The 54,886-nt window shown below is 63.0% G+C and carries 56 protein-coding genes, 3 tRNA genes and 2 pseudogenes (1 of these 61 cut by a window edge); 29 read left to right on the top strand and 32 right to left on the bottom strand.

From position 1 onward, the window contains the following. Positions 1 to 247 carry the final stretch of a bifunctional diguanylate cyclase/phosphodiesterase gene (locus tag NKH35_RS18910; RefSeq protein ID WP_352915802.1) on the top strand. Its footprint begins 2,375 nt before the window's first position, so only the last 247 of its 2,622 coding nucleotides appear in the window; its start codon lies off the left edge, out of view; its stop codon occupies positions 245 to 247. A 45-nt stretch (positions 248 to 292) separates the two neighbouring features. Here the strand turns inward: NKH35_RS18910 and NKH35_RS18905 are convergent, their stop codons facing one another. After that, positions 293 to 1,915: an ABC-F family ATP-binding cassette domain-containing protein gene (locus NKH35_RS18905; RefSeq protein ID WP_023705196.1), complete on the bottom strand. Its 1,623-nt coding sequence runs from the start codon at positions 1,913 to 1,915 to the stop codon at positions 293 to 295. A 226-nt stretch (positions 1,916 to 2,141) separates the two neighbouring features. Between NKH35_RS18905 and NKH35_RS18900 the strand changes: the two genes are divergently transcribed. Continuing rightward, positions 2,142 to 2,456, top strand: a complete 315-nt coding sequence (locus NKH35_RS18900) for an EthD family reductase (RefSeq protein WP_023705197.1) — start codon at positions 2,142 to 2,144, stop codon at positions 2,454 to 2,456. A 52-nt stretch (positions 2,457 to 2,508) separates the two neighbouring features. Here NKH35_RS18900 and NKH35_RS18895 read toward each other — a convergent pair whose 3' ends face one another. Then, positions 2,509 to 3,252 carry a 2OG-Fe(II) oxygenase gene (locus tag NKH35_RS18895; RefSeq protein WP_023705198.1) on the bottom strand — a complete coding sequence of 248 codons (744 nt, stop codon included), beginning with the start codon at positions 3,250 to 3,252 and terminating at the stop codon, positions 2,509 to 2,511. Between the two features lie 65 nt (positions 3,253 to 3,317). Between NKH35_RS18895 and NKH35_RS18890 the strand changes: the two genes are divergently transcribed. Then, entirely contained in the window at positions 3,318 to 3,776 is a 459-nt protein-coding gene (locus NKH35_RS18890) for a hypothetical protein (protein WP_050586866.1), read from the top strand. A 46-nt stretch (positions 3,777 to 3,822) separates the two neighbouring features. Here NKH35_RS18890 and NKH35_RS18885 read toward each other — a convergent pair whose 3' ends face one another. Then, the gene (locus NKH35_RS18885; protein WP_023695530.1) at positions 3,823 to 4,362 is read right to left on the bottom strand and encodes a carboxymuconolactone decarboxylase family protein; all 540 of its coding nucleotides are present in this window, start codon (positions 4,360 to 4,362) and stop codon (positions 3,823 to 3,825) included. Positions 4,363 to 4,407: 45 nt separating this feature from the next. Beyond that, on the bottom strand, positions 4,408 to 4,830 hold the full coding sequence (locus tag NKH35_RS18880) for an OsmC family protein (protein ID WP_023670326.1): 423 nt from the start codon (positions 4,828 to 4,830) through the stop codon (positions 4,408 to 4,410). Between the two features lie 200 nt (positions 4,831 to 5,030). On the opposite strand from NKH35_RS18880, the gene NKH35_RS18875 reads away from it, so the two are divergent. The 8 genes from NKH35_RS18875 to NKH35_RS18840 all read left to right on the top strand — a co-directional run bounded on the left by NKH35_RS18875 (position 5,031) and on the right by NKH35_RS18840 (position 12,143). Continuing rightward, on the top strand, positions 5,031 to 5,756 hold the full coding sequence (locus tag NKH35_RS18875) for a 3-keto-5-aminohexanoate cleavage protein (RefSeq protein WP_023743846.1): 726 nt from the start codon (positions 5,031 to 5,033) through the stop codon (positions 5,754 to 5,756). A 172-nt stretch (positions 5,757 to 5,928) separates the two neighbouring features. Then, positions 5,929 to 6,972 carry an acyltransferase family protein gene (locus tag NKH35_RS18870; protein ID WP_352723791.1) on the top strand — a complete coding sequence of 348 codons (1,044 nt, stop codon included), beginning with the start codon at positions 5,929 to 5,931 and terminating at the stop codon, positions 6,970 to 6,972. A 318-nt stretch (positions 6,973 to 7,290) separates the two neighbouring features. Then, a complete protein-coding gene (locus tag NKH35_RS18865; RefSeq protein ID WP_023670324.1) occupies positions 7,291 to 7,800 on the top strand; it encodes an Lrp/AsnC family transcriptional regulator in 510 nt (169 codons plus the stop codon). Then, the gene (locus tag NKH35_RS18860; protein WP_023695533.1) at positions 7,797 to 8,960 is read left to right on the top strand and encodes a saccharopine dehydrogenase family protein; all 1,164 of its coding nucleotides are present in this window, start codon (positions 7,797 to 7,799) and stop codon (positions 8,958 to 8,960) included. Before NKH35_RS18865 ends, NKH35_RS18860 begins: the two co-directional genes overlap by 4 nt. A gap of 109 nt (positions 8,961 to 9,069) precedes the next feature. Then, a complete protein-coding gene (locus NKH35_RS18855; protein ID WP_023670322.1) occupies positions 9,070 to 9,858 on the top strand; it encodes an ABC transporter substrate-binding protein in 789 nt (262 codons plus the stop codon). A 136-nt stretch (positions 9,859 to 9,994) separates the two neighbouring features. Then, positions 9,995 to 10,672, top strand: a complete 678-nt coding sequence (locus NKH35_RS18850; protein ID WP_352915798.1) for an amino acid ABC transporter permease — start codon at positions 9,995 to 9,997, stop codon at positions 10,670 to 10,672. Beyond that, a complete protein-coding gene (locus tag NKH35_RS18845) occupies positions 10,669 to 11,343 on the top strand; it encodes an amino acid ABC transporter permease (protein ID WP_023684787.1) in 675 nt (224 codons plus the stop codon). The genes NKH35_RS18850 and NKH35_RS18845 overlap by 4 nt, the downstream gene beginning before the upstream one ends. A gap of 26 nt (positions 11,344 to 11,369) precedes the next feature. Further along, positions 11,370 to 12,143, top strand: coding sequence for an amino acid ABC transporter ATP-binding protein (locus NKH35_RS18840; protein WP_502882091.1), 774 nt, complete (start codon positions 11,370 to 11,372; stop codon positions 12,141 to 12,143). Between the two features lie 208 nt (positions 12,144 to 12,351). On the opposite strand, the gene NKH35_RS18835 is transcribed toward NKH35_RS18840, so the two are convergent. The 9 genes from NKH35_RS18835 to NKH35_RS18795 form a co-directional block, all read right to left on the bottom strand. After that, on the bottom strand, positions 12,352 to 13,419 hold the full coding sequence (locus tag NKH35_RS18835) for a cyclic nucleotide-gated potassium channel (protein ID WP_352497192.1): 1,068 nt from the start codon (positions 13,417 to 13,419) through the stop codon (positions 12,352 to 12,354). 144 nt (positions 13,420 to 13,563) lie between these two features. Further along, positions 13,564 to 14,634: an adenylate/guanylate cyclase domain-containing protein gene (locus NKH35_RS18830; RefSeq protein WP_023693905.1), complete on the bottom strand. Its 1,071-nt coding sequence runs from the start codon at positions 14,632 to 14,634 to the stop codon at positions 13,564 to 13,566. A gap of 3 nt (positions 14,635 to 14,637) precedes the next feature. Further along, a complete protein-coding gene (locus NKH35_RS18825; protein WP_023670316.1) occupies positions 14,638 to 15,132 on the bottom strand; it encodes a Rab family GTPase in 495 nt (164 codons plus the stop codon). A gap of 11 nt (positions 15,133 to 15,143) precedes the next feature. Beyond that, entirely contained in the window at positions 15,144 to 17,822 is a 2,679-nt protein-coding gene (locus NKH35_RS18820) for an OmpA family protein (RefSeq protein ID WP_031204504.1), read from the bottom strand. 7 nt (positions 17,823 to 17,829) lie between these two features. Beyond that, positions 17,830 to 18,495, bottom strand: a complete 666-nt coding sequence (locus NKH35_RS18815; protein ID WP_023670314.1) for a hypothetical protein — start codon at positions 18,493 to 18,495, stop codon at positions 17,830 to 17,832. Positions 18,496 to 18,691: 196 nt separating this feature from the next. Then, entirely contained in the window at positions 18,692 to 19,093 is a 402-nt protein-coding gene (locus NKH35_RS18810) for a GFA family protein (protein WP_023715108.1), read from the bottom strand. Between the two features lie 21 nt (positions 19,094 to 19,114). Further along, the gene (locus NKH35_RS18805) at positions 19,115 to 20,173 is read right to left on the bottom strand and encodes a Gfo/Idh/MocA family protein (protein WP_023684783.1); all 1,059 of its coding nucleotides are present in this window, start codon (positions 20,171 to 20,173) and stop codon (positions 19,115 to 19,117) included. 103 nt (positions 20,174 to 20,276) lie between these two features. Next, a complete protein-coding gene (locus tag NKH35_RS18800) occupies positions 20,277 to 21,062 on the bottom strand; it encodes a ThuA domain-containing protein (protein ID WP_023733914.1) in 786 nt (261 codons plus the stop codon). Between the two features lie 181 nt (positions 21,063 to 21,243). Further along, positions 21,244 to 22,806, bottom strand: a complete 1,563-nt coding sequence (locus NKH35_RS18795; protein WP_084023746.1) for a DUF2778 domain-containing protein — start codon at positions 22,804 to 22,806, stop codon at positions 21,244 to 21,246. 482 nt (positions 22,807 to 23,288) lie between these two features. Between NKH35_RS18795 and NKH35_RS18790 the strand changes: the two genes are divergently transcribed. The 3 genes from NKH35_RS18790 to NKH35_RS18780 all read left to right on the top strand — a co-directional run bounded on the left by NKH35_RS18790 (position 23,289) and on the right by NKH35_RS18780 (position 24,792). After that, the gene (locus NKH35_RS18790; RefSeq protein ID WP_027048847.1) at positions 23,289 to 23,840 is read left to right on the top strand and encodes a cytochrome c; all 552 of its coding nucleotides are present in this window, start codon (positions 23,289 to 23,291) and stop codon (positions 23,838 to 23,840) included. A gap of 130 nt (positions 23,841 to 23,970) precedes the next feature. Next, positions 23,971 to 24,393, top strand: coding sequence for a hypothetical protein (locus tag NKH35_RS18785; protein ID WP_352915793.1), 423 nt, complete (start codon positions 23,971 to 23,973; stop codon positions 24,391 to 24,393). Between the two features lie 237 nt (positions 24,394 to 24,630). Then, entirely contained in the window at positions 24,631 to 24,792 is a 162-nt protein-coding gene (locus NKH35_RS18780) for an FCD domain-containing protein (protein ID WP_023752549.1), read from the top strand. 322 nt (positions 24,793 to 25,114) lie between these two features. Here NKH35_RS18780 and NKH35_RS18775 read toward each other — a convergent pair whose 3' ends face one another. Further along, the gene (locus NKH35_RS18775) at positions 25,115 to 26,047 is read right to left on the bottom strand and encodes a dimethylarginine dimethylaminohydrolase family protein (protein WP_023711883.1); all 933 of its coding nucleotides are present in this window, start codon (positions 26,045 to 26,047) and stop codon (positions 25,115 to 25,117) included. Between the two features lie 19 nt (positions 26,048 to 26,066). After that, entirely contained in the window at positions 26,067 to 27,668 is a 1,602-nt protein-coding gene (locus tag NKH35_RS18770; protein ID WP_352915791.1) for a zinc-binding metallopeptidase family protein, read from the bottom strand. An 83-nt stretch (positions 27,669 to 27,751) separates the two neighbouring features. Here NKH35_RS18770 and NKH35_RS18765 point away from each other — a divergent pair, with 83 nt between their 5' ends. From NKH35_RS18765 to NKH35_RS18740, 6 genes are all read left to right on the top strand, one after another. Further along, positions 27,752 to 28,648 carry a LysR substrate-binding domain-containing protein gene (locus NKH35_RS18765; RefSeq protein WP_023684774.1) on the top strand — a complete coding sequence of 299 codons (897 nt, stop codon included), beginning with the start codon at positions 27,752 to 27,754 and terminating at the stop codon, positions 28,646 to 28,648. Positions 28,649 to 28,751: 103 nt separating this feature from the next. After that, a complete protein-coding gene (locus tag NKH35_RS18760; protein WP_023670303.1) occupies positions 28,752 to 29,843 on the top strand; it encodes an ABC transporter ATP-binding protein in 1,092 nt (363 codons plus the stop codon). A gap of 83 nt (positions 29,844 to 29,926) precedes the next feature. Then, positions 29,927 to 31,042, top strand: coding sequence for an ABC transporter substrate-binding protein (locus NKH35_RS18755; protein ID WP_352915789.1), 1,116 nt, complete (start codon positions 29,927 to 29,929; stop codon positions 31,040 to 31,042). A gap of 21 nt (positions 31,043 to 31,063) precedes the next feature. Beyond that, entirely contained in the window at positions 31,064 to 31,897 is an 834-nt protein-coding gene (locus NKH35_RS18750; protein ID WP_352915787.1) for an ABC transporter permease, read from the top strand. Continuing rightward, positions 31,897 to 32,703 carry an ABC transporter permease gene (locus NKH35_RS18745; RefSeq protein WP_023689053.1) on the top strand — a complete coding sequence of 269 codons (807 nt, stop codon included), beginning with the start codon at positions 31,897 to 31,899 and terminating at the stop codon, positions 32,701 to 32,703. The genes NKH35_RS18750 and NKH35_RS18745 overlap by 1 nt, the downstream gene beginning before the upstream one ends. Positions 32,704 to 32,792: 89 nt before the next feature. Next, on the top strand, positions 32,793 to 33,425 hold the full coding sequence (locus NKH35_RS18740; RefSeq protein ID WP_023684770.1) for a LysE family translocator: 633 nt from the start codon (positions 32,793 to 32,795) through the stop codon (positions 33,423 to 33,425). 45 nt (positions 33,426 to 33,470) lie between these two features. Here the strand turns inward: NKH35_RS18740 and NKH35_RS18735 are convergent. Both NKH35_RS18735 and NKH35_RS18730 read right to left on the bottom strand, forming a co-directional pair. Then, positions 33,471 to 34,357 (bottom strand): annotated as a pseudogene (locus NKH35_RS18735) (alpha/beta fold hydrolase). After that, positions 34,357 to 34,692, bottom strand: coding sequence for an antibiotic biosynthesis monooxygenase family protein (locus tag NKH35_RS18730; protein WP_023738659.1), 336 nt, complete (start codon positions 34,690 to 34,692; stop codon positions 34,357 to 34,359). The pseudogene NKH35_RS18735 and the gene NKH35_RS18730 overlap by 1 nt, the downstream one beginning before the upstream one ends. 130 nt (positions 34,693 to 34,822) lie before the next feature. Here NKH35_RS18730 and NKH35_RS18725 point away from each other — a divergent pair. Beyond that, positions 34,823 to 34,896, top strand: a tRNA-Cys gene (locus NKH35_RS18725). A gap of 20 nt (positions 34,897 to 34,916) precedes the next feature. On the opposite strand, the gene NKH35_RS18720 is transcribed toward NKH35_RS18725, so the two are convergent. Both NKH35_RS18720 and NKH35_RS18715 read right to left on the bottom strand, forming a co-directional pair. Continuing rightward, positions 34,917 to 34,993: transfer RNA gene (locus NKH35_RS18720), tRNA-Arg, on the bottom strand. A 60-nt stretch (positions 34,994 to 35,053) separates the two neighbouring features. Further along, positions 35,054 to 35,359: an ETC complex I subunit gene (locus tag NKH35_RS18715; protein WP_023670294.1), complete on the bottom strand. Its 306-nt coding sequence runs from the start codon at positions 35,357 to 35,359 to the stop codon at positions 35,054 to 35,056. A 173-nt stretch (positions 35,360 to 35,532) separates the two neighbouring features. Between NKH35_RS18715 and NKH35_RS18710 the strand changes: the two genes are divergently transcribed. From NKH35_RS18710 to NKH35_RS18695, 4 genes are all read left to right on the top strand, one after another. Continuing rightward, positions 35,533 to 36,717 (top strand): flavin-containing monooxygenase, encoded by a 1,185-nt coding sequence (locus NKH35_RS18710; protein ID WP_352915786.1) that lies wholly within the window; start codon positions 35,533 to 35,535, stop codon positions 36,715 to 36,717. Between the two features lie 51 nt (positions 36,718 to 36,768). Further along, positions 36,769 to 36,845, top strand: a tRNA-Pro gene (locus tag NKH35_RS18705). A gap of 175 nt (positions 36,846 to 37,020) precedes the next feature. Next, positions 37,021 to 37,332, top strand: a complete 312-nt coding sequence (locus tag NKH35_RS18700) for a hypothetical protein (RefSeq protein ID WP_023670292.1) — start codon at positions 37,021 to 37,023, stop codon at positions 37,330 to 37,332. A 413-nt stretch (positions 37,333 to 37,745) separates the two neighbouring features. Next, a complete protein-coding gene (locus NKH35_RS18695; protein WP_023701878.1) occupies positions 37,746 to 38,006 on the top strand; it encodes a hypothetical protein in 261 nt (86 codons plus the stop codon). An 8-nt stretch (positions 38,007 to 38,014) separates the two neighbouring features. On the opposite strand, the gene NKH35_RS18690 is transcribed toward NKH35_RS18695, so the two are convergent. From NKH35_RS18690 to NKH35_RS18670, 5 genes and pseudogenes are all read right to left on the bottom strand, one after another. Then, positions 38,015 to 38,398, bottom strand: a complete 384-nt coding sequence (locus tag NKH35_RS18690) for a type II toxin-antitoxin system VapC family toxin (protein ID WP_023819147.1) — start codon at positions 38,396 to 38,398, stop codon at positions 38,015 to 38,017. Continuing rightward, positions 38,395 to 38,652, bottom strand: coding sequence for a type II toxin-antitoxin system Phd/YefM family antitoxin (locus NKH35_RS18685; protein ID WP_023711889.1), 258 nt, complete (start codon positions 38,650 to 38,652; stop codon positions 38,395 to 38,397). Before NKH35_RS18685 ends, NKH35_RS18690 begins: the two co-directional genes overlap by 4 nt. A gap of 320 nt (positions 38,653 to 38,972) precedes the next feature. Further along, positions 38,973 to 39,677, bottom strand: a complete 705-nt coding sequence (gene hdaA / locus NKH35_RS18680) for a DnaA regulatory inactivator HdaA (RefSeq protein WP_023711890.1) — start codon at positions 39,675 to 39,677, stop codon at positions 38,973 to 38,975. A 2-nt stretch (positions 39,678 to 39,679) separates the two neighbouring features. Further along, positions 39,680 to 40,873: an AI-2E family transporter gene (locus tag NKH35_RS18675; protein WP_352915783.1), complete on the bottom strand. Its 1,194-nt coding sequence runs from the start codon at positions 40,871 to 40,873 to the stop codon at positions 39,680 to 39,682. Beyond that, a pseudogene (locus NKH35_RS18670) lies at positions 40,845 to 41,398 on the bottom strand (CDP-alcohol phosphatidyltransferase family protein). Before NKH35_RS18670 ends, NKH35_RS18675 begins: the two are co-directional and overlap by 29 nt. A gap of 187 nt (positions 41,399 to 41,585) precedes the next feature. Here NKH35_RS18670 and purM point away from each other — a divergent pair. Genes purM through NKH35_RS18655 form a run of 3 tightly spaced genes read left to right on the top strand, consistent with a single transcriptional unit; the run spans position 41,586 to position 43,900 of the window. Next, on the top strand, positions 41,586 to 42,665 hold the full coding sequence (purM, locus tag NKH35_RS18665; RefSeq protein WP_023670283.1) for a phosphoribosylformylglycinamidine cyclo-ligase: 1,080 nt from the start codon (positions 41,586 to 41,588) through the stop codon (positions 42,663 to 42,665). Then, on the top strand, positions 42,662 to 43,369 hold the full coding sequence (gene purN, locus NKH35_RS18660; RefSeq protein ID WP_023689060.1) for a phosphoribosylglycinamide formyltransferase: 708 nt from the start codon (positions 42,662 to 42,664) through the stop codon (positions 43,367 to 43,369). Before purM ends, purN begins: the two co-directional genes overlap by 4 nt. 6 nt (positions 43,370 to 43,375) lie before the next feature. Beyond that, positions 43,376 to 43,900: a SixA phosphatase family protein gene (locus tag NKH35_RS18655; RefSeq protein WP_023715099.1), complete on the top strand. Its 525-nt coding sequence runs from the start codon at positions 43,376 to 43,378 to the stop codon at positions 43,898 to 43,900. A 193-nt stretch (positions 43,901 to 44,093) separates the two neighbouring features. On the opposite strand, the gene NKH35_RS18650 is transcribed toward NKH35_RS18655, so the two are convergent. The 6 genes from NKH35_RS18650 to NKH35_RS18625 form a co-directional block, all read right to left on the bottom strand. Beyond that, on the bottom strand, positions 44,094 to 44,327 hold the full coding sequence (locus tag NKH35_RS18650; protein ID WP_352915780.1) for a DUF680 domain-containing protein: 234 nt from the start codon (positions 44,325 to 44,327) through the stop codon (positions 44,094 to 44,096). A gap of 235 nt (positions 44,328 to 44,562) precedes the next feature. Next, positions 44,563 to 45,336 (bottom strand): 4-hydroxy-tetrahydrodipicolinate reductase, encoded by a 774-nt coding sequence (gene dapB, locus NKH35_RS18645; protein ID WP_352915778.1) that lies wholly within the window; start codon positions 45,334 to 45,336, stop codon positions 44,563 to 44,565. Positions 45,337 to 45,398: 62 nt separating this feature from the next. After that, the gene (gene speB, locus NKH35_RS18640) at positions 45,399 to 46,202 is read right to left on the bottom strand and encodes an agmatinase (protein WP_023684756.1); all 804 of its coding nucleotides are present in this window, start codon (positions 46,200 to 46,202) and stop codon (positions 45,399 to 45,401) included. Positions 46,203 to 46,298: 96 nt separating this feature from the next. Next, a complete protein-coding gene (locus NKH35_RS18635) occupies positions 46,299 to 47,471 on the bottom strand; it encodes an amidohydrolase (RefSeq protein ID WP_023743827.1) in 1,173 nt (390 codons plus the stop codon). Then, positions 47,464 to 48,711: a Zn-dependent hydrolase gene (locus tag NKH35_RS18630; RefSeq protein WP_352915775.1), complete on the bottom strand. Its 1,248-nt coding sequence runs from the start codon at positions 48,709 to 48,711 to the stop codon at positions 47,464 to 47,466. Before NKH35_RS18630 ends, NKH35_RS18635 begins: the two co-directional genes overlap by 8 nt. A gap of 2 nt (positions 48,712 to 48,713) precedes the next feature. After that, positions 48,714 to 49,916: a diaminopropionate ammonia-lyase gene (locus NKH35_RS18625; RefSeq protein ID WP_352915774.1), complete on the bottom strand. Its 1,203-nt coding sequence runs from the start codon at positions 49,914 to 49,916 to the stop codon at positions 48,714 to 48,716. A 103-nt stretch (positions 49,917 to 50,019) separates the two neighbouring features. Here NKH35_RS18625 and NKH35_RS18620 point away from each other — a divergent pair, with 103 nt between their 5' ends. Continuing rightward, on the top strand, positions 50,020 to 50,496 hold the full coding sequence (locus NKH35_RS18620) for an Lrp/AsnC family transcriptional regulator (protein ID WP_023689068.1): 477 nt from the start codon (positions 50,020 to 50,022) through the stop codon (positions 50,494 to 50,496). A gap of 58 nt (positions 50,497 to 50,554) precedes the next feature. Here NKH35_RS18620 and NKH35_RS18615 read toward each other — a convergent pair whose 3' ends face one another. Then, a complete protein-coding gene (locus NKH35_RS18615) occupies positions 50,555 to 52,663 on the bottom strand; it encodes a molybdopterin-containing oxidoreductase family protein (RefSeq protein ID WP_352915772.1) in 2,109 nt (702 codons plus the stop codon). 158 nt (positions 52,664 to 52,821) lie between these two features. Then, positions 52,822 to 54,699 (bottom strand): ABC-F family ATP-binding cassette domain-containing protein, encoded by a 1,878-nt coding sequence (locus NKH35_RS18610; RefSeq protein ID WP_352915769.1) that lies wholly within the window; start codon positions 54,697 to 54,699, stop codon positions 52,822 to 52,824. Positions 54,700 to 54,886 lie beyond the last annotated feature (187 nt).

Here is a 54,886-nt window from a genome sequence, read left to right as displayed (position 1 = left end):
CGACCGCCAGCTGGTCACCCCCATCACCAGCTCAACCGCACAGCGGCAGCTTGTGTCGTCCATCATCGACATCGGCAAGTCGCTCGGGATCGAAGTGATCGCCGAGGGCGTCGAGACGATGGAGCACGCGCGCATCCTGAAAGAGCTTGGCTGCGACATCCTGCAAGGCTTCCTGTTCGGCTACCCGATGGATGCCAAAGCCTTCAAGGCCTTCGCGCAGTCGCGCGAATGGCTGGCGGCGAGCTGACAAATCCTGGCTTTGCTGGACGCAAATGCGGACGCAGGACCTGCGTCAGGTCCGCAGCCCCGGCGCCTCGTGCCCGGTCCTCTCCACATATTCGGTATAGCCGCCGCCATAGGTGTGGATGCCTTCTGGCGTCAGTTCCAGCACGCGGTTGGAGAGTGCGGCCAGGAAATGGCGGTCGTGCGAGACGAACAGCATGGTGCCTTCGTATTGCGACAGCGCCGTGATCAGCATCTCCTTGGTCGCGATGTCGAGGTGGTTGGTCGGCTCGTCGAGCACCAGAAGATTGGGCGGATCGAACAGCATCAGCGCCATCACCAGGCGCGCCTTTTCGCCGCCTGACAGAACCCGGCATTTCTTCTCGATCTCGTCGCCGGAAAAGCCGAAGCAGCCGGCGAGTGCCCTGAGCGGCGCCTGGCCGGCTTGCGGAAACGCGTCCTCCAGCGTCTGGAACACGGTGCGTTCGCCCTCCAACACCTCCATGGCGTGCTGGGCGAAATAGCCCATTTTCACACTCGGCCCCCGAGCAACTGTGCCGGCATCCGGGTCAGACGCGCCGGCCACCAGCTTCAGCAGTGTCGACTTGCCGGCGCCGTTGACGCCCATGATGCACCAGCGCTCGCGGCGGCGGACCTGGAAGTCCAGCCCCTCATAGATCGAGCGGCTGCCATAGCCCTTGTGGACGTTCTTCAGCGTCACGACATCCTCGCCGCAGCGCGGCGCCGGCTGAAAATCGAAATTCACGATCTGACGGCGCTTGGGCGGCTCGACACGATCGATCTTGTCGAGCTTCTTCACCCGGCTCTGCACCTGGGCGGCGTGTGACGCCCGCGCCTTGAAGCGCTCGATGAAAGCGATCTCCTTGGCCAGCATGGCCTGCTGGCGCTCGAACTGCGCCTGCTGCTGCTTGTCGGCGATCGCCCGCTGCTGCTGGTAGAATTCGTAATTGCCGGAATAGGCGGTGAGCGAACCGGCGTCGATCTCGACCACCTTGTTGACGATGCGGTTCATGAACTCGCGGTCGTGCGAGGTCATCAGCAGCGCGCCCTCATAACCTTTCAGGAACTGCTCCAGCCAGATCAGGCTTTCGAGATCGAGATGGTTGGACGGTTCGTCGAGCAGCATGACGTCGGGCCGCATCAACAGGATGCGGGCCAGCGCCACGCGCATCTTCCAGCCGCCGGACAGCTTGCCGACATCGCCATCCATCATTTCCTGGCTGAAGCCCAGGCCGTCCAGCACTTCGCGGGCGCGGCCATCGAGCGCATAGCCGTCGAGCTCTTCGAAACGATGCTGCGCCTCACCGTACTTCTCGATGACCTCCTCCATCCGGTCGGCCTGTTCGGGGTCGGCCATGGCCGCCTCGAGTTCGGCCATTTCGGCCGCCACGTCGCTGACCGGCCCGGCGCCGTTCATCACTTCGGCCACAGCACTATGGCCCGCCATGTCGCCGACATCCTGGCTGAAATAGCCGATGGTGACGCCGCGATCGACCTGCACCTGGCCCTCGTCGGGCTGCTCCTGGCCGGTGATCATGCGAAACAGCGTCGTCTTGCCGGCGCCGTTCGGCCCGACAAGGCCGACCTTCTCGCCCTTCTGTAGCGAGGCCGAGGCCTCGATGAAGACAAGCTGGCGGCCGTTCTGCTTGCTGATGCTTTCAAGACGGATCATGAGGCGGTCCGGGGGAGTTGGTGCAAAGTTGAGGGATTTGCCCGGGGCCATACGCGAATGAGCGCAAGGAGGAAAGAGGCAGAAGCGCCACAGATGGTGGCGAGGACCCGTCATCGCGCCCGAAACAAAAATCCAGCGATTGTCGAAAACCGCCCTCGCGGAACGACATTGGCACGGCGGCCTGCATGGCCCCCAAACAGCGACACCAACAGGCAGGAATATGACGATGGCCAAGATGCTCGTGATCTACAAAACCCCGGCTGATCCGGAGGCGTTCGACCGGCACTATTTCGAGGTTCATGTGCCGCTGGCCAAGAAGCTTCCCGGACTGCGGCGCTACGACATCAGCAGGCGGCCCATCATCAAGCGCTCGGCGGGCGAGATTCCGTATCTGGTCGGGACACTCTATTTCGACAGCCTCGCCGATATGCAGAGCGCATTTGCCACCGAAATCGGCATTGCCTGCGCCGCTGACCGGCGTATACTCGCCCCAGGAGACGATGACTTGACGATGCTCCTGTTCGACGTCGACCAAGTGTGAATCTTAGCCGATCTCGGAGTGGAACGAAGGAGCCGCGCCGAAGCGGACGACGTTACTTCGCGTCGTGGAAGATGATTCCCACCGTATGCCGCCGTCCCGAGCGCAGGCGGCTGACGCCGTGCCGGAGATTGACGCGGTAGTGCCCTTTCGTACCTTGCACCGGGCGATTGTGGACAGCAAAGATCACTGCATCGCCCCGGGTCAGCGGCACCACTTCGGCACGGCTTTGCATGCGCGGGCGCTGCTCGGTCAGCACGAATTCGCCGCCGGTGAAATCCTCGCCCGGCTGCGACAACAGGATCGCGACCTGCAGGGGAAAAGCGAGGTCGCCATAGAGATCCTGGTGGAGGCAGTTGAAGTCGCCGGGGCCATATTGGAGGAGAAGCGGCGTCGGCCGCGTTTGGCCGCCTTCGTGGCAAAGCTGGAGGAAGGCGGCGTGGTCATCGGGATAGCGCCGTGCCGCGCCCATGCGATCGTTCCAGTCGTTCGCGACGCCGGCCAGCCTGGGATAGAGCGCGGTGCGCAGGCCACCGACCAGATCCGGCAGCGGATAGCGGAAATAGCGGTACTCGCCCTTGCCGAAGCCATGGCGGGCCATCACCACATGGCTGCGGAAATGGTCCTCATGCGGATAGAGACCGGCGATCTCGGCGCACTCCTCGGGTGCAAGCAGCGCCGGCATGACGGCGCTGCCGTGGCTGTTCAGTTCGCCGATCAGAGCACTCCAGTCCTGCGCTGCGACGCGCGCTTCGGCCGAATGGGCTGCGCGTTTGGTGCTTATCGAATGGATGGTCATGGATGCCTCCTTTGCTTGCGGTCAAAGTGGGGCGAACGAGGCGCCTGGGCCACCCGATTCCTGCGATGAACATTGTCATCTGCTGCCGGCAGCGATTAACTGTGTACATGCATCTTTCGATCGAACCGCTAAATGGCGTCAAAGGGCTTCCTCTCGGATCGTCTAAGGCGACTGTCAGATCCTTCTTTTCAGGAGAGCTCAAGGTCTTTCGGCGGAGCCCAACCAGCGTTCCGGCCGACTATTGGCCGGACCTTGGAGTATTCGCCTATTACAAGGCCGATGGCGCACTCGAAGCGCTAGAATTCACCTCGCCTGCGATCTTGGAACTGGGTGGCGCGTCGCTGTTTCCGATTTCCATGGAGGTTGCGCTGAGGTTCTTGAGACAAACCGACCCCAATGTGAAGGTCGAGATCGATAGCGCGATTTCGAATGCTCTCGGCATCAGCATCTGGACAGCCATAGGAAAAGAAGCGGACTCCCAAGTGGAAACACTTTTGCTGTTTGGAGCCGGCTACTACGGCTGATCCTTCCGGGCGATATCCACTGCAGATCGACTGCGTATCGATCGCATCAGACCGGATCGGCACCCTTGCGGCGATACGCCTCCAACTCAGGGTCCAGATCGACCCTCACCGCGTTTGTGAACAGGCAGGTCGCCACCATGATGCCGGCGAAGGCGACGAGGTTGACCAGCAGTGTGTCGTCGTAGCTAGCCTTGAGTGCCGCCCAGACATCGTCGGGAACGGCGTTGGTATCGGCAGCGACTGCCTTGCCGAATTCGATCAGCAAAGCTTCTTCAGCGCTGGGCTCGATCGCCTCGGGATCAAGACCGCTGTCGATCAGCGCGCGGCGGAAGAAGGTAAGCGGTATCTCGGCGCGGCATCTCTCGGAGATCGCCAGCGACAACAGCCAGACAGCGCGGTCGTCGAGTGCGGGCTTGAGCAGATCGCGCAGGGTGAACCATTCGGCATAGATGCGGTGGGCCGCCGGTGAATGCAGCAGGATGCGCTTCATGTTGGTCATGCGTCCGCGCAGGCCAAGCTCCCTGTCGTGCTCGGCGCGGATGTCTTGCGATGCCGAGGCGTAGTCGATCGGCGGGATCATGGCCATGGGACGGTCCTTGGTTGGGTGGTAGCGAGGCATTCTGCGACACCCTCACCCAAGCGTCGTATGCAATTGCGGCGCGGCGCGCAGCGTGTTGGACACCGTGCAGATCGCTTCGGCGTCCTCGACGATCCGCTGCTTGGTCGCAGCGTCGAGATCGCCTGAGATGTCGAGCCTGATGTTGAGCCTTTCGACGCGCGACGGCTCGTCCTTGGCCTTCTCGCCGCTGACCTCGGCGCGCACCTCGCCAAGCGCGGCGGCAACCCCGAGGCGGGAGGCGGCGATGCGCGCACTCAGCACCATGCAGGCGGCGAGCGAGGCGTAGAGCAGGTCGAGCGGATTGAAGCCCGGCGCGCTGACGCCGGTGACGACATCGACTGCACCGCCGGTCGGAGTGGTGATGGAAGGCAAGCCGCCGGGCTGCAGCGTCGCCGTCGCGCCGGTGACGCGGGTTCTGACCTTCAACTCAGCCATCGCAAATCCTTCTGGCCGGCAGTCCGGCAAAGGGGTAAGGATCGCCCGTGGCGTGTCCTGTCCCGCTATATGGTATGTCCTGGGCCGATACCGCAACCTCCGCAGAAGCGGCACCCTGTCAGCAATCTTCACCACGCCCGTTCCCTCTCCGCCCTGCCCTGCGGTAGGCTCGCGCGATCCGCAACAGGATCGCGAGAGCCATGATCGTCCAGGCCTGCATCAATGGCGCGCGCGCCGCCGATTTTCACCCCACACTGCCGCTCGACTCCGACGCTATGGCGCGCGACGGGGCGGCTTCGATTGCCGCGGGCGCAGCTGAGCTGCATGTCCATGCCCGCAGCGCGGACCGCCGCGAGAGCCTTGCGCCGGCAGCGATGGATCCGACCATCGCAGGGCTGCGCCGTGCCTGCCCCGGTACGCTGATCGGCGTCTCCACCGGCGCCTGGATCGAGAATGACGATACAAGCACGCTGGTCGCCATCGCCGGCTGGCGCGAATTGCCGGACTATGCCTCGGTCAATCTCAGCGAGGCGGCCGCGCCTATCGTCATGGAGAGCCTGCGGCAGCGCGGCATCGGCATCGAGGCGGGTCTGGCGTCGGTCGCCGACGCCGAGCGGCTGGTCGGCCTCGACCATGGCGGGCGCGTGCTGCGCGTGCTGATCGAGATTTCCGAGCAGACGCTAGACGAGGCTTTTGCGGTCGCCGACGGCATCGAACAGGTCCTGGAGCGCGCCGGCATTCGCCGTGCCATCCTGCTGCATGGCGAGAACGCGACGGTGTGGCCGTTCGTGCGCCGTGCCGCGGATCGCGACTGGTCGACGCGCGTCGGGCTGGAGGATGGGAAGCATCTGCCGGATGGCACGGTTGCGGCCGGCAATGCCGCGCTGACGGCGGCAGCGGTGGCGATCTTCCAGGCCGGGCGATAGCGCATACAAGCAGCGCGCCAAGGCATCGCCGAGACGATGGCGATCGCAAGGCCCGGGCCGCGAAAGTCGGTGAAAGCTATTCAAATTTTATGTATTAATTAAACCGGCAGTTAATCGTCGCATCAACGATCTCATCTGTGTTAATATTCTCCGGCATCGGGGACATTTTTTAATGAACGTCATTCCGGATAATGATCACGCTGCGCCGCGTCGGATTCAACAATATACATCGATACAGACCCTGCGGGGGCTAGCAGCCCTTATGGTTGTTATCTATCATCTTCCGGCCGCACTAGGCGTGCTCGATTTGCCTATTCCCATTCTAAACAGCGGCGTCGACCTGTTTTTCGTCATCAGCGGTTTTGTCATGGTTCTCTCGACGGAGAACAGACATCGCGACCACCGTGCTTTTTTGATGCAGCGGTTCACGCGCGTCGTTCCGTTCTATTGGGTCATGACCTTCCTCATGGTCGCCGCACTTTGGCTGTTTGCCGGTCGTGGAGTGTCCTTTGAGCAGATTACCAATAGCCTGTTTTTCGTGCCCTATCTCGATACGGCCACAGGCTATGTCCAGCCAGTGCTTGGCGTGGGTTGGACGCTCAATCTGGAAATCCTGTTTTACATTCTGTTCGCGGCGACTATGGGTTTTGGTGCGCTGACGCAAATGGCCACGATTGGCGTTGTCTTTGCAATCGCCGTAGCCGCACGCATTATCTTCAAACCCGCCGCCGACACTGTGCTGTTTTTCTATACCACGCCAATCCTGTTTGAGTTCCTTGCCGGCATGGCTGTCGGCCGTCTGGTCGGCAGACTGCTGCGTTTGCCCGCTTTCCTGGGTACCTCGGCTGTCGGGTTCGCTATTGTGTCCACACTGGTGATGGTACTTGGCTTCAACTTGCCGCGAACCCTTGCTCAAGGTATCCCGGCGCTGATCCTTGTCGCGGGTTGCATCAGCCTGGAGAGCTACTTCCGACTTTTTGCTCCTCGCGTGCTGGCAAGGCTGGGAGATGCTTCCTACTCTCTCTATCTGACCCATCCTATCGTGCTGCTCGCGATCGCTCCTGTCGTTGCAACCGCCAATGTGTCACCATGGCTTGCAGGCATAGCTATTGTCACCGCCTGCATCGCCGTGTCCCTGGCGAGTTATAGTTTTATTGAAAGGCCGCTTTTGGCCATGTCGCGAATGAGCCTCTCCGCTTATCAGGTGAAGGCGTGAGTTGCGGCTACGCCGCAACTTGGTCGGCCTGTTATGCGGGTGCGTTGCTCACTACGACCTCGCGTCGCGTTCAAGCGACCACGGCGGCGGCAAGATCGTCTTCGCACTCCGTCGCCTAGTGCTGTCGCGCACATCCTCGACTGCCCCAAAATGCGCAGCGGTTTTGGGACGACATGCATCCTGTCTTGCCCGAACGCACACGGAAGGGACACAGAGGGATGACATAGCTCTTGCTGCTGTTAAAAATTCCCCATAAGGTATTTTTCATATCCGAAAGAAAATCCGATCGTTTCTTTCCCTTTATGAAAGCCTTGCCTTTTGCGTGAGCATCTCGATCAAACCGATCGACGGCTGGTAAAGCTGTTGTCGCAGGATGCCCAGCCCGGCATCAACCGGCTCGCCGAGACGATGGCGATCTCGGTGCCGACGGTGCGCTCAAGGTTGCGCAATCTGCTCGACCGCAACCTCTTGAAGATCGTCGGGCTGCTCAATCTGACCGAACGCCCCGAGCTGATCTCGGCCATTGTCGGCATCAATGCGCAGGGACGTGGCCGCGCCCGGGAACTGGCGCAGCGCATTGCCGAACTGCCTTTCGTCAACTCGGCCTCGGTGGTTACCGGGCGCTTCGACATCATCGTCGACGTGACCGTCGCCGGCGATGTCGCCGACCTCTACCGCATCACCAGCGAGCTGATTCCGGGCGCCGGCATTCCCGGGGAAGTCGTGCGCAGCGAAACCTTCGTCGTCATGGCTTCATGCAACAAATGGGTCAGCCTTCCCGAAGGCTGCTGGTCGGAAGAAACACCGTCACGCAAGGAGCCGGCATGAGAATAGCTGTTCTCGGCGGCCTCGGCCTGCAGGGACGGGCGGCCATCGCCGATCTCGTCGCCAGCGCCGGTGTCGAGGAAGTCGTCTGCGTCGATACGTCGGCCGACGGCCCTGCCCGGCTTGCCGGGCTGACCGACCTTTCCCGCGTGCGTTTCGTCGTGCCCGAGGGCCCCATCGGCCCGGCACTTGCCACCGTGCTGGCGGATGTCGACGCCGCCATCGATCTGTTGCCACAGCCATTGATGCGCGAGGCGGTGCAGGCCGCGATCGCAACGCGCACGCCGCTGGTCACCACCAATTACGGCAACGCGATTGCCGATCTGGCGGCGGAGGCTGAACAGGCCGGCGTTTCGATCATGACCGAATGCGGGCTCGATCCCGGCATCGACCTCGTGCTCTACGCGCGCGCCGCAAAGCAGTTCTCTAGGATCTCCTCGATCGATTCCTATTGCGGCGGCATCCCCGAACCGAAGGCGATGGCGAAGCCGCTCTGCTACAAGGTGAGCTGGAATTTCGACATGGTTCTGGTCAGCCAGAACCGCGACAGCGTGATGATCGAGCATGGCAAGCGCGTCGAAGTGCCGGCCGGGCGGCAGCACGACAATGCCTTCATCCACGAGATCGAGGTCGCGGGCCTCGGCCGGCTGGAAGCTTTCCCCAATGGCGACGCGCTGCACTATGTCGAGATGCTGGCGGCCGCCAAGGGATTGCAACGCTCGGGCCGCTATACACTGCGCTGGCCGGGATGGTCGGCGTTCTGGGCGCCGCTGAAGGAACTCGGCTTCCTCTCCGAAGACAAGGTGCCCGGCACCGGCGCCAGCCCCCGCGAATTTCTCGGCCGGCTGCTCGGCCCGCAATTGCAGTATGGCGCTGACGAGAAGGACCTTTGCGTGATGCGCAATGTCTTTTCCGGTCTCGAGGGCGGTCGCGCCAAAACGGTGACATCGGACCTGATCATCGAACGCGACCTGGCATCCGGCCTGTTCGGCATGAGCCTCGGCGTCGGCTATCCCGCCAGCATCGTGGCGCAGATGCTGGCGCGGCGCGAGATCGCCACACCTGGCCTGCTCAACCCGCTGCTGCATGTGCCGGACGAACCCTTCTTTGACGAGCTGGCGAGGCGTGGCATCAAGGTGACCGAAACGGTGGCCTGGGACTGACGATTTTCGAACGGTGGCTGCCGCCGGCAAACGGTGCCGCCGCTCAAAAAACACCCAAAAGGGTGGAATAACAAAGTGGAACAACAACGATAACAGGAGGAATGCCAAAATGAAGATTGCCAGACTTTTTATCGCCGGACTTGCGCTTGCGGGGCTCGCCACGGCGGCCAGTGCCGGAACGCTCGACGAGATCACCAAGCGCGGCGAACTGCGCGTCGCGGTACAGACGCAAGGACCTCCCTTCTCGCTGGTCGGCGCGGCCGGCGAGCGCACCGGCAGTTCGGTCGAACTCGCCGAGTTGATGGCCAAGGAAATGGGCGTCAAGATCACCTTCCTCGACTATGACTGGGACGGGCTGATCCCGGCGCTGCTTTCGGGCAAGGCCGACCTGCTCGTCGCCGACATGACGCCGACGCTGGCGCGCGGCATGAAGGTCGCCTTCACCACACCTTACATGTATACGGGCAGCACCGTCTTCACCAAGGCCGACAGCAAGTTCAAGACAACCGAGGACTGCAAGGCCAAGGGCACCAAGATCGCCGTGCTGTTGGGCGCCACCGGCGAAAAGGAAGCCAAGAACGCCTTCCCGGATGCCGACATCAAGAGCTACAAGGGCGGCGGCCCGCTGCTGCTCGACGCGGTCAACAACGGCCAAGCCGATTGCGGCGTCAACGACGTCTCGGCGGTCAAGGGTCAGTCGACAGCCTATCCCGCCGGCACCTTCACCATCATGCCGGACCTGTTGTCGAAGGAGCCGCTTGCCTTCGCCACCCGCTACGACGAGCCGGACCTGTTGATCTGGATGAACCTGTTCCTCAACCAGGTCAGCATCGACGGCCGCTTGCAGAAGAACCTCGACTACTGGGTCAATTCCGACGCCTGGAAGAAGGATCACTAAGCAGAGGTAAGCAGGGAGTAGTGAGTAGGAAGTAGTGAATGGTGAATGGTGAATGGTGAATGGCCATTCCGGACGCCCTTCACTGCTCACCACTCACTACTCACTACTGCCCATTCACCATTCACAATTCACCGCCATGCTCGAAAATTTCAGCTTCCGCACCATCGTCGAATATCTGCCGCTGTTCGGGCAGGGTCTGATCACGACCGTGTGGCTGTCGGCGCTGTCTTTTGCGGGCGCGCTGGCCGTCGGCATCGTGCTCGCCGCCATGAACCTGCAGCGCGGCCAGCTGTTTCGCGTGCTGGCCAAGGGCTATATCGATGCCATGCGCGCCACGCCGTTGCTGGCGCAGCTCTACTTCCTCTATTTCGGCCTGCCGCGTCTCGGCTTCGTCCTGCCCGAGCTCGTCGTCGGCATCATCGCTTTGTCGCTGAACAGCGGCGCCTATGTCGCGGAAATCATCCGCGCCGGCATCCTGTCGATCCCGCGCGGCCAGGTCGAGGCCGGGGTTGCCTCGGGAATGACCTATGTCCAGCGCATGCGCCTGGTCATCCTGCCGCAAGCCTTCAAGGTGACGATCCCGCCGCTGCTCGGCCAGGCGATCGTGCTGGTCAAGGATTCCGCGCTTTTGTCGCTGATCTCGGTTTCCGAACTGACGCGCGCCGGCCAGTTGCTGGCGTCCGACCGCTTCATGCCGGCGGAAGGCTTTCTCACCATCGCCGCTTTCTATCTGCTGCTCTATTACTGCCTCAAAGGACTGGCGGGGCTGTCCAGTCGGTGGCTCGGTCTGCAGCCGGCAAGGAGCAGCACATGATCTGGCAACAGCTGCAAAGCCTGGCCGGCAGCTACCCCCTCGCCTTGCGCGGCCTTGGCATGACCGTGATGCTGTCGGCGATCAGCCTGGTGCTGGGCACGCTGCTTGGCTTCGGCCTCGGCATATTGCGCACCGGCGGCAACCGGCTGATCTCGAGCGTGATCGGCGCCTGGGTCGACCTGATCCGCGGCACGCCGTTCCTGGTGCAGATCTTCCTGATCTTCTTCATCCTGCCGGAATTCGGCATCGAGCTCGATGCCTTCACGGCCGGCATCATCGCGCTCACCAACCTCGCCGCGTGCTTCATCTGCGAGATCGTCGCCGCCGGCATCCGCTCGGTGCCGACCGGCCAGGTTGAGGCAGCTCTGGCGTCTGGCCTGTCGCGCTGGCAACGCATGCGCCAGGTGGTGCTGCCGCAGGCGATGCGCATCGTGCTGCCGCCGCTGGTCGGGCAATATGTACTCTTGATCAAGGATTCCTCCGTCGTCTCGGCGATCGGGCTGACCGACCTCACCCGCGTCGGCTGGCTTGTGGTGCAGCGTGTGCCCAACGGCCTGCTGGTCTTCTTCCTGGTCGGCGTCGGCTATTTCGTCGTCTGCTATCCGCTGATCATGCTCGCCCGCCGGTTGGAGCGACGCATGGGCGCGGCGCATGGCGAGGTGCAGCTGTGACATCGAACCCCAAAGGGCTGACCGCCATGACCAATCCGAGCCCGACCAAACCAAACCTGACCAAAACGGGCATGATCGACTTTCGCGGCGTCAACAAATGGTTCGGCTCGCTCAATGTGCTGAAGGACATCACGCTCAGCGTCGAGCCGCGCGAAGTGGTCGTCGTCTGCGGCCCAAGTGGTTCGGGCAAGTCGACGCTGATCCGCTGCATCAACGGCCTGGAAGCGATCAAGGATGGCGACCTCGTCGTCGACGGCCAGCGCCTCGGCGACCCCGCCACCAACATGACGCAGTTGCGCACCGAGATCGGCTTCGTCTTCCAGTCGTTCAACCTCTACCCGCACAAGACGGCGCTGGAAAACGTCACGCTGGCGCCGATCCATGTGCGCAAGATCCCCCGCGCCGAGGCCGAGCAGGCCGGGCGCGACTTGCTGGCCAAGGTCGGCCTCGCTGACAAGGTCAATGCATACCCGTCACAGTTGTCCGGCGGCCAGCAGCAGCGTGTGGCCATCGCGCGCTGCCTCGGCATGCGGCCCAAGATCATGCTGTTCGACGAGCCGACCTCCGCGCTCGATCCCGAGATGATCTCCGAAGTGCTCGACGTCATGGTCGCGGTGGCCGAGGAAGGCATGACCATGATGGTGGTGACGCACGAAATGGGCTTTGCCCGCAAGGTGGCGCAGCGCGTGGTGTTCATGGACGCCGGCGCCATCGTCGAAAGCGGCACGCCGGAGGCGTTTTTCTCCGACCCGAAGACCGACCGCAGCCGGGCTTTTCTAAGCAAGATTCTAAGGCATTAGAGTTTAGCCAAAGCCGGTCGTCCGAAAGGCCGCGGGGCAGGAACTGTCGACGCACAGCGCCAAACAACGAGCCGCCGGTAGAGTGGATCGGCTACGTTTAGGTCTCCGGCTACGCCTCTGGGAACTTCCACGTGCCGTCCATAACCTCCGCGCGTGGTCGATAGAGCCGTACCATCCAGTTCCAGCCGGGCCACCATCGGCTGTACGGTCAAGCCACCGGCGCCGCGCCGCGCCGCTCGAGCGCGGTCCTGCGGATGATTTCCGCGATTTCCGGGCTGCTGCTGCACAGCATCTGGAAATCCGCCGCGTGCAGCGACAGGAGTGAGACAGAAGTTGCGGCAGTGACGGTCGCCATACGCGGTTCGCCGCTGATCAGCGCCATCTCGCCGAAGAAGGCGCCAGGGCCAAGCTCCACCGGGTTCGGCGTCGCGACGCTGACGCGGCCTTCCACGACGAAGAACATCCGATCGCCGGTCTCGCCGCTGCGGCAGATCACGGCGCCCGCCGGCACCGTGCGAGGTCTCAACGCGCGCACGATCTCGACCAGCGTGGCCGGGCCAAGCTTCTGAAACAACGGAACGCCGGCAATCAATTGCCAATTGCGGACGAAATCCTCGCGACGGACTTCTTGAAAGAAGCCCGTGGCAAGAATGCCGGCCCACAGCCCGAAGATGCCGATGCCACACATCATGACCGCCCCGGCAAGGACGCGGCCGGCGAAGCTTTGCGGAATGTCGTCGCCATAGCCGGTAGTGGACAGCGTGACCACCGCCCACCACATTGCCTCGGGAATGCTGCCGAATTTTTCCGGTTGGACGTCGCGCTCGATGACATAGGCCGCGAGTGCGACACCGAACAGAACCAGGCCGAAGACCGTGGTGACGCCGACCAGGTTGCGCGCTTCGTTGGCCAGAACCCTGCCAAGCAGCGGGAAGAAGGTCGAGTCGCGCAGCGGTTTCAGCAGCCAGACAGCACAGTAGAGGCTCCGGTCGGGCGTGCCGTCGAGCAGAAATGCGGCGAGTGGAACCAAAACCGCGAGCACATCGATTGCGATTGCCGGGGTCCTGTCCCTGAGGTCGCCCGCCCAGCGCTTGAGCAGGGTCTCGGCCATCTGCAGAAGATAGGCGGCCCAAATGACAGCAAGCACGGCAGCCAGAGCCAGTCTGCTTCGTCCGGACATGTTCGGCATCGTGAGCGCAGCCACCGCCAGAAGCCCAGGCGCAGCGAGCACCGCATTTAGCGGTGCGTAGATTCTCAGAAAAGGCAGTACCGACATTCTATCCCACCAGCGGCCACTGTGCTCCAGAATAGAGGCCTTCCGGGCAAGCGCAAAGGGTGCTTTGCGATCGCAAGATCAGGTCACGCCAATGGCTTTCGGGCGCCGCTATCGGCGCTCCACGGTCGCACCGCAGGCGACGGATCAGCTCGGGAGCCGCCACATTCGCACGCGACCCGCACCGCGCAATTCCGTTTCCTCGAGTGGGTCGCAAGCAAATTTCGGTCCAAGCAGTTGGCAAGTTGCATCGGAAATACGGATTTCATCGGGCTCCGCGGACGTTTGAATACGTGAGGCGAGATTAACGGTCTCACCCCACAGGTCATAGGCGAACCGCCTCTTGCCTATGACGCCGGCGACGATCGGTCCTGAGTGAATTCCAATTCTCAGCCTTATCGGCTCTCCTGCGAAGCGTTCCCGCTTGACCGCTTTGCGCAGCTCAATCGCATAGCGCGTGAGGGCCTTTGCATGATCGGATCGCGCCGTGGGCAGGCCGGCGACCACCATCACACAATCGCCAATTGTTTTGATCTTTTCGCAGCCGTATCGCTCAGAGAGCCGATCCGCCGCCTTGAAGAAGTAGTTTAAAATAGCGAGCGTCGTCACCGCTCCGACGCTGCGCGCTCGTTCCGTAAAACCGACGATGTCGGCAAAAAGCACACTCACCTCTGCGTGGTTGTCGGCAATTTTCTTTTGCGCTTTCAATCGCTCCGCGATCGAGGCCGGGAGAATGTTGAGGAGCAGGTTTTCGGCGCGCTGATATTCACGCGCCAATCCCTCCTGGCTCTTCCTCAACGCCTCGTTCGTCGATTGCAATTTTTCGTTGAGTTGACGCTCCCTCTCTTGCAGGAGCGTCATTTCATAGGCCTTCTGTTGAAGCCGCTGCCTGTTGTCTCGTTCGGCAGTGGCGTCCAGAAAAAGCAGCCACACGAACGCATTGTCAGCAAAAAAATGGAGGTCGGCGACACGCCCGCCGGGCAGTTCAACCATGTCCATGCGAAACGGAAGCTCCGGGCAAGGCAGCAAACCCTCCATGAATTCAAGCTGCTCGGCAACAGGCTTGCCGATGCGAAGTGATGACAGCCCGTAATGTTCAACATTGCCGCCCTTGGCAGCTATGCAAAGCTCAGGGTCGATTTTCAGATAAGCGACAGCGTGCCCGTCGAAGAAGAAATTGAAAAACCAATTTCTGACTTCTTTTGGCAATTCATGCATGGTCTATTTGGTGACCATCAAGGCAAGTTGACGAAAGGCGTCATCGACCTGCTCGCCCGAAAGCGCACTTGTTAGATAGATTTGCCATCCACGTTGCCTCAACTCGTTGATCTCACCATCCGATATCGCCCACCGATCGGCCAGATCGGACTTGTTGAACAGCAATACGAACGGCATGGCGCCGAATTCGGCCTCGACCCGTTCGCGCAGCGTGAGTGCCACGGCAAGAGTAGCGGCGCGGGTTCCATCGACGACAAGCACGAGCCCGGTTGCACCGCGAACATAGCTGACGCGGAATGAGCCGATATCGTCTTCGCCGGCCAAATCCCACAAAATCAGATCCACGGTTTTGTCCGGGAGCGCGACGCTTTTCTTGTCGATTTTCACTCCGACGGTGGTCAAGTAGGTTTCTGAGAAGATGCTCTGCACAAACCTGCGGACCAGACTCGTCTTTCCGACGGCGAAACCGCCCAGCATGCAGATCTTTTTTTGCAACATGTTGGGCTCCGCTAGTCCAGGTTTACCGTAATCGAAACCCGGCGATTGGTGGAGCTACCGGTTAGACTGTTTTCAGGTACAGCCGGCTCAAAAGTGCCCGCGCCCCGAACCAGCAGCAATTCGGGAGCGACGCCCCGCTTGTTGAGAAGCGCACGAACTGTCTCGGCGCGGGCGGCGCTGATCGACGCGTTGGCCGTCTCACGGCCTGTGGTGTCCGAATGCCCGGTCAACATGAACCGCGCCGTTACGCCGGAATTGCGGGCACTCTGGGCGAATTCCTTTATTTGGTCCGCCAACCTGTCGAGAACCGGCGTCTGCTCCGGTCCCGGCACAACTTTGCCGGAAGAGAAGAAAATATCGGTCGTCTGGATGGCCTGCCTCAAATGATTAAGTTCTGCAAGGTTCAGTTCACGCAGCTGCGAGACATCCAGAACCACGCCGTCCGCCGAAAGTTGTTCAGCGGCGGCCCGTGCCCGGTTGATCCAGCCGGCAGGAGCCTCACCCACGGCCACGATGCGACCCTGGATGATCGAGAGCTGAACGGTTTTCGGCGGGGACAGCGCCGCGGTCAGCCGCTTCACCACAAACTTCGGATCAAGGCTCTGATAGAATTGCCACTGTGCATGAACGCGGGCAGGATCAACGTCCGTTCCGGACAGCAGGGCTTGCGGGTCGGCGGCAAGCGGGTCTCTCAAGCCGGAAATATAGAAATGTCCGCCCCTCGCGCTTTGTTGGGCGACGATGATTCCCGGTTGGGCCTCAAGTCGCGACACATAATACTGCCAGTGCTCCGCCGCGCGCGCTTCGGGGCTCACGTCACGAACCTTGGAGATGTCGAATTCGGGTCCGCCTGCCGAAAGCTGCCGGGCCGCCGCGCGCGCGCGATCTATCCAGGTGTCGGGAGCCTCGCCCTCGGCAACGATGCGATCATCGACAATCGAAAGTCGTACTGTATCCGGCGGATACAGCGACGCCGTCAGCCGCTTCAACACGAACTCCGGCTCAAGACTCTGATAGAATTGCCACTGCGCATGAACCCGGGCGGGATCGACCTCTGTTCCCGACAACAGCGATTGCGGATCGGCGCCAAGCGGGTCTCGCAGGCCGGCGATATAGAATTGGCCGTCGCGTATCTTTTGGTCTGCAACGATGATGCCCGGCTGGGTCTCCAGTCGCGACACATAAGCCTGCCAGCGCTGCGCCGCGTGCACTTCGGGGCTTACGTCACGAACCCCCGAGATGTCGAAGACCGGCCCGCCTGCCGAAAGCTGCTGGGCCGCCGCGCGCGCCCGGCTGATCCAGGTGTCGGGAGCCTCACCCTCGGCGACGACGCGACCATCGACGATCGAAAATCGCACTGAATCCGGCGGAGCCAGCGACGCCGTCAGCCGCTTCAGCACGAACTCCGGCTCAAGGCTCTGATAGAATTGCCATTGCGAATGAACCCCGGCCGGATCGACTCCCGTGCCTGACAACAGCGACTGCGGGTCGACGGCAAGCGGGTCCCTCAGGCCGGCAATATAGAACTGGCCATCGCGTACCTGCTGTTCGGCAACGATGATGCCCGGCTGGGCCTCCACTCGCGACACGTAAGCCTGCCAGCGCGACACGTAAGCCTGCCAGCGCTGCGCTGATTGCCAGGAAAGAAAGTACCAACCGCCTGCCAGACTCAAGAGCAACAGGGCAACGGCCGCCACCAGCCACGGAAATCCGTCGTTTGATTCCTCTTGCTTGAGCTCGACGCAGGTCTGCAACTGCGCCTCTACGCTGGCCAGCTGCGAACCGTCGCCGTCGAACTGCTCTAAAGCCTCTGAGGATTGCTCATGGATGCGAAGCAACACATCGCGAACGATTTCATGCAATTCCTCCGGCGGATTTCCCCGGATCACCGAAACCAGTGTCGCAAACGGTCCAACTTCCGACCAGAGACGAAGCTCGCCGAAACGGATTGTGTCCAGGCCGCTCTGCTCTTTCTCGTTAAATGAGTCTTTTACAAAATCCTGAATCGCACTGAGCATCGAAGAAATGAGCTGAGGATCTTCGCTCGTCGCATTGTCGGCAGTTACATGCGCTATCAAAAGGCCGGAATTCCGATGAATGAGAAAGGCATGTTCCACACGGTAGACAAGGGAATGCTTCAGAACAACTGCGGAGAAGCTTGCCCCTGTTCTCCAGGCTTCAAGTCTCCACTTGAGCCCGTGCCAGGTGAATATGTGCCTTAGAGTTTCATTCAGCGACTGAAAGGTCTGGTCGATCTTTTCGCCGATCGACTTGCGAATTGCCGGCAGAAACACCGGGTACAATATGTCCGTCAGCGTGCGCGGGCTCTTCTGGATCGACCGTTGCACAGCCCGTTCGACAGCTGGCGCAAGCGCCTCGCCGAGTTGCGCGTAAGGCGCTCGTCCGGCAGCACTGGGAAGAACGTCGCCCACGGCCGCCGCAAGCTGCTCGGGTTCGTCGAGCAGATGCGTGACGCGTGAAAGCTCGGAGATTTCGCGGCTGACCAGCAACTGCCGCAGCGTTTCCATGCGCGGATCGGCGGTTGGAACCGCCTCGAACTGCGCACGGTAGTCCGGATCAACGTTCCGGGCAATTTCGATCAAAAGACGAGCCAGAGCCTCGCGATCAATCTCTGTATCGTTCGAGGCTGTTCTTTGCGGAAGGTTGAATGGGTCGACGGTGGACGTCAAGGTCCCATCAACTCACTTTCCAGCTGCGGTCCGAGTTGCTCTTGCTCCCGACGGGATCCTGATTGAGACACTTTGCAACCTCGACAAACAGGCCAGCCAAAAGATTTCGGTCGGTCTTGACGTTGCTGAGGTCGGCAAACATCTTCTCGATCAGCATCTGAACGCCTTCATTCTTCTGCTTGATTTCCTCACGCAGCAAATGATCGTTTCGATTTATCCGGTCCGAAACGTCGCGCTCGAGCGCGCTCAACTGATCCGACAACGTGCGCACCTGCTTTTCAAGAGCCTGGTTTTGCTCGCGAAGATTCCGGTCGATCTCTTTGTCGGCATCGGCTCGTGAATCTTTTTCGCTCCGTAATTGCCCTGCAAGCGAATCGATCTGCTTCTTTGCATTCGACTCGTACATTTCGAGATTGCGCTTGGCCTCGGACTCGACATCCTTGAAGCGCTGCAACACCCGTTCTTCAAGCTTGGAAAAACGGCGGTCATAGTCCTGCATCTGGTTGCCGAACAGCAGGTCACGGATCTTGTCGACACCGACGGCGTCGCCGGCGGTTCCGTTTTCGCGAGCCTGAACTCCCATGAAGTTCAGCCCGTTTCCTTCTGTGTTACCTATCAGATTTACGTCCGCCTTCTTTTCTGAAGAAGCGGAATTCGAAGATTCCTTAGCCATCCATATACCCCCATTGAACACATGCCGTCAGGTAAGCATGTCAGCAATCGGGCCGCAAGCCGGATTCGTCTTGACTTATGCCTATTCATGGGGCAGCCGAGCGCGATGGCTAACGGCCCGGCAATGGCAATCAGGGGCGATGCCCTCTTGAAGGCGCGGAGCGTGCGGACGGTTCCGGGTATCCAAAAAGCGGCCTTCAGTCGAACGTCGCCAGCGGCTCGGCATTGATCTCGACCCACTCACAGCGCCGGCTTTCGTGGTAAAAAGACTGAAATGGCGGCGGGAACGACGGGTCGGCGAAGGCGCCGACGGGAATGGCGATCACGCCGGGTTGCGTGTCGATGCGATAGTGGACGGCGGCGCCGCACTCCGGACAGAAATTGTAGATGACGCGGCCGCCCTCGTCGCCGGCGCGCGTGAACTGCTTCGCCCGCCCCTCGATCGATACATCAGCTTGCGCAAACCGGACATTGTAGCTGAAGGCGCTGCCGGTGCGGCGCTTGCAGTCGAGGCAATGGCAGACCGAGATGCGCACCGGCTCGCCCGAACAGACGGCTGAAAGCTGGCCGCAGAGACATTGCGCGCGGCGCGTGACCATTGTTTCTTCCTCCCCTTCACATCACTGCGTATCGGCGCTGGCCCTCAGTTCCGTCCGCTTCTGTTCCGAAACCATGGCCAGATCCAGCACCTTCTGCAGTTCGGCGGCATGGTGGAATGAAGGCTCGGCCTGCACGCCGCTGCGAACCGCATCGACGAAGCGCTGGTAATTGGTCGGCACCGTGCCGGCGTCGAGCACCTGCCATTTGGCGTTCTCGATATCCTCGCCGACACACGCCTTCAGTTCCGAACCCTCGAGATTGTGCACGACTTCGATGCCGCCCTTGTCGCCATAGATGCGCAGGCGCAATTCGTTGATGTGGCCGGTCGCCCAGCGGCTGGCGTGAACGACGCCAAAGGCGCCGTTGGAGAAATCCAGCGTCATGGCGAAGCTGTCATTGGCGTCGAGGTCGTATTCGCCGATACGGTTGCCTGGCGCCTTGTCGAAGGTGCGCAGCCGGCAAAACACGTGGTCGACGTCGAGTGCGGCGCCATAGCTGGCGAAATCGAGGATGTGGATGCCGACATCGCCGAGCACGCCGTTGGAGCCGTGGTCGCGCGACAGCCGCCACAGCCATTTCGGGTCGGTGCGCCAGTCGCCCCAGAATTTCGAGACCAGCCAGCTCTGTAGATAGGAGGACTCGACGTGGCGGACGGTGCCGATCTCGCCGGCCAGCACCATCTGCCGCGCCTTCTGCAAGGCAGCGACATTGCGATAGGTGAGATTGACCATGTTGACGATGCCGGCGGCCTCAGCCGCTTTGGCCATCTCGCTTGCCTTGCCGAAGTCTTCGGCCAGCGGCTTTTCGCACAGCACCGGCTTGCCGGCCGCGATCAGCGCCATGGTGGTCGGGTGGTGAATGCGGTCGGGCGTGACGTTGGCGACCGCATCGAACTCGCCCCACGCCAGCGCGTCTTCCAGGGATGTGAATCGCTTCGGTATCTTGAACCCGTCGGCAAATTCGCCAACGCGCTTTTCATCGACGTCGACAGCACCGACGATCTCGACGCCGTCGATACCGCCGAAGCGGCGGGCATGCTCCTGCGCCATCCAGCCGGTACCCAGTATCAAAAGCCGCATTCTCTGCACTCCGAGCGAATTGGTTCGATTCAATCATATGGCGCAGATACGGTCTAGGAAACCCATGCGGAAAACCGCTACGCCTTTTTTCCTGGATTTTGCTTTAGCGGAAGCCGGCCTCGCCCGAAGCGTGCAGCTTGCCGCCGCGCTCGACGATCGGCTCCAGCGCCTTCTCGACCGGCACGTTCGGCGCCTCGAGGATCGCCGACTTGGTGCCCTGCGGATTGTGCGCCCACTTCACCGCATTGCGCAGCACCTTGTGCACATTGGCGTCGTGATAGGTCGGATAGGTCTCGTGGCCCGGGCGGAAGTAGAAGACATTGCCGGCGCCGCGGCGATAGGTCAGCCCAGAACGGAACACCTCGCCGCCCTGGAACCAGGAGATGAAGACGGTCTCCAGAGGTTCGGGCACGGCGAACTGCTCGCCATACATTTCTTCATTCTCGAGCTCGAAATATTCGCCGACGCCCTCGGCGATCGGATGGCTGGGACTGGTCACCCAAAGCCGCTCGCGCTCGCCCGCCTCGCGCCATTTCAGCGTGCAGGGCGCGCCCATCAGCCGCTTGAAGATTTTCGAGAAATGGCCGGAATGGAGAACGATCAGCCCCATCCCCTCCCAAACGCGGCGGGCGACGCGCTCGACGATCTCGTCGGCCACCGCGCCATGATCCTTGTGGCCCCACCAGACCAGCACGTCGGTCTCGGCCAGACGGTCGGCCGGCAGGCCGTGCTCCGGCTGCTCGAGCGTGGCGGTCGAGGCGGAGATCGCCTTGTCGGCATTCAGCGCCTTGGCGATGGTCGTGTGCATGCCCTCGGGATAGAGGGCTGCGACCACCTCATTGGTCCGCTCATGGATGTTCTCGCCCCAAACGACAGCGCGTATTGTCATGGATGTCCTCGTGGTGAAGCCGACCCGCAGGGGTCACTCATAGTCTGCCTGGGGGTCAAAAGGGAATAGGCAGTGGGGAATAGGCAATAGGGGCAGAAAAACAAGGAACAGGCGATGGACGCTCCTGGGCCCTACTGCCTACTGCCTACTGCCTACTGCCTACTGCCTACTGCCTACTGCCTTACGCTCCCCGGCCTTCCTGAGCGACCCGCGTCAGCGGCTTGGTCAGGCGCGGCACGACGACGAGGCGTTTGATCTTGCCCTTCTTGTAGGCAGCAAGGAAGCGGGCATAGTCCTTGAAGACGACGCAGCCATTGGATTCCGCACGGCCGCCGCGCAGCATGTAGGTGTGGGCGAGCAGGCCGTCGCGGCCGTATTTGTTGCCGCCGCTGACGGGAGTGAGACGGAGCGCCTCGACGCCATGGAAGCGGGATTCGCGCAGCCGCAGATCATAGGTGTTGGGCGGCGTCGGGCCGACATTCTTCTTGTGCACGAAGCGCGGCTGGTCGACCATCGAGCCCAGCCCCGAATGGGCCTCCAGCCGCGAGCCGTCCGGCATGTAGACGGTCTTGGCCGAGATATCGTAGACGGCGACGCCGCCGCCCATTCCGGGCGTGGCGAACAGATCCTTGAAGGCGCGACCGACACCGCCCGCCGGGACGTCCGGCTTGGCATAGGCCAGCATCTCGCCGGCCTGTGTCTTCGACCGTTTGCCAGGCTTGATCCGGCTTGATCGGATGCTCTGGCTGTCTGGCACGCCAGGCAGTGCGGCAACCTCCGAAGTACTGCGTGGCGACCGCGGCGACGAATTGCCCGGCAACTGGGGTGCGGGGCTCTCGGGCGTCCTGTCGGTCTGTGGCTTGGCTGCCCTGGGCTTGCTGGCTTGCTGCGCCTCGGCAGGCTGAGCGGTTTCGGCGCGTGGACGCCAACCCGGCAACGCAATGTTGTCGGGCAGATCGTCCTGCGGCGGCAGCGAAGCGACCTGAACCTCGGCCTGCCCAGGATCCTGCGCACCGGCGATTGCTGCAACGGCCGCCGGCGGGGCCAGCATGTCAGCGTCTTCCGGCAAGCTGTTGGCCAGCGCCAGCGCCAGGCGCGACGAGCGTTCGATCTCAGCCACTTCCGGCCCAAAGCGTTCCGAGGCGGGGCCATGCTGATCGGGCAGCCGGACTTCGGCGAAACGGGCAGCGACCGGAAGGCTGGCAAGCATGAAGGGCGCATTCGAGGCCTTGGCAAAGGCGGCAGCCAGCTTTTGCGGCGACAGCTCTGCCTTGGCCACCACGCCGTCGAAGCGCATGCCGCGCGAAGTGGCGAGAGCGACGCTGGTGTTTGGCGCAATGTTTGAGGCGACACTGCTCGGGGCCACAGCGTGCGTGGCCGGCTTCAGCCGCGCCATCTTGCCGTCATGCGCGAAGTTCGCGGCGGCATGCGCGCAGCCGGCGTCGCATTGGCTGAGCAGCGAGGCCTGTGATTTTTGCGCCGAAAGCCGCGGCGCCCTCGAATTGGCGAGGCTGCGGCGCGAATCGGCAAGTGCTGCGTTCGGCAGAAGCAGACTGTGCGGAAGGCTGTTGGAGGCTGCGGTGAGCGAGGTACCGAGCGAATAGAGGCCGGCCATGGTTGCCACCGACCACAGCGCCAAGGCCGCGCCGACAACCGGCACCACCACCCAGCGCTGGCCGGATCTCTTCGAAGTCAAACCCCGTTCAGGAGTGTCGCCCCGGTCTTTCAAACGCAAAAACGCCATACAACCACTCTCAATCGGCATGCAGGCTTGCGACCCTCGCATCCGTGACATCCACAGTTCGCTGGTGCCCCCTGCACCTTTCGCGTCTGTTGCCGATTGAAACAAAAGATGGACAAAGTTGGTTAACCAATCCCTCCATCAGCCACCGATTATGCGGCGCCTGATACGAAAAAAAGAGCACTCCATGGTCTGCGCCACGGTAGAATGCTCTCCCTCACCCCCGCCTTGCTGCCCGTTTTTGCGATCCAAGTCAAGGAAACGCTGCGTCAGCTTGCTGCAAACCTGTGCTGATTGCCCGCTGATCGGCCTTCTCAATCAGTTGACCTTCCGGTGGCTGGAAGGTCCATCCGCTCAGAGACGGAGACTTCCGGCGACGGAAATTTACCGATGAGAACCGGCATCACGACCGAAGAATCCGACTGCAGGTCGAACCCCTGCTGCGGCTGGCTGATCACAGATGGATGGGGCAAGGACATGGCGCCGTGAGATGGACCGTGAAAGCGGCGTTGCTGTGGCTGGTCTGTGCCCTTACGATGGGCGCCTCCGTCGGCAGCGGACCGATCGTCGCGGCCCGCCAGGCGTCGATGAAGGAGATGGCGGCGGCTGCGAAAACCATTGCCGGCATGTTCGACCGTAGGCAAGCCTATGACGCGGCAGCCTTCAAGGCGGCAGCGGACACGCTGCGCGCGCGCACCGGCCCTGCCCTGATTGCCGAATTTCCGAGCGGCTCGCTTGGACCGCCTTCGCAGGCCAGGCTGGAGATCGATCAGTCACGGGCGGAATTCGAGGCCCTGGCAAATCATATCGGAACGCTGGCCGACGCTCTGGCCGCCAAGGCCGAAAGCGCGCCGGCCGTCATCACCGATGACATGCGCATGGGCACCGGCCTGGCGATGGGCGGCGGCAGCCTGCTCGGCAAGCGCTCGATTCCAGAGGAAGCCGATCCGACCAAACTGCCGGCGGAGCATATCCTGCATCTCATCCTGCAGGATTGCTCGACCTGTCATTCGAAATTCCGGCAAAAGGTACAGTGAAGCGACATTATCCGGCGGAGCATTTTCTTGCTGGCCTGCGCCACAGTCACTTTGCATACAAGTAAATTCGTTTGTGCTAATATATCGCCGGTCGTGCATATCCATGCATGACGAGCATCGGGAGGATGCAATGAAAACCATGAATCGCAGGTCTGCAATTGCCCTCGGTCTGACGACCGCCGCGGTAGCGCCTTTGTTCACCTTGGCGGCATCGGCAAAAATCAAGAAATACGGCCCGAAAGAGGGCAAGGAGATTGCGCCCGGTGTCAGGGTGGTGGAGGTCGGCACCGGCAATGCAGACATTCCCGCCTACAAGAGCATCGCAATTATCGACGTTGTGTTTCAGCCCGGAGCACATGCTCCTCAAACCGTGATGGACAACGACATGGTGTGCACCATTACCTCAGGTGCATTCACGATCAAGAAAGCGGACAAGGAATTCAAGCTAAGGACGGGTGATATGTACACCTGCTCCAAGGGCAAGACCGATGAAGCGACGAATACAAGCAAGGAGGTCGGCGTGCATCGCATCGCCGTATTGATACCCGCATAGCAGATGGAATTCCGGCCGGACCACGCCGTCGAGAGTCCGGCCGGCCAGACGAGGCGATCTCGTTCCGTCGTCAGCGCGGCCATCTCACGCCAGCCACTCCCTGATCGCCGGGTGGGCGGGAACGGCGCGCATGTGGTCTTCGCGCTATGGCTTTGTTTGGGCATGATCTTTTGGGGAAGCTGGCTTGGTTTCAAAATCAACGGCTAGGTCGAATGGCTGATCAATCAGCGCATCCACGTGGCCAATACGGAGATCGAAAACCGCACGAGTTTTGCCGGCCACCAGGCGGTGTTCGAGGCGATCGAGCGCCGCGACCCGGAAGCGGCCGGCCAAGCGATGCGGGCGCATCTGGAAAACGCCCGGCGCAAGTTCAATTCAGGTTCGGGCAGATTGGACTAGCCGGCAGACGCGGCAGCGCTCTGGCGCAAGCAAAAAGCCCGCCGTTCAAAGCCGGCGGGCTCCCTTCAATCATACAGCGCGATCCGGTCGCCGATAACCAGGACGACCGAATTTCGGCCTCAGCGGCTGGTTGCGCTCAGGGGGCGGGCTTCGACGGGTTTGAAGCGACCAGCGATCCGAGTTTGCCGGCTTTGGCCAGACTCGGCTTTTCGTAAGTTTTCTTCACAGAATCCCTCCTCTAACGGCATCAATTTCCTCTGCCGGGCCTGTTTTGTCAAATCTGGCAGCAGTTCGTCACAGGTCCCGGCGGCAATTCGTGCCCTTACGCCGGCTCGCGCTTGAGCGCCTGCGCCATGCAGTGAATGCCGCCGCCGGTCTTGGAAATCTCGCTCATGTCGACGGCAGCAACCTCGAAGCCGCGCGCCTTGAGCTGGCCGATCAGCGACTGGCTCGACGTCGGCGCGATCACCCTGTCCTTGCCGAGCGACATGAAGTTGCAGCCGAGCGCCATCGTGTCCTGGAAGGGCACGTCGATGATCTCGTGGCCCTTGCCCTTCAGCCAGTCGACGATGCCGGGCTCGGTGCAGGCGAGGCACACCGCGGTGAGCTTCTCGGCGATCGGCACCACCATCAGGTCGATATGGACGTAATATTCGTCGATGAAGGCGAGGCGCGTTTCCCAGCCTTCCTTTTCGAACCAGTCCTGCACCTGGCGGGCGCCCTCTTCCTGCGTCCGGGCGCCGCCGCAGCCGATCAGCACCACGCCCTCCTCGATGACATTGAAGTCGCCGCCTTCGAAGGTGCCAGCCGTGACCATGTCGTAGATGGGGATGCCGAGCTTTTCATAGGTGCGGATGGCGGCATAGTTCTCGCCGCGCCGCCACCAATTGGCCATGGCGGTGATGAAGGCGCCGTAGGGCGTCATGACGCTGGAGTCTCTGGAATAGACCTGCATCGGCAGTTCCGGCGTCGGCTCGTGCCAGTGGATGTTGACGCCGAAATGCTCATAGGCGGCGACGAGGTCCTTGTGCTGCGCCTGGGCGATCTGAACGTTGCAGGGCGCTTCGCGCAAATGCTTGCGCGACAGCGAGCTGGTCGAGAGGTGGCGCAGGAAGTTTGGCGAGCCGAGCAACACGTCTGTCAGCACGTCGGTCTCGTTGGCAAAGCCCCATGATGTCAGCGGCTTGGTGCCGCCGGCGGGATTGCGGCGCTGCAGCGAGAACGGTTCGGCGATGATGCGATCATGGACGGTCATAAGGTTCTCCTCGATTTGACTATGCAGCTTGATTGGGTTGGCTGCTCGGAATCCACCAATCGCGCCCCCGCGCGGTGGTGACATATTCCGGCCAGCGGAAATTGATCGGCGGGTCATAGTCGCAAAGCGGCGCGATCCAGTTGGAGCCACCAATGCCGCCGCCGGTGCGGGTGACGAATTCGTCCATGGCCGCATCGCGCGCGGCCTTGTCCTCGAGCAGGCGGAGGGCTGCAAGCGCAACCGTCTTGGCGGCGCAAATGACCATCGGGTCGATGGTGGCCGAGATACCGCCCAGCGCGTTCATCGCCCAGGATGGATAGGCATGGCCATTCGCCGAGCGCAGCGCCGGGCGGGCGACATAGAAGCGTGCGGTCGGCGTGTGCCACGACATGTCGGTGTAGTCGTCGGAGGTCGAGTTGATCTGCGACGGAGGCAAATCGCGGCGCAGGATTGCCTCGGCCTCTTGCGGCGCAACCAGCCGCTCCATCTCGTCGATGAAAGGGTTGTCGGTCGCGGTGCCGCCGGCATTGACCTGGACCTCGCGACCGATCGCTTTCGCCGCGTCGTCCCAGTTCGGAGCGCCAACGGTGGACAGCGCCTCATAGGCAATCCCTGCCATGGCGTGATTGGCGAGGCCCGGCCGCGACTTCGACACCCAATGGCGCTCATAGCGACAACCGCTGATCGCCGCGGCCGCGGCCGCATTACGGTCGAGCACCGCGGTGACCTGCTCTGCCATGGCAATGGTCGGCACGCGGATCATGTACTGGATCTCGGCCAGCCCCGCCGGCAGATTGTCGGCGGTCGCCTGCCCGGCGGTGAGGATCGCCTCGCTGATCGACCAGCCGCCCTGGTGAGGCAGCATGGAATCGCGCAGCGCCTTGGAGGTCATGTACATCGTCATCAGCGCGTCATTGGCGCCGGGCGCCCGCACCGCCGAATGCGCCTGCGGGATCGGCGCGCCATCGCTTGCGCGAACCCAGTTTTCGGGTTCGTCGCAGACAAAACGGTAGATCATCGCGTAGGCCGCGCCGCAATGCGTGTCCCAACGCGCCGTGTTGCAGAGCGGCAGCATATAGAAGGGATGGAACGAGATCATGCCGGCAAGGCCGTCATAATAGCCTTTGGCTGCATGGATCGGCTTCGAGCCCCTGACCTTCTCGGCCGGCTCGCCGGTGAAGCGCAGCGTCCCCTCGATGCCGTGGCGTTGCATTGCCGCCTTGGTGGCGAGAAGTCCGCCGAGGCCGGCAATGCCAAGCCCGGAATGCGGATCGGTGTGGCCGCCGGCCTCGCTGCCGAGGCCCGGCCGCGATCGCTTCACCGTTGCCGCGTCCTGGCAGTTGCCGGGCACGGCGTCGTATTCGCCGTACATGCCGATGGTCGGCCCCGGGCCGTTCGTCCAGTGGGCGCAAAAGGCGGTCGGCATGCCGGCCGACCCTTCCTCGACCGAAAAGCCCTCATGCTTCAGCCGCGCGACATACCAGGCCGCCGACTGGTATTCGCGCCAGGCAGTTTCGCCGAAATCGAAAATGGTGCGCGTCCACGCCGACAGCGACGGCTGGATGCTATCGAGACAGGCAAGCGCGGTGGCTTGCGCCGAGGTCGTCACCGGTTTCTCCATGCGGCCCAAGAAAGCAGTGAAGCGGCATTGCAAAAAGTGATATGTTTTTCCGGTTCATGCAAATTCGGTTCACCTGAGGCCTCTTGCGAATACCTTCCACACAGGCGCTGCGCGCCCTCGACAGTTTTGCCCGTCACGGCAGTGTCTGGCGCGCAGCCGATGAACTGCATTTGACCCGCAGCGCCGTCAGCCATCAGTTGCGGCTGCTCGAACGCGACCTCGGCTTCGACCTGCTGGAGCGCATCGGCAAGGGCGTGGCGCTGACACCGCGCGGCCAGCGCTATGCCGCCGATGTGAGAAAGGCGCTGACGGTGCTCGGCGATGCGGTGACGCGCCAGGCCGGCACGGGCGTCGGCGGTTCGTTCGCCGTTTCCTGCACGCCGGGCTTCGCCTCTCTGTTCCTGTGCACGCACATCGGCGAGTTCCGGCAGATGTATCCAGACGTGGCGCTGTCGATCCTGACGCCGCGGCGGCTGGACGATGTCAGCAATCCGGACGCCGATGCCTTCATTGCCTTCGGCGTCGGCAACTGGCCGAACCGCTCGGTGGAGTTGCTGTGCGAAATCTCGTTCACGCCACTTTGCAGCCCGACACTGCTCAACAAGGTCGGCGGCTTTTCAAAACCGGCCGACGTGCTGCGCGCCAATCTCCTGCATCTCGGCGACACCGAGGACTGGGCGCGCTGGCTGGCGCTGTCCAAGGTGGAAAACCCCGACACCGAAGGCGGCATCTTCTTCTCGGACATGAACCTCGTTTTTTCCGCGGCGATCGCCGGCCAGGGCATCGCCATGGGCGACGAGCTGACCAGCCGCCGGGCGCTGAGCGAAGGCCGTCTGGTGCGCCCCTTCGACATCGCGATCCCCTCGCCGCGCTCGTATTTCCTGGTGTCGGAACATGCCAAGGCCAGCCACCCGGTGCTGGAAGCATTCAATGGGTGGTTGAGGTCGAAGCTGTCGGAGAACCGGATCAGCCCGTACTAGCCTCCCATCCGTGAATCAAATTTGCCGATCAGGCGAAAACTATTCGGTTGCGGTGAGCCGGCGCACTGCCCTACGCTCAAGCCACGATCAAGGAAGAGGCAGGATGCAGCAACCCGGCCGGGCCGCAGAGATCAAGGCAATCGGGATCGGCAAGAGCTTCGGCTCGTTCCAGGCGCTGGACGACCTGACGCTCAATATCGGCCGCGGCGAGTTTTTGACGCTGCTCGGTCCCTCCGGCTCGGGCAAGACCACATTCCTGATGATCCTCGCCGGCTTCGTGCAACCGACCGCCGGCAAGCTTTTCAGCGACGGCATCGACATCACCGAGCGGCCGGCCGAACAGCGTGCCGCCGGCATGGTCTTCCAGGGCTATGCGCTGTTCCCGCACATGTCGGTCGAGGCCAACATCGCCTTCCCGCTCAAGGTACGCAAGAAATCGGCTGGCGAGATCAAGCGCCGCGTTGCCGAGATGATCGAGCGCGTCGGCCTCAAGGGCCATGAGACGAAACTGCCGGCGCAGCTTTCCGGCGGCCAGCAGCAGCGCGTGGCGTTGGCCCGCGCTTTGGTGTTCGAACCCGGCGTGCTGCTCCTCGACGAGCCGTTCTCAGCGCTCGACAAGAGCCTGCGCGGCCAGATGCAGGCCGAGATGAAGCGGCTGCATCAGGAGACCGGCACCACCTTCGTCTTCGTTACCCACGACCAGAGCGAGGCGCTGGCGCTGTCGTCGCGCGTCGCCATCTTCAACCATGGCAAATTGCTGCAGGTCGGTGCACCGGACGAGGTGTATGACCGGCCGGCCAATCGTTTCGTCGCTGAGTTCCTGGGCGAGATCAACATGCTGCCGCTCAAGGGCGTGAAGCGCGCCGACAATGGCGCGACCGCGCTCTGCGAAGACCGCGCGATCACGCTGCGCGGCAATGCCGAGGCGGTGAACGGCAACGCCATATTGGCGATCCGGCCCGAACATATGTCGATCGCGCGCGAAGCCGCCACCGGCGAGAATGGCATCGCCGCCACCGCCATCGGCTCGACCTATCTGGGTGCGGCGACCAAACTCGATCTGACGACGCGCCAGGGCGCCAAGGTGACCGTCTCGGTGCCGAACGAGGTCGCGGCGGCGGCGCTGAGCAAAGGCAATTCCGTCTGGCTGACCTGGCCGGCGGAAAAGGGTTTCCTCCTTCCGGACGGAGGATGACGACGAGAACGGCGAAGTCTTCCAGCAAAGAATCTGGAGCGCGCCATAACCACCGGAACCAACAACGAAAAAGGGGAACTAAAATGACAGACGAAAGCAAAAAACAAGCCATGGACACGCTATCCGCCCGGGCTGTGCGCGGCGAGATTTCGCGCCGGCAATTCACCCAGCTTGCAGCCTTCGTGCTGGCCGGAACGCCGATGCTGCTGCGCTCGACCGGCGCGTTTGCGCAGGCCAAGGAACTGGTGCTGGTCAACTGGGGTGGCGATGCCCTCACCGCTTATGACGCCGCCTATGGCCAGGCCTTCACCAAGGAGACCGGCATCGCCGTCAAGATGGACGGTTCGGGCCCGACCGAAGGCGCGATTGCCGCACAGTTCAAGAGCGGCGCGCCGACCTGGGATCTCGTCGATGTCGACCCGTTCTCGGCCATCACGCTCGGCGCCCAGGGTGCGCTCGAGCCGATCGACTACGCCGTCGTCGACAAGAAGAAGATGCGAGAAGGCTTCGGCTGGGAATACGCGGCCTCGACCTATTTCTTCTCCTACGTCATCGCCTATGACTCGGAGAAATACGGCAAGGACGCGCCGACCGGCATGGCCGACTTCTTCGACGTGAAGAAGTTTCCGGGCAAGCGCTCGCTCTACAAATGGGGCGTGTCGAGCTGGGAAGCAGCGCTGCTTGCAGACGGCATCGCGCCGGCCTCGCTCTACCCGCTCGACCTGAAGCGAGCGCATGACAAGATCGCCGCTTTCAAGGAAAACGTCGTGGCTTACTGGGGCGGCGGCGCCGAGAGCCAGAGCGTGCTGCTCAACGGCGAAGCCTCGATGGCGATCGTGTGGTCGACCCGCGCCTCGCTGATCGAGCAGGACTCGGGCGGCAAGATCAAGTTCATCTGGGATCAGGGCCTGATTTCGCCCGGCGCGCTGGCCGTGCTCAAGGGCAACCCCGGCGGCAAGGACGCAGCGATGAAGTTCATCGCCAGCGCCCAGGATCCGCAAAAGCAACTGGTGATGTTCGACAAGCTCGGACAGGGTCCGGCCAATCCGGCCGCCGATGCGCTGATCCCCGCCGACAAGAAGCGCATCAACCCGGTCGATCCCGAAAACATGAAGAAGCAGATCGCGCTCGACATGGACTGGTACGCCAAGAATTACGGGGCAGCACTCGACGAATACACCAAGATCATCTCGGCCTGACCAGGCCGGGCACGAGCTTCGATGAGAGGCACCCTCTCCGACAGGATGGGCGCGGCGGTGCTGATGGCGCCGCTGCTCCTGTTCCTTGTGCTGGCCTACGCCTGGCCGTTCCTCGGCGTCGTCAAGTGGAGCGTCACCTTGCCGACACCGGGGCTCGGCCAGTATGGCGCGCTCGCCACCGATGCCCTGGTGCAGTCTGTGTTCATCCGCACGCTGCGCATCGCGCTGATCGTGACCGTGGTTTCCGTGGCGGCGGCATACGCCATCACCATGGTGTGGGTGCGCGGCAGCCCGGCACAGCGCATAATCGCTGAATTCTGCATTCTCGTCCCCTTCTGGATCTCGGTGCTTACCCGCGCCTTCGGCTGGGTGGCGCTTTTATCCAACCGCGGCCTGATCAACACCTGGCTGCAATCGATCGGCTTCATCTCCGAGCCGCTGACGCTGGTGCGCAACGAGTTCGGCGTCATGGTCGGCATGACGCATTTCCTCATTCCCTTCGCGGTGTTCCCGCTGGCCTCCGCCATGCGCAGCCTCGACGAGCGCGTGCTGCTCGCGGCGCGCGGGCTCGGCTCCAGCCGCATGCGCACCTTCTGGACCGTGTTCGTGCCGATGACGCGCTCCGGCATCATCGGTTCGGCGATGATCGTGTTCGTCTTCTCGCTCGGCTTCTTCGTCACGCCGGCGATCCTCGGCGGCGGCCGCAGCGTGATGATCGCCGAGCTGATCTATCTCCGCATCTTCCAGAGTCCCGACTGGGGACTGGGTGCGGCGATCAGCGTCGTGCTGGTGCTGTTCGTCGGCGCGCTCATGGCGCTGCTGTTCCGCTATGTCAGACCGAAGCAACTGATCTGATGCCGACCTATCGCCCCGGTCCCGTCTCGCTGATCCTCGCCGTGCTGGTGGCACTGTTCCTGCTGCTGCCGCTGCTGGCGGTCATCCCGGTGTCGCTGACGCCAAGCCGCATGCTGGCTATGCCGACGGGCGAACTGTCGCTGCGCCACTACCGCGCGCTGATCGAGGATCCGCGCTGGCTCGACGCCATCCTGCTGTCGATCCGCATCGGCATCGTCAGCAGCGTCATCTCCACCGTGCTGGCGCTGTGCTTCAGCCTTGGCGTCTGGATGTTCCAGCCGCGCTTCACGGCCACCCTTGTCGGCTTCGTGCTGTTGCCGATGGTGGTGCCGCCGGTGGTCTCGGCGATCACGCTCTACTTCCTGCTGACGTCGATCTCGGGCATGAGCTCGTTCTTTGGCTATGACACATGGCTCGGCGTCGCCATGGCGCATTCGGTGATGACGGTGCCTTTCGCCACGGTGCTGATCCTGGTCTCGCTCAGCCAGCTCGACCGCCGCATCGACCTTGCCGCGCGCGGCCTTGGCGCCGGCGTGTGGGAACGCGCGACGCGCATCATCATGCCCAACATCAAGTTCGGCATCGTCACCGCTGCACTTCTCTCCTTCGTGCTGTCCTGGGAAGAGATCGGCGTGACCCTGTTCATCACCTCGGTCAACGCCATCACGCTGCCGCGGCTGATGTGGATGGGCCTGCGCGACAACATCGACCCGGCGATCGCAGCCCTTTCGGTGATCCTGATCATCATCACCGTGCTGGTCCTGGCGGTGAGGACTGTGGTGGTGAAGATGCGCGGCGGGCACTGAGCCAAGGTGGCCAACAACAATCGGCGATAGCCAAGCCGCTGTGTGAAGGGCGTTACGGACGGTGAGCGCCGGGTACATTACGCGGCGTCATGGGAAACCTGCCGCTGGTGACATTTGCCTTCGTGTCGGTGCTCGGAATGGCGGTTCCGGGACCGGACGTCGTGCTCGCCATCACCAACGGCTCCCGCTACGGTTTTCGACGCGCGTTTCTCGGCATGGCCGGCGTCGTACTGTCTGATTTCGTTCTTATCAGCATCGTCGCGCTGGGCTTCGGCGCTCTTCTGCTGGCTTCGGAATTCTATCTCTCGGCTCTCAGGATGTTCGGCGCGGGCTATCTGCTTTTCGTCGCCATCGGTACCCTGCGCACCGCGTCCCGACCTTCGTTCAACCCTAACGTTCCCGAAACACGCCATTCAGCCAAGGCACTCATTGGGCGCTGCTTCCTGGTGGCGGTCACAAATCCGGCGGCCTGGCTGCTTTTCCCCGCGATCCTGCCGCATTTTGTCCGTGTGGATGAGCCGATCGCGATCCAGTATGGCATCCTGGCCATTATCGCCGCGCTTGCCGATGTGTTTGTGCTGACGTTTTACGCAGCCCTTGGCGCGCGGGCTGCAAGGCTTCTGGCTGGGCCAAACGCCGTGTGGATCGACCGGTTGTACGGTATCGCCCTGCTTGGTCTTTCGAGCACTTTGATCCTGCAATCCCTCGGGCATCTGAGATAGTCGACACAGGACTACACAGGGCCGGATTTAGCAATCGGCCCGTAGTCAGCTTGCGAAGAATCTCGACAGCCTTGCAGCCGTGTCTTCGGGGTGCTCTTCCGGGAAGAAATGCCCACCCTTGACCGAGCCGCCTCCGACGTTATCAGCCCATTGCCGCCAGATCGCGGGCCGCCCTCCTCCGCATACCAGTTCTCCAACCCGCCCTCGCCGCTCCAGAGCGCAAGCAGCGGGCATCTGATGCGACAGCCATCAGCCTGGTCCTGCGCGTCGTGCTCGCGGTCGATGCCTGCGGCGGCGCGATATTCCTCGCAGATGGCGTGGGCATGGGCGGGATCACGCAGCGCCTCGATATAGGCGGCCCTGACCTCAGCGGGAAAAGCATCTGGAGCCGAGCCCCAGCCGGCGATCGCATTGTCGACAACTGCGTCGGGTGCTGCGGACAACAGGCGCTCAGGCAGCGGTTCCGGCTGGGCGAGCAGGCTCCACGGCCAGAAGGCCAGCGCCAACCTGGCATCGGCCCGATCCCAGGCGGAGGCCGTGGGGACGATGTCGAGAACGGCGACTTTCGACACGGTTTCGGGATGGTCGAGCGCCAGCCGGTAGGCGACGCGACCGCCACGGTCGTGGCCGGCAACCATGAAACGGTCGAAACCGAGAACGTCCATAACCTGCACCATGTCGCGCGCCATCGCTCGTTTGGAATAGGCGGCATGATTGGCTCCGGAAGCCGGACAGCCGCTTTGTCCGTAGCCTCTCAGATCGGCGGCGACCACGCTGAAATGCGGCGCCAGGGCCACGGCGATGTCCCGCCACATCACATGCGTTTCGGGAAAGCCATGCAGGAGCAGCAACGGCGGCCCTGAGCCACCGGCCCTGACGAAGATCGATGTCTCCTCCATTTGAACGGTCCTGGCGTCAAAGCCCGCAAACATCAGCTGCCGCCAACCAGTCCGTGGCTGGAACGGATTCGCAGCACCTGGACACCCTTCGGCAATTCGATCAGGAACTCCTTGTCGCGGTCGAGATGGTGGATGCTTTGCGGATCGCCGCCGGTAAAGGCGGCCATCGCCTCGACGCTCTCCCAATAGGAGATGGTGATGAATTCCGAATGCGTCGGCGTGTCCTCGCGAAAAGTCTGCACGCCAAGCGCTTTCTCGATCAGCGGCTTGATACCAGCCTCGTAATTGTAGCGCTCATAGGCGTCGGCCCTGCCGGGCGAGGTCCTGCCGCGCCAGATGCGCGCAATGGTGGGCGTCTTCGGTGCCATCTGCGACAAACGCCTGAACGCGAGCCGCGTTCCGAACATCTCGACTGGTGGCAGCCGGATCGCGGTCCGAACCTGCGAGCAGAGGCCGGCCAAGTTGACTAGCTGTCGCGGTCAATGCACAAGGAGCCATGGTCTGAGGGCGGGACGGTGACGCATCGGTTTGCAAAACCGACGTAGTGGGTTCAATTCCCACTCAGGCCTCCACACTATCTCTTTGAAGTTGTTGGCGATCCCGACAGGATTCGAACCTGTGACCATCGGCTTAGAAGGCCGGTGCTCTATCCAGCTGAGCTACGGGACCGCTGGCCGGCATTTGATATCTTGGCCGGCTGGTGTCTATGTGCCAGGCGCTGACCGCCGGTCAATGCGTCCAGGGTATCCTGCGGTCATAGCGGAAATTTTCCGCATAGGAAATCTGCCGGCGCTTGGTCTCTTTCGGCTCCTCGACACGGAAGGCCAGCCCCTGCTTTTCGGCATAGGCCACCGCTTCTTCCCTGGTGTCGAAGGTCAGCCTGATCTGGCTCAGCATGTCGCCCGATGTGGTGTAGCCCATCAGCGGGTCGATCTTCTTGCGTTGGGCGGGATCGAATTCCAGCACCCAATGGCCGGTCTTGGCCTTGCCGGACTGCATCGCGGTTTTGGCTGGGCTGAAAATTCGCGCGGACATGGGCACCTCGTAGCTGCGTTGGCGGTAGCGCCGCCTTATTTCAGTCAATACTGTGCAACACTGCCGACGGCAAGGCCGAAGCGGCCTGCAACCAGGCCGCTTCGGCAGCGGCATCGGCCCGATACACTGGCGTAGCATCAAAAGTCATGGTCATGATGGCGACACAAAGAGGCATGGACGCAGGGATTTTGCACGCCGAGGCCGACAGCCAAGCGATTTTCGACGGCGCGATCGTGATCGGCGCCGGGGCAGCCGGCTTGACCGCAGCCCATGCGCTGCTCAAGACCGGCGTGCCTGTGATTGTGTTGGAAAAGGAAGCCCGGCTGGCCGAGCCATGGCACGGGCGGCACGAGCGACTGCATCTCAACACGCATCGCGACCTTTCGGCGCTGCCGGGCGTTGCCTTTCCTGCCGGCACCCCTGCCTTTCCGCACCGAAACACCATCATCGGCCATTTGAACGAATTCCACGCCATGCACCGGCTGCCGGTCGAGTTCGGCATCGCGGTCGAGGAGATTGGCTTCGAGGGCGACCACTGGCTTGTGCGGACCAGTGCCGGGCCGCGGCTGGCGCGCCATGTCGTCATCGCCACCGGGCGCGACCGGCAGCCCTTCATCCCGGCCTGGAAAGGCATGAAGGCCTTTGCCGGACGCATCATCCATTCGGCCGCATTCGGTAACGCCAAGGCCTATGCGGGCAAGAAAGTGCTGGTCGTCGGCGCCGGCAATTCCGGCTTCGACGTGCTCAATCACCTGGTGGCAGCCGACGCGGGACAGATCTGGCTGTCGGCGCGCAACGGTCCGGCACTGCTGCCCAAGCGCCTCGGCCAGATCGCCGTCCACCGGTTTTCGCCGATCCTGGCGCGGCTGCCGTTCAAGCTCGCCGATGCGGTGATGGCGGCGACGCAGCGATGGGCCTTCGGCGACCTCACGGCCTACGGCCTGCCGCCGACGCCTTCGGGCGGCGCAAGCCGGCTGGCGTCGGATTATACCGCCATCGCCACCGATGACGGCGCCGTCGATGCCATTAAGGACCGCAGGATCATCGTGCTGCCAACCGTGCGGGAATTTACCGGCGACACGGTCGTTTTCGACGATGGCGCGACGATCCAGCCCGATATCGTCATCGCCGCGACCGGCTACCGCGCCGGGCTCGAGGCCATGTTGGGCAAGCTCGGCGTGCTCGACGAAAAGGGCGTGCCGCTGTTCAACGGCGCCGACAGCGACCCGAAACTGCCGGGCCTGTGGTTCACCGGCATGCGGCCAAGCATCCGTGGCTGCTTCGCCAATGCTCGCATACAGGCCAAGGCGATCGCAGCCAGGATTGCGCGGGAGCGCAGACCGCCAAGCCCCGTTTGATGTTTTAGGGGTTGCGCGACAGGGTCCGGAACCGTATACGCCGCAGGGCCTCGGAGTGTAGCGCAGCCTGGTAGCGCATCTGGTTTGGGACCAGAGGGTCGGGAGTTCGAATCTCTCCACTCCGACCATTTTTTCCCACAAAGCCCATCCTTGCCCAGGTCACCCCCAAGGTCGCCAATGGCTGCCTCGCCGGTTGCGCCTGGCGGCACACATTGCCCAGCAGCAGCCGCTCGCCGATCGGACCCTACATTGGAACACCAGTTCGCTCCGAGAGTTGTGTATGTTCAACCCAAGGAGCAAACAATGAAAACCCTTCTCGTCGCCTCCATGATCGCGTTCGCCGGAACGGCGGCTTTGATCGCACCGGCGCAAGCCGCCAGTCTGACTATCCAGTCCGATGACGACGATCAATATTCGTCCGACGATGGCGATATACAGATTCTTCGCCATCACCAGCGCCACAAAGACTATAGCGACGACTATGGCGACGACTACAGCGACAACCAGGATGGCCAATGGCGGCGCCACCATCGCCATCACCGCTGCCATATCGAACTGGTCAGGCACTGGCGCCATCACCACAGGGTCGTCGAAGAGGTCAGGGTCTGCGGCTGATCCGATCGCTTTAGACCTGCTACGGCCGAGTTTGGCGACCGGAGCACCAATCTGACCTAAAGCGCGTCTCATTTGAACGGACTCACGCGACGCGCTTGAGGTCTTGTTTGATGCATGTTTGATGCATGTTTGATGCATGTTTGATGCATGCGGTTCTCTCAAAACCGGGGCCACTTGAGCGACATGCATCAGGCGCCCGTGTCATCGAACAGCATCCCTTCGGCGGGTTTGGCTAAAAATCGACGCAGGGATAATCCCCTCGCTTCCACTTCTATCGCCGGTCTAAAAGCGCGTCGCGCTGAAACGTATCCAGGCGACGCGCTTTGATTTTTGTTTTGATGCATGTCGTTCTCTCAAAACCGGGACCACTTTTGAGCGACATGCATTAGACTCCGGGCAAGGGGAGATTCTGGATGCTTGGTCTCGAGGCATGGCTTTCGCTGATTGGCCCTGCCTACTTCGCTTACATCGGCATCACGGTTCCGTTCGTCGTCGTCTGGGCCATTATCTGTGCGGCCCTGTGGATCTGGAACAACCGGCCGAGCAAGAGGCAAGGCCCTCCCCGCTCGTGGCCCGCCAGCGTGCTGTTCTTTGTCGTCGTTGCCGCGTGCTACGTGGCAGCGCATACGGTGGTCTATCTGCTGGTCCGGTATCTGGCGGCGTTGTGGGCATAAACGTAGCTCTATAGAGCGCTCTCGATATCGGTCTTCGAAAAATCGTCGCCAACATAGAGTAAGCGGCAGGCTCGATCCTTTGCCACTTCATAGGCAAAGCAATCGCCGAAATTGAGCCCGGCCGGATGAATACCCTTGCCCCATCGCCCATACGCCTCGGCTATGCGTCGGCCAGAGGCTGGTGTCACCGCCGTGACCTCGAAGCCGAGCCCGTCGATCAGGCCGGCCATTTCCTCACCGACATTGCGCCTATCCGCCACGATCAGCGCCTCGGCCACTGTGCCAGCCGAGATCAAAATATCGTCTTCGGCTTCCAGCGCCGCAATGCAGGCACTGGATTGAGGTTCGGCAAGAACGATCGCCATCAGGGCCGAGGTATCGACCACGATCATTCGGGCAGGCCATCAGCGCCATAGAGGAAATCCTGGCTCCGCGCGGCATCCGACCCGGCCTTTGCCTTGGCAGCGCCGGATGCTCGCATTGCCTCCAGCAATGCCCGGCGGCCTTTCCTGTCAGGGGCAGCCTTCACGGGAACAAGGCGCACGGCTGCATGACCATGGCGGGTCAGGATAATTTCATCCCCAGCCTCGGCACGACGCACCAGTTCGGTGAGCTGCCCCTTGGCGTCTGTAACGGATACCTGCATTGACCGCTCCTTTATGGACCATGCTCTGGTCCATATCCAAAAAGTAGACCATCTAATGGTCCATTTCAATGCAGGACGATGAGATCTTGCGGCTTGGTGAAGTCTGAATGACAGCTGGCGCGCAATCGTAGGCCTTGCGGCGATTCTATCTGAAGGTAAGCTCGCCGGGCGAGAACCCCAATCATCACTCCCGGCGAGCCTACAACCCGATCAGGAACGCGATCAGGACCGGGGTCAGCCGGCAAACGCAGTGTTGCAAGATGGATGCCAGAGGTTTCTTCTCGAAATGGGACAGGAGCGGAGTCTTCTCCTTCCACTGCCTAAACCTCGAACTCGCCCTGCCCTTCATCCATGGCGCTGACGATCTCGGCGGCGAGCGCCCTGGTGATCGGCGTCTTGCGCTCGAGCGCCGTGCGGTCGAGGCGTTCGACCACGCGCATGGCGGTGGCCAGCGAGCGCTCGATGCGGCGCACCAGATATTGCACGACATGCGGCTCGACCTCGACCTGGCGGTCGGCGAAGAGTTTGGCGATGACACCGGCCAGAAGCAAATCGTCCGGCTCATGGATCTCGACGGTTGCCGCCGCCTTCAGCCGCGAGGCAAGATCGGGCAACGTCACCCTCCAGGCGGCGGGGAAGCGCCGCGCCGTCAACAGCAAGGTGGCCCCGGCGCCGCGCACTTCATTGATGAGATGGAACAGGCCCGCCTCGTCGATGGCTGTCTTGTCGACATCGTCGATCAGCGCGGGCCTGCCGCCAAGCCCGGTGATGGCATTGCCGATGCGCTGGGCATCGACCGCCACAGCGTTGGCCCGCGCCTGCCAGATCGAGCCCAGATGTGTCTTGCCGGAACCGGCCGGGCCAGCGAGCACGATCACCGGCGACGGCCAGTCCGGCCAGCGATCGACAAGGGCTGCCGCCTCGCGGTTGGTGGCCGACACCACCAGTTCGTCGCGCGAGTAGCCGGTGCCGTGGCCAAGGTCGAGCGGCAGTTGGCGCGGCGGTTCGGTCTTATGATCCGTCACGTTCAGCCGCGCGGCGACCGGTGGCCGCCGCCGCGAGCGGCGGGCAGCGGCGGGACGGGCGCGCTGGAGTGTCCCTTGTAGAGCGGCGATTCGAGATAGCGGGCAATGGCAAACCGCACCAGCACGGCAACCGCCGCCGAAGCAGGAACGGCGATCAAAAGGCCGACGAAGCCGAACAGGGCGCCGAAAGCGAACAGCGCAAACATCAGCCAGACCGGGTGCAGGCCGACGCTTTTTCCGACCAATCTGGGCTGCAGGATGTTGCCTTCGATGAACTGGCCGATGAAGAACACCACGGCGACAGCAACGATCATGGTCCAGTCCGGCCAGAACTGGACGAAGGCGACGCCGACGGCCAGGACCAGTCCGGTCAGCGAGCCGACATAAGGGATGAACGAGATCAGCCCGGCGAAGAGGCCGATGAGGATGGCGAAATTCAGCCCGGTCAGCGTCAGGCCGGTGGCATACATGCCGCCGAGCACCAGGCACAGCGTGCCCTGGCCGCGCACGAAGCCGGCGGTCGCGGTGTTGATGTCCCTGGAGATCGCCCTGACCGTCCCGACATAATCGCGCGGCACCCAGCTGTCGACGACCGCCACCATGCGATCCCAGTCGAGCAGCATGTAGAAAGCGACAACCGGAGTGACCACGAACAGGCTGACCACCGACACCAGAGCAACGCCGGAACTCCAGATCGAGGTGAAGACGGTGCTCAGCAGGCCGAAACCGGAAGTGAGCAGCGAATTCAGCCCGTCGCGCAGGCCATTGGCATTGACGCCGAATTTCTGCTCCAGCCATTTCGGATCGAAGCTGGTGATCAGCGACTGCAGCCGGGTCAGATATTCCGGCAGCTTGCTGGCGAAATCGGCCATCTGCGTGGCCAGTACCGGAACCAGGATGACGAAGGCCAGCACCAAAAGGACGATGAAGGCGATCAGGATGACCACCGTCGCCATCAGCCGGGAGAGGCCGAGGCGTTGCAGCCGGTCGGCGACCGGGTCGAGAAAATAGGCCAGCACCATGCCGGCAACGAACGGCAACAGGATGCTGGAAAAAATGTAGAGGAACAGCGCCAGGAAGATTGCCGTGCCCAGCCAGAAGAAAATCTGGCGGCGAAACGCCAGGGACGCAGCCGCGTCTGCTAACGCGGCAGTCGCGGCATTCTTGTCAACTACCCGGGGTGGAGCCTTCGCCATAGCCGCTCATATGCCTCAGCCAAGCCACGAGATAGGCCGCGGCCGAAGCCACGGTCAAGACCCCGGACAGCAATATGAGCGCAGGCCTGAGCGGGTCGAGGCGGAGGCCAAGGGCAAGTTCGCCCAGCACACGGCGCCAGCACGATCTGGGCGGCGGTGTTGGCCTTCGACACATAGAGCGGCTTCATCTCGACCGGATGCGCCATGACCGTGGACAAAAGCACGGCGCAGATGATCAGCGCACGCGTGACACCATGGTCACCACCAGCCACAGCGGCAATTGCCCGATGAAGCCCATGACCACGAACACCGAGACCAGAAGCACCTTGTCGGCCATTGGATCGAGATAGGCGCCGAGTTCGAATGCTGGTTGAAGCGGCGGGCGATGAAGCCGTCGACGCCATCGGAAATTCCGGCAACGAGAAATCCGGCAAAGGCCCAGTCCCAGCGCATGTTCAGCATCGCCAGCACCACCGCCGGCACCAGCACGAAGCGCAGGATGGTGATGAGGTTGGGAATGGTCAAAGGCATGTCCCGCCATGCTTGTTCTGCAGATAGATGATGGAGTTGGATTGTGGCTGCAAGGACCAGCGGTGAAGGGGCGACTGTCCACGTATTTATCTTGGGCAAAAGCCCGGTATCCTGTCGTCATCCTTGCCCCCCGAAACCATTCATGCGAAGAGCCGCCGAGGGAAACAGGGATGCGCCGACGATGAGCAAGGGCGACCGGGCCAAGCGCAAGAACGGGCTCACCTATGCCGAGGCGGGCGTCGACATCGATGCCGGCAACCTCATGGTCGAGAAGATCAAGCCGCTGGTGCGCGCGACGCGCCGGCCGGGCGCCGATGGCGAGATCGGCGGTTTTGGCGGCCTGTTCGACCTCAAGGCGGCGGGTTTCACGGATCCGGTGCTGGTTGCCGCCAATGACGGTGTCGGCACCAAGCTGAAGATCGCCATCGATGCCGGCAAGCACGACACGATCGGCATCGACCTCGTCGCCATGTGCGTCAACGACATCGTCGTCCAGGGCGCCGAGCCACTGTTCTTCCTCGACTATTTCGCCACCGGCAAGCTCGACCCCGACCAGGGGGCGGCAATCGTCGGCGGCATAGCAATCGGCTGCCGACAGGCCGGCTGCGCGCTGATCGGCGGCGAGACCGCTGAAATGCCCGGCATGTATAACGACAAGGATTACGACCTTGCCGGTTTCGCCGTCGGTGCGGCCGAACGCGGCCAGTTGCTGCCGACAGACGATATTGTCGAAGGCGACGTGCTGCTGGGGCTGGCTTCCTCGGGCCTGCATTCAAATGGCTTTTCGCTGGTGCGCCGCATCGTTGGCGTCAGCGGGCTTGCCTGGAGCGATCCGGCGCCGTTCAACGATGAGGCTACGCTGGCCGAAGCGCTGCTCGAGCCGACCCGCATCTATGTGAAATCGATCTTGAAGGCGATCCGCAACACGCATGGCATCAAGGCGCTGGCCCATATCACCGGCGGCGGCTTTCCCGAAAACATTCCGCGCGTCCTGCCGAAGGACTTTTCCGCAGAGCTCGATCTCAATGCCATCGATGTGCCGCTGGTATTTTCCTGGCTGGCGAAGACTGGCGGCGTGGCGCCGGAGGAGATGATGCGCACCTTCAACTGCGGCATCGGCATGATCCTCGTCGTCGCCTCCGGCCAGGCGGCACAGGTCGCAGCCGTGCTGCAGGAGGCCGGCGAGACTGTGACGCCGATCGGCCGCATCGTTCCGCGCCGCGACGCCGGCGTCATCTATCGGGGCTCGATCGGCCTATGAGCAGGAAACGCACGGTTGTTCTGATCTCGGGACGCGGCTCGAACATGACGGCGCTGATCGCGGCGGCGAGCGACCCGGCCTATCCGGCCGAGATCGTTGGCGTCATTTCCGACCGGGCCAACGCCGCCGGCCTCGGCATCGCGGCCGCGCGCGGTATCCCGACCAAGGTCATCGTGCGCGCCGACCATGCCAGCAAGGAAGCCCATGATGCGGCGATCGACGCCGCGCTGATTGCGTTCAATGCCGAGATCGTGGCGCTGGCCGGCTATCTGCGCATTCTCTCCCGCGGCCTGGTCGAGAAGTGGCAAGGGCGCATGCTCAACATCCACCCTGCCCTGCTGCCGGCCTTCAAAGGGCTCGATACGCATGCGCGCGCCCTGCGCGCCGGCATTCGCATTCATGGCTGCACGGTGCATTTCGTCACATCAGAGATGGATGACGGCCCGATCATCGCGCAGGCAGCGGTGCCGGTGATGGTCGGCGACAACGAAGACACGCTGGCCGCCAGAGTGCTGAAGGCCGAGCACCGGCTTTATGCGCTGGCGCTCGGGCTGGTCGCTGACGGCAAGGCGCACATGGAAGGCGGTCGCACCGTGCTGGCACATTTCGCCGACGATGCCGAAAACGGAACTTCCGTGGTGATGGCGCCCGACCCGCTGCGCGAAGAACGCGATCTCGAACATCTGGCGCGGATCACGCCGTAGGCCGACATGGCGACATCGAGACAATTGCTCCTGCTGCGCCACGCCAAGTCGAGCTGGGACGACCCGGCGCTTGCTGATTTCGACCGGCCGCTCGGGCCGCGCGGGCTGAAGACGGCGCCGCTGATGGGGCGCGAACTGGCCCGGCGCAGTTGGCTGCCCGACCTGGCGCTGGTGTCGCCGGCGCTGCGCACGCGCGAGACATGGCGGCTGGTCTCGGCGGAACTGTCGGCGAGCGTAACGGTGGAGTTCGCCGAGGCGCTTTTCGAAGCCACGGCTGGCGACATTCTGGCCGAGGTGCAGCAGGCAGTCGCATCAGCTGGCTGTCTCCTGGTGCTTGGCCACAATCCCGGCCTGGAGGATTTTGCCCGCCGGTTCGCCGGTCCGCGATCGGGTGTGGCTGCTCTCAGGAAACTTGAAGAGAAATTCCCGACCGGCGCCCTTGCCCGCTTTGTCATCGACGGCGACTGGGCGGATCTCGGCTTCGGCGCGGCCCGGTTGACGCATTGCATCAAGCCGAAGGATCTAAGCTAGAGCAAGCTGCCTAACGGGCTAGCCGCAGGTGACAGCCGCAAACCGTGTTTTGAAAAGACCACGGTCAAACAAGGAGATAGGACCCGCTGCTGGCGGATTGATTCAAGATCTTTGCGGCCCGAGTCGATTGCATAAAAACCAAGAGCGGTGGGCCAGGCCCACCGCTCTTTGTGGTCGTCGATTTCTCAGAAAATCAACGACCCCAGATGCCCTGGCCGGATTCCGGCTGGTTCGAGTCGCCCTTGATCGTGAAATCGCCGAGGCCGGCCGGCTTGCGGATTGAGGCGGTATAACTGTGATCGATGTTGCCGGCGGGCGCTGCCACAGCAGGCTGGTTGACGCCGTCGGAGCCGTAGTGGTCGCTGCCTGCGAAAGCGGTGCCGGTGGCAAGGAGGATGGCAGCAGCGGTAAGTGCGATCTTGGTCATTTCAGGTAATCCAGATTTTTCAGTTCTGTCCGTCAAGTGGCGTGCCTTGGGAGGAATTCGCGTCGCTCGGACCACCCCGAAATGGGTGTGCGTTACTGCCATTGCCAATCACAAAAATGTGCGAACCGAACCGTTCGGTTCGGCGTGGGAAGGCGCGAAATGGCGTAGTTGTTGCTATATTCTATCTCTAGGCGGCTCCGACCTCGCAAGCCCCTCGTTGCGTTACCCTTGCATCTCAAAAGGCCGTGAACCCCAGCACGTCGCGCATGTCGTATTCGCCGGGCGGCCGGCCGGCGACCCAGAGTGCTGCCGCAATGGCGCCGCGAGCGAACATCGAGCGGTCGCCGGCTGAATGGGAGAGCGTGAGCGTCTCGCCCTCGGCCAGCAAGCTCACGCTGTGTTCGCCAACGATGCTGCCGCCGCGCAGCACGGCAAAGCCGATCTCGCCGGCAGGGCGCGGACCTGTGACGCCGTCGCGGATGCGTTTCGCCACATCGTCCACCCTGCCGCCATGTCCGCGAGCGGCCGCCTCGCCCAGCATCAGCGCGGTACCCGACGGTGCGTCGACCTTCATGCGGTGATGCGCTTCCAGGATCTCGATGTCGGCGTCGGGGCCAAGTGCCCGCGCCGCCTGCTTGACCAACCCGGCCAGCATGTTGAGCCCGAGCGAGTAGCTGCCGGAGCGCACGATGGCGACGGACTTCGAAGCAGCAGCGATGGCGGCGAGATCGGCCGGCTCGAAGCCGGTCGAGCCGATGACAAGTGCCGGGCGGCCGCGGGCGGCGCAAGCTTGTGCAAGATCGACGGACGCGGCAGGCGTGGTGAAGTCGATGACGACATCGGCAAGCGCCAGTGCTTCGTCGCGCTCGACCAGCCCCTCACCGATGCTGCCTGGCCTGTGAAAGCGGGCGACGAGCGTCAGCCTGGGATCGGCCTCGACGGCCAGCGCCATCTGGCTGCCCATGCGCCCGTTCGCGCCGGCTATGGCTATTTTCAAAGGATGCGGCATGCGGCTTTCACTGGAAATGCGAGTCACAACAATGATCTACCATGCCGCCCTGCCAGATTGATTCAGCCGGCGCCATGCGTCTTGAGCATCATGCCGGCGATCTCCTTGACCAGCTTGGCGGCAACCAGCGCGGTGAGATTGGAGACGTCCTGGCTTGCATTGTATTCGACGACATCGGCGCCGACGATGGGCTGGTCGATCCGCTGGATCAGGTTGATCACTTGCCGGGTTGTAAGACCACCGGGTTCGCGGTGCGACACGCCGGGCGCACAAGCCGGGTCGAGGCCGTCCAGATCGACCGAGAGGTAGACCGGCGTCTTGAGGTCGAGCTGCAAATCCTCGCTGAAATGCCGCGCCTCGATCATTTCGACGCCGAAGCGCTTGAGCTGGTCACGAAGTTCATCATTGAGGGTGCGCAAGCCGATCTGGATCAGCCGGTCGGCCAGCCCCTCCTCCAGGATGCGCGCGAAGGACGAGGTGTGGGACCGCCTGTTGCCCTGATAGGCATCGTAGATGTCGGGATGGGCGTCGATCTGGACGATCGTTAGCCTGGCATGGCGGCGGCGCACGGCACGCAGCACCGGCCAGGCGATGGCATGATCGCCGCCGAGGCTGATCAACGGGTGGCCGGCATCCAGCGCGCGGCCGACCTCGGCCTCGATTCGCTCCCACGGATCGCCGGCGCCTGAAAAGTCGATGTCGCCGTGGTCGACGAAACTGTCCGCCACATCGAAGCCGGTTTCGCTCCACGAGCTGTGCGCGTCGCTTTTGAGTTCGCGCCGGATCAGGGCCGGCGCTGCAGCCGCGCCCTTGAGATAGGACGAGTTCTCGTCATGTGGTATTCCCAGAAGCGAAACCCTGGTCATCGGCGTGCGATCTCCGGCAACAGGCAATCTCCCTAAACCCGGCATCTGGCTGGCGATAGCAGTGCCGCTTGGGCCAGTTGCGAAGGCGATCAGGCGTCACTTCCCGATCGCGCCGCCCAGTCTTTGCCTGACGATCGCGATATGGAAATCCGTGCCGTGCAACAGCCCGTCATCGTTGAAGTCGTAGCTGGAATTGTGCAGCGGCGGCGAGGTCTCGCCATTGCCGAGAAAGACGAAGCAGCCCGGTACGTGATCGAGGAAGCGGGCGAAATCCTCCGAGGCGGTCATCGGCTCCGCCGCGATGCTGGCGGCGCCATAGGCCAGCACGCGCCTTGCGGCGACAAAGGCCGCGTCCACCAGGTCGGCATCGTTCTGCAGCGGCACGAATTCCCTGCTATAGGTCACGTCGGCGGTGACATTGTAGGCGGCGGCGGTACCCGCTGTGATGACCCGCATCTGGCGCTCGATCTCGGCGCTGACCTCGGGACGAAAACTGCGGGCGTCACCGAGGATGCGGGCGAGGCCGGGCAATGCGTTGCGGGTGCCGTCGGTGATCAGTTCGGTCACCGAAACCACCGAAATGTCGGCCGGGCTCAGCCGGCGCGAGACGATGGTCTGCAGATTGGTGACCAGCGCGCAGGCGGCGACCAGCGTCTCGTTCCCGGAATGTGGCCGCGCCGCATGGCCGCCGATCCCCTTGAGCACGATCTCGAAATTGTCCTCCGCCGACATGAACGGGCCGGCACGGGTCTCGAAATGTCCAATGGGCAGGCCCGGCATGTTGTGCAGGCCAAAGATCTCGTCGAAGGGGAAGCGCTGCAGCAGCCCGTCATCGAGCATTGCCAGCGCGCCCTTGCCCCACTCCTCGGCCGGCTGGAAAACGAAACGCACGGTGCCGTCGAAACCGCCCTCGGCGGCGAGCAGCTTTGCCGCGCCGAGCAGCATGGTGGTGTGGCCGTCATGGCCGCAGGCATGCATGATGCCGGGGTTCTGCGAGCCATAGGCTGTCGCGGACTGCTCGGTGATCCGCAGCGCATCCATGTCGGCCCTGAGCGCAATCGCCCGGTTGCCGCTGCCGCGCTTCAACGTGCCGACGATGCCGGTGCCGCCGACCCCCTCTGCAACGTCGTCCAGCCCGAATTCGCGCAGCTTCGCGGCGACAAAGCCAGCGGTGCGCTTTTCCTCGAAACCGAACTCGGGGTGCGCGTGCAAATCGCGCCGCCAGCCCGTCATCTCCCGCTTCAGCGCATCACGATCGAGTTCAGCCATTTTTCTCCCCGACCTCTTTTGCAAGCTCACTGGCGACATCAAGCAGGATGTTGGCGCCGGCGACAAGCTCGGCATCTTCAGTGTGTTCGCGCGAATTGTGGCTGATGCCACCGGCGCTCGGCACGAAGATCATTGCCGCCGGCGCGAGGCGGGCCATCATCTGCGCGTCATGGCCGGCGCCCGATGTCATGCGCCTGACGCCGAGACCGCGGTTCTTCGCGGCCGCCTCGATCAGTTCGACGATGCCGATGTCGAACAGCACCGGTTCGAAGCGGGCGAGCCGCTCGACCGAGATCGATACGTTCTCCGAAACCTCAAGCTCCTCGAGATAGGCAGCAAGGGCCGCCTCATGCGCCTGCAGGCGCTGTTCGTCGGGATCGCGCAGGTCGATGGTGAAGACGGCGCGCGCGGGAATGACGTTGATGGCGTTGGGTTCGAAGCGCATCGTGCCGACCGTGGCCACGGTTGGCCCATTTGAAGCCCTGGCCCGATCGTGCAGGAAGGTGATGATGCGGGCGGCGGCGTGGCCGGCGGCGCTGCGCATCGACATCGGCGTGGTGCCGGCATGGTTGGCGGCGCCGTCGATGGTGATGCGCTGCCAGGAAATGCCTTGCAAATTCTCGACCGCGCCGATCGGCACGCCTTCACGCTCCAGCACCGGCCCTTGCTCGATATGAAGTTCGAGATAGGCATGCGGCTTGAGGAAGCCGGGTTCGCGGTCGCCGGCATAGCCGATGCGGGCGAGCTCCTGGCCGAGCACGCTGCCATCCGTGCCGATGGCGGCCAGCACGGCCTCGGCGCTGACGCCACCGGCATGGCATAGCGAGCCCATCATGTCAGGCGTGTAGCGCACGCCTTCCTCATTGGTGAAAGCCGCGACCGCGACCGGGCGCGACGGCGAAAAGCCCGAAGCCTGCAGCGTCTCGATCACCTCCAGCCCGGCCAGCACGCCGTAGCAGCCATCATAGATGCCGGCATCGATAACGGTGTCGATATGCGAACCGATGAGCAGCGGCGCCTGCCCGGCATTGTCGGGGCTTTGCCAGATGCCGAAGATATTACCGACCCGGTCGATGGCGACTTCCAGCCCGGCCTGCCTGAGCCAGCCGACAAAGAGGTCACGGCCCTGTCTGTCTGTGTCGGAGGCGGCGAGCCGGATCAGCCTATCCTCACTGTCGCGGCCAACGGCGCCGAGTTCCCGGATGCGGCCAAGCAGACGCTGTGCATCGATCCCGATCATGGCTATGCCTCGGCCTTCAGCTTGCCGGCCAGCACATCGGCGGGGCTCTGCCCGACCAGCTCGGTATAGCGATGCGGGTCTGTGGCGCCTTCGGTGTTGATCAGCAGCACGCGGGATTTGTCGTCGAGCCCGAGCGCGGCCTTGTGGTCGGCCACCGCCCGGATCAGCCCGGCCAGACCGACGCCGCCGCTTTCGCCGGCGACGATCACTGGATCATTGCCAGCCGGCCGTGCCAGCCGCCGCATCACCGCGACCGCCTCCTCCTCATCCACTGTCATGAAGGCATCGGCAACCCGCGCCAGAACGCGCCAGGCAACTTGCGAGGCCTCGTAGCATTCGAGCATCGCCATCACCGTCGGCTGATCGTGTGCGACCTTGACCACGTGGCCCGCCCGGGCGGCTGCGACAACGCAGGCGGCGCGGGCCGGCTCGACGACGATGAAGGTCGGCCTGGCGTCACCGAGCACGATGGCGAGATGGCCGGCCAGGGCGGCGGCAATACCGCCGACACCGGCCTGCACGAAGACATGGGTCGGCGGCTGCGGCAACTGGCCCAACGCTTCGCGCACGATCGCCGTATAGCCCTGCATGACCAGACCGGGGATGCGCTCGTAGCCCGGCCAGGAGGTGTCGGACACCACGGTCCAGCCTTGCTCCGCTGAAACCTCGGCGGCCTGCCTGACCGAGTCGTCATAATTGCCGTCGACGCGGATCATCTCGGCGCCATAGCGGGCTATTGCTGCAATGCGCGCCTCGCTGACGCCGGCGTGAACGAAGATTGCCGCTTTCGCGCCAACCAACTGTGCACCTTGCGCGACCGAGCGGCCATGATTGCCGTCGGTGGCGCAGGCAACCGTCATGCCGGCAGCGATTGCCCGGACGTCGAACCGGTTGAGATCGGCCACGTCAACGGGCCGATGAAGCGATCGGCTCGCCTCCTCCAGCACCAGTCGAAAAACGGCATAGGCGCCGCCGAGCGCCTTGAAACTGCCGAGACCGAGGCGAAAGCCTTCATCCTTGATGTGGACGGCGCCGAGGCCGAGTTCGCCGGCCAGCGTCGGCAATGCATGCAACGGAGTTGCCAGGTGATTGTCGCGATGGGCCAGAAAGCGCTCGACCGTATCGGCGCCGGCATTCCCCAGCGTTTCGGCCTCGACCGGATCGAGCGGCCGACGGTGCAAGGCATTGCTGTTGAGCAGGAACACGGGTGGCCTCCTTTGGGTGTGACGAAATCATATTGCAGCCGAGGCGCAAATAGCGCTGTTATTGGCGCTTCGAAATGCAAGTTTGTTTCGCCAGGATAGCGCTTTGCCTCGATCGCCTTCGCTCGACAGTTTCGACCTCGCCATCCTTGCCATCCTGCAGCGGGACAACACGACGCCGCAGCGGCTGATCGGCGAAGCCGTCAACCTGTCGGCGCCGGCGGTGCAGCGGCGCATCAAGCGCATGGAACAGTCCGGCGTCATTGCGGGCAATGTCGCCGTGGTCGACCCGGCGGCGGTCGGCCATCCCATCACCATCTTCGTCGAAGTGGAACTGGAGAGCGAACGCTCGGACCTGATCGACGCGGCCAAGCGGCAATTCTCGGCAGAGCCCGAAGTGCAGCAATGCTACTACGTCACCGGCGAGGCCGACTTCATCCTAGTCATCACCGCGGCCGACATGGGGGCCTATGAGGCCCTGACGCGCAGACTGTTCTTCGACAGCAAGAATGTCCGAAAATTCCGCACCTTCGTTGCCATGGACCGTGTCAAGGTGGGGCTGACGGTGCCTCTGCCGGGATAGCCAGTCACTTTTACGCAATTCCGGACGGAAAACCGCTCACACTTTTCCTGGAATTGCTTCAGCCAGCCGGCCGCAGCCAGACCTTGTTGTCGTGGAAGGCCGCACCGCCATAGGGCGCTGGTGCGTCGGCGCCGGTGAGCACATTGATGCCTTCGCCACGCTCATGGGCGCTGTTTGGCCAGATGCCCTCGGCGATCACCACGCCGCGCTTGAGGCCTTCGAACAGCTTTGCGTGCAGCACCACCTCGCCGCGCCGGTTGCCGACCTCGATACGGTCGCCGTCGCCCAAGCCAAGCGCGGCAGCGTCGTCCGGATGCAACAACAATTCCGGCCGGCCTTCCTTGGCCTTCGACACCGGCGTTTCCGAGAAGGTCGAATTGAGGAAGTTGCGCGCCGGCGATGTGGCGAGCCGGAACGGATGCTCGGCGTCCGCCACCTCGATCAGGTCGACATGGTCAGGGAATTCCGGGAGTTCCGCCACCGGCCCGAACAGGCCCATGCTTTTCGGCGGCCGGTTGGGCGCCGCCTGCCCGCTCCAATTGGCGCGGAAGTGAAATTTCTTGTCGGCATGGCCGAAGCCAGCGATGAAATGCGCGGCCTCGAAATCCGGCTGCAGGTCGACCCATTTGTCTTCCTTCAGGCTGGCGAAGCTGCCCAGCCCGCGCTTGCCCAGGATGATGTCGATATGCTGCTGCTCGGTCAGGCCAAAGCCCGGCCGGTCGGAGACGCCGAGACGCTGCGCCAATTGCTCGATGACGAAGTGGTTGGTGCGCGGCCCTTCCGGCGGGTCGATCAGCTTGGGACCAAGCGTGATGTGCTGGTTGCCACCGCCCTTGTAGACGTCGTCATGCTCGAGAAACATCGTTGCCGGCAAAACGACATCAGCGAGCTTTGCCGTGTCGGTCATGAACTGCTCGTGCACGCAGGTGAACAGGTCGTCACGCAGGAAACCCTGCTTCACCAGCCGCTGCTCGGGCGCGACATTCACCGGGTTGGTGTTCTGGATCAGCATCGCCGTCACCGGCGGGCCGCCATAGAGCGCGTCCGCTGCACCGGTCAGCACCGGGCCGATGCGCGACTGGTCGAGATGGCGAATATTGGGATCGCGCATCGCGGCGCCTTCCAGCACATCCTGGTTGAGCTTGAAGATGCCGGAATTGGAATGGAAGGCACCGCCACCCTCATATTGCCAGGCGCCGGTGACGGCGGCGATGCAGGATGCCGCGTGCATGTTGACCGCGCCGTTGCGCTGGCGGGCAAAGCCATAGCCGAGGCGGAAATAGGTTTTCCTCGTCGAGCCGACGAGGCGTGCGAAAGCCTCGATCTCGGTGACGGCAAGACCGGTGATGGCGGAAGCCCATCCCGGCGTGCGCGTCTCCAGATGCGCTTCCAGCCCCTTCGGATCGTCGGTGTATCTTTCGAGATAGGCGCGGTCGGCCATGCCTTCCCTGAACAGCACATGCATGACCGCGCAGGCCAGCGCGCCATCGGTGCCGGGCTTCAGCACAAGGCCCATATCGGCCTGCTTCATCGTCGCGTTCTCGTAGACGTCGATAACGACGATCCTGGCGCCACGCTCCTTCCGCGCCTTGATGGCGTGGGTCATGACATTGACCTGCGTGACCACGGCATTGGTGCCCCAGATCACCACGCAGTCGGACTTCGCCATCTCCCGCGGATCGGGACCGCGCAAGGCGCCCGCTCCCATCATCCAGCCGGTCCAGGCCAGATTGGTGCAGATCGAGCCGAAGAAGCCGGAGTATTTTTTTGCATGGCGCAGCCGGTCGATGCCGTCGCGCTGCACCAGCCCCATCGTGCCGGCATAGTAATAAGGCCAGACGGTCTCGGAGCCGTATTTTTCCTCGGCCGCGATGAATTTCTCGGCGACGAGGTCGAGTGCCGCTTCCCAGCTGGATTCTTTCCAGATGCCGTCGCCCTTGGCGCCGGCGCGAACAAGCGGCTTCAGCAGTCGGTCCGGATGATGGACACGATCGGCATAGCGCGCGACCTTGGCGCAGACCACACCAGCCGTATACGTATTGGACTTGGCGCCATGGACACGGCCGATGCGGTTGCCATCGAGCAGTTCGACCTCGAGCGCGCAGGTCGAAGGGCAATCATGCGGACAGGCGGAGTGGCCGATTCTGAGCTTGGCGTGCTGGTTCATGGGGCGTTTTTAGCGGGTTTCGCGGGCGGCGTGTAGGGCCAGATCTTACCCTCCCCTTGATGGGGAGGGTCGGCGCGCAGCGCGGGGGGGGGGTGCGGCGCAGACCCCCGCCCCGCTCCGCTTCGCGGATCGACCCTCCCCACAAGGGGGAGGGTAAATCACTCCGCCGTGCCTTCCTCGTACTCGGCCGACATGGTCAGCCACTTTTCCTCGTGGCCAGCCAACTGCTGTGCCAACTGCGAGCGCTCCTTGGCCAGCCGGGTCGCCGTCGATGGATCCTTCTCATAGACGGCCGGATTGGCGAGTTCGTCCTCGATCAGGTCGATGCGCTTGCGGATGCGGTCCATCAGCGCTTCGGTGGCGCGGATTTCCTTGGCCAGCGGCTCGAAGGCGGCGCGGCGCGCCGCGGCATCGCGGCGGCGATCGGCCTTGGATGCCTTCTCGGCCTCGCGCTTGCCGCGTCGATCGCCGGACACGCCGGTGACGAGCGTCTTGTAGTCCTCAAGGTCGCCGTCATACGGGTTGACCGCACCATCCTTGACCAGCCACAGCCGGTCGGCGGTCGCTTCCAGCAGATGGCGGTCATGCGAGATCAGGATGACGGCGCCGGGAAACTCGTTCAGCGCATGGATCAAGGACTCGCGGCTGTCGATGTCGAGATGGTTGGTGGGTTCGTCGAGGATGAAGAGGTTCGGGCCTTCGAAGGCCGACAGGCCCATGAGCAGGCGCGCCTTCTCGCCGCCCGACAGATCCTTGGCGGCGGTGTTCATCTTCTCGGTGGTGAGGCCGAACTGGGCGACGCGGCCGCGCACCTTGGATTCCGGCGCTTCCGGCATCAGCCGGCGGACATGCTCGTAGGCGTTTTCCTCCGGCCTGAGATCGTCGAGCTGATGCTGCGCGAAGATCGCCACCTTCAGGCCCGGCGCCACCGTCATGGTGCCGGTTTCCTGCTTCAGCCTGCCCGAGAGAAGCTTGGCGAAGGTCGACTTGCCGTTGCCGTTGGCGCCGAGCAGCGCGATGCGATCGTCGGCATCGATGCGCAACGTCATCTTCTTGAGGATCGGCTGGCCCTCGGTGTAGCCGACATTGACGTTGTTCAGCGCCACGATCGGCGACGCCACCGTTTTCACCGGCTCCGGGAAAGAGAACGGCCGCACCGTGTCGTTCACGAGCGCTGCGATCGGCTTCATCTTCTCCAGCGCCTTGATGCGCGACTGCGCCTGTCTCGCCTTCGAAGCCTTGGCTCGAAAACGCTCGACGAAGGATTCCATGTGCTTGCGGGCGGCTTCCTGCTTGACACGGCCCTTCTCCTGCAACTCCTTCTGCTCGGTGTACTGGCGCTCGAACTGGTCGTAGCCGCCGCGCCAGAAGGTCAGCTTCTTCTGGTCGAGATGAACGATGGAATTGACGGCGCGGTTGAGCAGGTCGCGATCGTGCGAGATCAGAAGCACCGTGTGCGGATATTTCGACACGTAGTTTTCCAACCAAAGCGTTCCTTCGAGATCGAGATAGTTGGTCGGCTCGTCGAGCAGCAGAAGGTCGGGCTCGGCAAACAGCACCGCGGCGAGCGCCACACGCATGCGCCAGCCGCCGGAGAAGGACGAGGCCGGGCGGCGCTGCGCGGCGTCGTCGAAGCCAAGGCCGGCGAGGATGGTGGCCGCGCGGGATTCCGCCGAATGCGCATCGATATCCGCCAGCCGCATATGGATGTCGGCAATGCGGTGCGCGTCGGTGGCGGTCTTTTCCTCCTCGAGCAATGCGGTGCGCTCGAGGTCGGCCTTGAGCACGATTTCGATCAGCGGCTCCTCGGTGCCGGGCGCTTCCTGCGCCACCTGGCCGATGCGGGTGTTCTTGGGCAGGCTTATCGAGCCGGTCTCGGAGGGAAAGTCGCCGGTGATGGCCTTGAACAGCGTCGTCTTGCCGGTGCCGTTGCGGCCGACGAGGCCGGCCTTGGTGCCGGCCGGCAAGGTCAGCGAGGCATGATCGAGAAGCAAGCGTCCGGCCATGCGGAGCGAAAGATCGTTGATGATAAGCATGCCGGGGCTTTTGCACGGGAGGGCGGCGCTTCGCAAGGGCCTGGGCGCTGGCGGGGGCATAAGGCATGAAGAGGGCGGGGCGGCAGCCCGCCCGGGCAGTGGAACACCCCGCCGACGGGTGTGGGGGTGGGTGGGGGAGGGGGGGGGGTTTTGGGTGGGGCGCGGCTGCGCGCGGCGCGGGGCCGGC

The organism is Mesorhizobium sp. M1143, assembly GCF_040318435.1.
In the GTDB taxonomy this organism is placed as follows: domain Bacteria; phylum Pseudomonadota; class Alphaproteobacteria; order Rhizobiales; family Rhizobiaceae; genus Mesorhizobium.
The sequence above is the reverse complement of the archived record's forward strand: the minus strand, read 5'-3'. Positions and strand labels throughout refer to the sequence as shown.

What these genes read in the sequence shown, in the direction of transcription:
- NKH35_RS18905 (WP_023705196.1), bottom strand. Translation starts at nt 1,915, where the DNA reads ATGATCCGTCTTGAAAGCATCAGCAAGCAGAACGGCCGCCAGCTTGTC.
- NKH35_RS18900 (WP_023705197.1), top strand. Translation starts at nt 2,142, where the DNA reads ATGGCCAAGATGCTCGTGATCTACAAAACCCCGGCTGATCCGGAGGCG.
- NKH35_RS18895 (WP_023705198.1), bottom strand. Translation starts at nt 3,252, where the DNA reads ATGACCATCCATTCGATAAGCACCAAACGCGCAGCCCATTCGGCCGAA.
- NKH35_RS18890 (WP_050586866.1), top strand. Translation starts at nt 3,318, where the DNA reads ATGAACATTGTCATCTGCTGCCGGCAGCGATTAACTGTGTACATGCAT.
- NKH35_RS18885 (WP_023695530.1), bottom strand. Translation starts at nt 4,362, where the DNA reads ATGGCCATGATCCCGCCGATCGACTACGCCTCGGCATCGCAAGACATC.
- NKH35_RS18880 (WP_023670326.1), bottom strand. Translation starts at nt 4,830, where the DNA reads ATGGCTGAGTTGAAGGTCAGAACCCGCGTCACCGGCGCGACGGCGACG.
- NKH35_RS18875 (WP_023743846.1), top strand. Translation starts at nt 5,031, where the DNA reads ATGATCGTCCAGGCCTGCATCAATGGCGCGCGCGCCGCCGATTTTCAC.
- NKH35_RS18870 (WP_352723791.1), top strand. Translation starts at nt 5,929, where the DNA reads ATGAACGTCATTCCGGATAATGATCACGCTGCGCCGCGTCGGATTCAA.
- NKH35_RS18860 (WP_023695533.1), top strand. Translation starts at nt 7,797, where the DNA reads ATGAGAATAGCTGTTCTCGGCGGCCTCGGCCTGCAGGGACGGGCGGCC.
- NKH35_RS18855 (WP_023670322.1), top strand. Translation starts at nt 9,070, where the DNA reads ATGAAGATTGCCAGACTTTTTATCGCCGGACTTGCGCTTGCGGGGCTC.
- NKH35_RS18850 (WP_352915798.1), top strand. Translation starts at nt 9,995, where the DNA reads ATGCTCGAAAATTTCAGCTTCCGCACCATCGTCGAATATCTGCCGCTG.
- NKH35_RS18845 (WP_023684787.1), top strand. Translation starts at nt 10,669, where the DNA reads ATGATCTGGCAACAGCTGCAAAGCCTGGCCGGCAGCTACCCCCTCGCC.
- NKH35_RS18840 (WP_502882091.1), top strand. Translation starts at nt 11,370, where the DNA reads ATGACCAATCCGAGCCCGACCAAACCAAACCTGACCAAAACGGGCATG.
- NKH35_RS18835 (WP_352497192.1), bottom strand. Translation starts at nt 13,419, where the DNA reads ATGTCGGTACTGCCTTTTCTGAGAATCTACGCACCGCTAAATGCGGTG.
- NKH35_RS18830 (WP_023693905.1), bottom strand. Translation starts at nt 14,634, where the DNA reads ATGCATGAATTGCCAAAAGAAGTCAGAAATTGGTTTTTCAATTTCTTC.
- NKH35_RS18825 (WP_023670316.1), bottom strand. Translation starts at nt 15,132, where the DNA reads ATGTTGCAAAAAAAGATCTGCATGCTGGGCGGTTTCGCCGTCGGAAAG.
- NKH35_RS18815 (WP_023670314.1), bottom strand. Translation starts at nt 18,495, where the DNA reads ATGGCTAAGGAATCTTCGAATTCCGCTTCTTCAGAAAAGAAGGCGGAC.
- NKH35_RS18810 (WP_023715108.1), bottom strand. Translation starts at nt 19,093, where the DNA reads ATGGTCACGCGCCGCGCGCAATGTCTCTGCGGCCAGCTTTCAGCCGTC.
- NKH35_RS18805 (WP_023684783.1), bottom strand. Translation starts at nt 20,173, where the DNA reads ATGCGGCTTTTGATACTGGGTACCGGCTGGATGGCGCAGGAGCATGCC.
- NKH35_RS18800 (WP_023733914.1), bottom strand. Translation starts at nt 21,062, where the DNA reads ATGACAATACGCGCTGTCGTTTGGGGCGAGAACATCCATGAGCGGACC.
- NKH35_RS18795 (WP_084023746.1), bottom strand. Translation starts at nt 22,806, where the DNA reads ATGGCGTTTTTGCGTTTGAAAGACCGGGGCGACACTCCTGAACGGGGT.
- NKH35_RS18785 (WP_352915793.1), top strand. Translation starts at nt 23,971, where the DNA reads ATGAAAACCATGAATCGCAGGTCTGCAATTGCCCTCGGTCTGACGACC.
- NKH35_RS18775 (WP_023711883.1), bottom strand. Translation starts at nt 26,047, where the DNA reads ATGACCGTCCATGATCGCATCATCGCCGAACCGTTCTCGCTGCAGCGC.
- NKH35_RS18770 (WP_352915791.1), bottom strand. Translation starts at nt 27,668, where the DNA reads ATGGAGAAACCGGTGACGACCTCGGCGCAAGCCACCGCGCTTGCCTGT.
- NKH35_RS18760 (WP_023670303.1), top strand. Translation starts at nt 28,752, where the DNA reads ATGCAGCAACCCGGCCGGGCCGCAGAGATCAAGGCAATCGGGATCGGC.
- NKH35_RS18755 (WP_352915789.1), top strand. Translation starts at nt 29,927, where the DNA reads ATGACAGACGAAAGCAAAAAACAAGCCATGGACACGCTATCCGCCCGG.
- NKH35_RS18750 (WP_352915787.1), top strand. Translation starts at nt 31,064, where the DNA reads ATGAGAGGCACCCTCTCCGACAGGATGGGCGCGGCGGTGCTGATGGCG.
- NKH35_RS18745 (WP_023689053.1), top strand. Translation starts at nt 31,897, where the DNA reads ATGCCGACCTATCGCCCCGGTCCCGTCTCGCTGATCCTCGCCGTGCTG.
- NKH35_RS18740 (WP_023684770.1), top strand. Translation starts at nt 32,793, where the DNA reads ATGGGAAACCTGCCGCTGGTGACATTTGCCTTCGTGTCGGTGCTCGGA.
- NKH35_RS18730 (WP_023738659.1), bottom strand. Translation starts at nt 34,692, where the DNA reads ATGGCACCGAAGACGCCCACCATTGCGCGCATCTGGCGCGGCAGGACC.
- NKH35_RS18715 (WP_023670294.1), bottom strand. Translation starts at nt 35,359, where the DNA reads ATGTCCGCGCGAATTTTCAGCCCAGCCAAAACCGCGATGCAGTCCGGC.
- NKH35_RS18710 (WP_352915786.1), top strand. Translation starts at nt 35,533, where the DNA reads ATGGACGCAGGGATTTTGCACGCCGAGGCCGACAGCCAAGCGATTTTC.
- NKH35_RS18700 (WP_023670292.1), top strand. Translation starts at nt 37,021, where the DNA reads ATGAAAACCCTTCTCGTCGCCTCCATGATCGCGTTCGCCGGAACGGCG.
- NKH35_RS18695 (WP_023701878.1), top strand. Translation starts at nt 37,746, where the DNA reads ATGCTTGGTCTCGAGGCATGGCTTTCGCTGATTGGCCCTGCCTACTTC.
- NKH35_RS18690 (WP_023819147.1), bottom strand. Translation starts at nt 38,398, where the DNA reads ATGATCGTGGTCGATACCTCGGCCCTGATGGCGATCGTTCTTGCCGAA.
- NKH35_RS18685 (WP_023711889.1), bottom strand. Translation starts at nt 38,652, where the DNA reads ATGCAGGTATCCGTTACAGACGCCAAGGGGCAGCTCACCGAACTGGTG.
- NKH35_RS18675 (WP_352915783.1), bottom strand. Translation starts at nt 40,873, where the DNA reads ATGGCGAAGGCTCCACCCCGGGTAGTTGACAAGAATGCCGCGACTGCC.
- purM (WP_023670283.1), top strand. Translation starts at nt 41,586, where the DNA reads ATGAGCAAGGGCGACCGGGCCAAGCGCAAGAACGGGCTCACCTATGCC.
- purN (WP_023689060.1), top strand. Translation starts at nt 42,662, where the DNA reads ATGAGCAGGAAACGCACGGTTGTTCTGATCTCGGGACGCGGCTCGAAC.
- NKH35_RS18655 (WP_023715099.1), top strand. Translation starts at nt 43,376, where the DNA reads ATGGCGACATCGAGACAATTGCTCCTGCTGCGCCACGCCAAGTCGAGC.
- NKH35_RS18650 (WP_352915780.1), bottom strand. Translation starts at nt 44,327, where the DNA reads ATGACCAAGATCGCACTTACCGCTGCTGCCATCCTCCTTGCCACCGGC.
- dapB (WP_352915778.1), bottom strand. Translation starts at nt 45,336, where the DNA reads ATGCCGCATCCTTTGAAAATAGCCATAGCCGGCGCGAACGGGCGCATG.
- speB (WP_023684756.1), bottom strand. Translation starts at nt 46,202, where the DNA reads ATGACCAGGGTTTCGCTTCTGGGAATACCACATGACGAGAACTCGTCC.
- NKH35_RS18635 (WP_023743827.1), bottom strand. Translation starts at nt 47,471, where the DNA reads ATGGCTGAACTCGATCGTGATGCGCTGAAGCGGGAGATGACGGGCTGG.
- NKH35_RS18630 (WP_352915775.1), bottom strand. Translation starts at nt 48,711, where the DNA reads ATGATCGGGATCGATGCACAGCGTCTGCTTGGCCGCATCCGGGAACTC.
- NKH35_RS18615 (WP_352915772.1), bottom strand. Translation starts at nt 52,663, where the DNA reads ATGAACCAGCACGCCAAGCTCAGAATCGGCCACTCCGCCTGTCCGCAT.
- NKH35_RS18610 (WP_352915769.1), bottom strand. Translation starts at nt 54,699, where the DNA reads ATGCTTATCATCAACGATCTTTCGCTCCGCATGGCCGGACGCTTGCTT.